The following is a 57671-nucleotide window of genomic DNA, read 5'->3' on the forward strand; positions in this document are numbered from 1 at the left end:
CTCAGGTCGTAGCTGAACCGGTAGGTCGTGCTCGCCGTGCCCGTCGTGGGCTTCCATGCGTCGACGCCGGTGCCGAAGGACTCGGACGCCCTGAGGTCGGCGAGCGTCCCGCCCGACCCGAGGAGCAGCCGATGCCGAACGTCGCCACCCGCCGTCACGTCCGCTGCGTCGGCGACCTGCCCCGGCTGCTCCTCGCGGTCTCGGCACGGACGGTCCTCTGGTCGGTGCTGCTGCTCGCACTGTGGGCGTCGCTCCCCGCGGCGTTCGGGTGGCACGTCACGACGGTCGTCTCCGACTCGATGGCCCCCGGGATCCGCACCGGGGACGTCGTCGCCGCGATGCCCGTCGACCCGGACGACCTCGAGGCCGGACGGGTGCTGCTCGTCGAGGACCCCGACCACCGGGATCGACTCCGTCTGCACCGGCTCGAGCGCATCGAACCGGACGGGGGCCTGCGTCTGCGCGGGGACGCGAACCCGACGGCCGACCGCACGGCCGTCGAACCCGCGGCGGTCCTCGGAGTCGGGGTGCTGCGGTTCCCGTGGATCGGGCTGCCGGGCGTCTGGATCCGCGGGGGCGACTGGACCGCCCTGCTGCTGGCCGGCGTCGTCACGGCCGTGCTCGTCGTCGCCGGGCGTGCTGATCGGGACGTCGTCGCCGGTCGCCCCTGCCGCACCTGCGGCACGCCTCGACGCGATCTCCACTCGCCCGTGGTCGCGGAGCCCCGGACCGCGACCGTCACCACCCCGACGTCGACCACCGCGCCGGTCGCGGTGTTCACGGCAGCGGCCATCACCCTCACCCTGCTCGCTGGAGCCGGCGCTGGCGCGGGCGCGGGCGCCGGGTTCAGCGGCTCGACCGGGACCGCCTCGGCCCTCGGCACCGGCGGCTTCGGGTGCTTCCACCAGCCGGCACCCGGCACGTCACTGGCGTGGGACTTCGCCGAGAAGAACGGTCCGCAGGTCGTCGACTCGAGCGGGTCCGGGGCCGACGGCGCCTTCACGCCCGCCGCTGCCGCCCGGGTCGACGCGGACTGCGCGACGAACCCCTACGCGACGTTCTGGACCGAGGACGGCGCCGAAGGGTGGGCGGTCACGGACACCGCGGTCGACGCGCCGAACACCTTCACGATCGAGACCTGGTTCCGGACCGACGACACCGACGGTGGTCGGGTCTTCGGCTTCGGCTCGGACCGATCAGCGGCATCGACCTACCGCGACCGGCACCTGTACATCGGCGCCGACGGAGTCCTGCGCTTCGGGGTCGAGGGCTCCGGTTCGCAGTTCAAGTTCACCATCGGGTCCGCCGCGCCCGTGAACGACGGCGCCTGGCACCACGTGGTGGCCACCTTCGAGGCACGGTCGATGACGCTCTGGGTCGACGGTTCACTGCAGGGCAGTCGATCCGACGCCGTCACGCTGCGGCAGTACCCCGGACACTGGCGGGCCGGGCGGCAGACGCTGTCCGGTTGGCCCGGTGCAGCGGGTTACGCCTTCACCGGTGACGTGGACACCGTCCGGGTGCACGACAGCGTCCTCGACGCAGCTGAGGTCGCGCAGGCGTTCCAGGCCGGGCGCTGACACCGGACCGGGCCAGGTCGCAGCCCAGCGAAGCCCAGCCCAGCCCAGCGAAGCCCAGCCCGGCGTGTCGTCAGTGCGTCGCCTGCTCCACCCGGATGCGCGCGAGGATCTCGCTGCGCAGCTGGTCGGGAGCGGTCTCCTTGCAGGCGCGACGGACGGTCTCCATGAGCACGACGCCGACGCGGTGCTCGGTCTGGCAGTCCTCGCAGCCGTCCATGTGCTCGCGGATGTCCGCGGCGTCCTCGTGGCGGAGCTCGTCGTGCAGGAACTCCTCGAGCTCGGCCTTCGCCTTCGAGCAGTCGCAGCCGCTCATCGTGCGTCCTTCCGTCCGGTGCGACCCGTGGCCGCGGTTGCCTTCGTCGTCTGTGCCGCGCCTCGTCCCCGTCCACGCATCGTCGCCGTCGACGCTGCGTCCGGGACGATGCCGGTCTCACGGGCGTGGTCCGCCAGGAGCCCACGGAGGAGCCGGCGGCCACGGTGGAGGCGGCTCATGACCGTCCCCACGGGGGTCTTCATGATGTCGGCGATCTCCTGGTACGAGAAGCCTTCGACATCGGCGAAGTACACGGCCATCCGGAAGTCCTCCGGGATGGCCTGCAGAGCGTCCTTCACGGCGGATGACGGCAGGTGGTCGATCGCGTCGGCCTCGGCGGACCGGGCGGAGATCGACTGGGTGACGCTCTCCGCGCCGCCGAGCTGCCAGTCCTCGAGCTCGTCGATGGTGCCCTGGTACGGGTTCCGCTGGTTCTTGCGGTACGTGTTGATGAACGTGTTCGTGAGGATCCGGTACAGCCAGGCCTTCAGGTTCGTGCCCTGCTTGAACTGGCGGAACGCGGCGAAGGCCTTGACGAAGGTCTCCTGCACCAGGTCCGACGCGTCGGCCGGGTTGCGGGTCATCCGCATGGCCGCACCGTAGAGCTGGTCCATGAAGGGCAGGGCCTGGTCCTCGAACAGGGACCGCAGCTCCGCCTCGGAGACGGTCTTCGCGTCCACCGGCTCGTCTGCGGCGTCGTCGAGGGTTTCCTGTTCCTCTTCGACGGCGTCGAGCTGCACCTCGGTCTCGTCGACCAGGTGGTGCGGAGCTGCCTGCGGTTCGTCGGTCGTCATCGCCGCCAAGTCTAGGCCGAGCGTGCCGAGCGTCGTCGGCACCGCGGTCAGCACGGTTGCCGTGCCGGTCCGCTCTCGTGCGAGTGTTGCTGTCGCCACTGATCCTCCCGGTGCGTTCAGTACCCTGGTGAACCGATGGCAGACACGACGCATTCCCACAGCGGGGCCCAGCCCGCCGACCCCTGGATCGCCCCGGTCGCAGGGGGTCCGCTGCGCGGTGACGTCGCGCTGCCCGGGTCGAAGTCGCTGACGAACCGGGAGCTCGTGCTCGCGGCCCTCGCGGACGGCCCCTCGACGATCCGGCTCCCGCTGCACTCCCGTGACTCGGCGCTGATGATCGCGGGCCTCCGTGCGCTCGGCGTCGGCATCGAAGAGCTCGAGCCGGTGGCCGGCACCGCCCCGAACCCCTACGGCCCAGACCTCCGGATCACGCCCGCCCCGATGAACGGCGACGTCCGCCTGGACTGCGGGCTGGCCGGCACCGTGATGCGCTTCCTGCCGCCGCTCGCCGCCCTGGCCGTCGGGCCCGTCACGGTCGACGGCGACCCCTACGCCCGCAAGCGGCCGATGCACGCCATCGTGCAGGGACTGGTGGACCTCGGTGTGGACGTCACGGACGACGGCGGCGGCTCGATGCCGTTCTCGTTCACCGGTACCGGCTCGGTCCGCGGTGGCGCCCTGACGATCGACGCGTCGGCGTCCTCGCAGTTCGTCTCCGGCCTGCTGCTGTCGGCCCCCCGCTTCGACGAGGGCCTGCACCTCACCCACGTCGGCGAGCGCCTGCCGAGCATGCCGCACATCGAGATGACCGTCGCGGCGCTCCGTGCCCGCGGCGTCCGCGTCGACGAGCCGTCGGTCGGCGAGTGGGTCGTGCACCCGGGCCCGATCGGCGCGCGTGACGTCGTGATCGAGCCCGACCTGTCCAATGCGGCGCCGTTCGCGGTCGCCGCGCTCGTCGCCGGCGGCACGGTCCGCATCCGCACCTGGCCGACCGAGACGACGCAGGTCGGCGCCGACCTCGAGACGCTCCTGCCCCTGTGGGGGGCGAGCGTGGCCCGTGACGGTGACGACCTGGTCGTCGACGGCGGCGTCGGGATCCGGGGTGGGGCCTCCTTGCCGGGTCTCGAACTCGACCTGAGCCGCGGCGGCGAACTCGCCCCGGCGCTCGTCGCGCTGGCCGCGCTGGCGGACGGCCCGAGCGAGGTCACCGGCATCGGTCACCTGCGGGGGCACGAGACGGACCGTCTGGCCGCACTGGCGGCGGACCTCAACCGGTCTGGAGGCGCGGTGCACGAACTCGACGACGGCCTGCGGATCGAGCCGGCGCCGCTCCACGGCAGCGCCTGGGGCGCGTACGACGACCACCGGATGGCGACCGCGGGGGCGATCGTGGGCCTCGTCGTCGACGGCGTCGCCGTCGACGACATCGGGTCGACCGCGAAGACACTGCCGCAGTTCCCGGAGCTGTGGGCCGCGCTCGTGGCGTCCTCGGTGTCCGCTGCACGGGTGAGTGGGGACTGACGCATGAGCTGGTGGGACGACGTCGACGGTGACGACTCCGACGCGGACGAGCCGTACGGGCAGTACGACGAGTCGAGCGTCCGGGTGCGTCCGAACCCGAAGGGCAACCGACCGCGCACGAAGACCCGTCCGACGTACGACGACGCCCCCGTCGGCTGGGTGACGAACGTCGACCGCGGGCGGTTCGGCGTGCTGATCGACGACCACGTCATCACCGCGACGAAGGCCCGCGAGCTCGGCAAGAAGTCCGTCGTCACGGGCGACCACGTGTCGCTCGTCGGGGACGTCTCGGGCGACCCGGGCTCGCTCGCGCGCATCGTGAAGGTCGCCGAACGCACCACCCTGCTGCGACGGAGTGCCGACGACTCCGACGAGGTCGAGCGCGTCATTGTGGCGAACGCCGACCAGATGCTCATCGTGGTGGCCGCCGCCGACCCCGAGCCGCGCACCCGCCTGATCGACCGGTACCTGGTGGCCGCGTTCGACGCCGGCCTCGACCCGATCCTCTGCATCACGAAGACCGACCTCGCCGACCCGGCTGCGTTCCTGGCGCACTTCGCGTGCCTGGATCTGCGGATCGTGACGAGCCGATCGGACGATGTCCCGTTCGAGGCGCTGCACGAGCTCCTGGACGACAAGGTGACCGTGACCGTCGGGCACTCCGGCGTCGGCAAGTCGACGCTGGTGAACGCCCTGACCGGCTCGACGCGGGCGATCGGGGTCGTGAACTCGGTGACCGGTCGGGGGCGGCACACGTCGTCGTCGTCGATCGCGCTGCAGGTCCGCGACGGCGGGTGGATCATCGACACGCCGGGTGTGCGGTCGTTCGGCCTGGGGCACGTCGACCCCGCGAACGTCTTCCGGGCGTTCGCGTCGCACGCCGTGCCGGTGCGGCCCGCGCGGGACGGCATCCCGTTGGCGCAGGCGCACGACTGGGAGATCGTCGACCGGGTGCAGGACGGGGAGCTCGGGCCGACCGGTGTCGAGCGGCTCGACTCGTTCCGTGCGCTGCTGACCGGCATGGGTGCGTCCGACCCCGGTTCCGAGTAGCGCGCCGGCGGTGCTGGCCGGGTGGTTGTCGGCGCTCGTCGGCGGTTGTCGGCGGCTGGTCGGCGGCTGGTCACGACACCCCGCGGTGTGTGCGTCGAGTGGCCACGAACTGTCGGCTGGAGCGGCGGCACCCGACAGTTCGTGACCGCTCGAGCGCCGGCGCGCGGTGAGTCGTGACCACTCCGGTTCCCGCGCCCCTCGCACGGTGCAGACCTCGCACCGTGCGAGGGGCGCCTGAACGGTGCGAGGTCGTGCACTCCGTGCGGGCTCGCGCGCCTCGCACGGAGTGGGCAACCTCGCACCGGACAGTGCCTCGGCACCGGGCCGGCGTCGACAAGCACGCAGCGGGGTTGTACAGTTGCGGTCGTGTCTGAAGTTGCAAAGTACAACTTTGCGCCGACCCCCGCTGTCGACGCCCCGTCCCCGAGCACGACGACGACGTCGCACGCGCACCACTCCCCCACCCACAAGTCCCCACGAGCCCCGAAGCCGCAGCGGTCCGACAGCGTCTTGCGACCCGCCGGCCTCGGTCGTGTGCTGCGGACGTTCGCCTCGCACATCCTCGTGCCGCTGTTCCTGGCCGCCGGCATGGGCCTGGCCTACCTCGGTGCCTTCCACGCCCCGGCCCCGCAGGAACTGCCGGTCGGCATCGTCGGCCAGGGCGCGGCCACCCAGGTGTTCGCTCAGACCGTGACCGACCAGTCCGACGGCGCCCTCGTCGCCCACGTCGTCGCCTCGACGAAGGCTGCCGAGCAGCAGGTGCGCGATCGCGACCTCGCCGCGGTGTACGCGCCGACGGCGACGGGTGCCACGCTCTACGTCTCGACCGCCGCGTCGGAGACCACCGCGAGCGCCGCACAGAAGGTGTTCCTGCCGATCGCCTACGACCAGCACGTGCCGTTCCGGGTCGTCGACGTCGTGCCCACGGGCGACCAGGACACCACTGGCCAAGGGCTGTTCTTCCTGCTCGTGGCCCTGAGCGTCGGCGGGTACGCGTCCGCGATCGCCGTGGCCTCGGTTGCGACGAAGCTCCGTGCGGTGTGGACCGCGGTCATCGGGCTCGCCACAGCGGGGGTCGTCGCCGGCATCGGCGTGATCGTCGCCGGACCGATCTACGGCGTCATCACCACCCACCACTGGCAGGTGTTCCTGTTCGCCTGGCTCTACGACTCGATCATCGTCGCACTCGGCGTCGGGCTGCACCCCGTGCTCGGACGGTGGACCACCCCGATCCTCACGATGCTCTTCGTGATGCTGAACTTCACGTCGTCCGGCGGGATCTTCCAGCCGGCGTTCCAGCCCGGGTTCTTCGCCGCCTTGCACACCTTCTGGAGCGGTGCCGCGTGGCTGCAGGCCGCTCAGGACCTGCAGTACTTCCCGGACGCGTCGCTCGGCCGGTCGTCGCTCGTGCTCGCCCTCTGGCTGGCCGCCGCGCTCCTGCTCTGCGTCGTCGTGCACGGGCTCGTCGCCCGCCGGACCCGCATCGCCCGGGAGCGCGAGGTCACCCGGCTCGAGGAAGAAGAGGTCGTCGCCGCGTAGCGACGGTAGGTTGGGCGACGTGGACCTCAGCGCCGACCTGGACTTCGCCCGCTCCCTCGCCGACACCGCCGACGCGATCAGCCTCGAGCGCTTCCGTGCCGCCGACCTGCACGTGACGAAGAAGGCCGACAGCACGCACGTCACCGACGCCGACCAGGCCGTCGAACGGGCCCTGCGCGAGCGGCTCGCCGCCGAGCGACCGGACGACGCGTTCCTCGGCGAGGAGACGACGGCGGACACCGGGGCCGAGGCCGTCAGCGAAGGACACCGCCAGTGGGTGGTCGACCCGATCGACGGCACCGCCAACTACCTGCGCGGCGTGCCGGTGTGGGCGACCCTCATCGCGCTCGCGGTCGACGGCCGTCCGGTGCTCGGCGTCGTCAGCGCTCCCGCCCTCGGCAAGCGCTGGTGGGCGGCCGAGGGTTCCGGCGCGTTCTCGCTGGACGGGCCGCTCCGGGTCTCCGGGGTGTCCGAGCTCGCCGACGTGAGCCTGAGCTACAACAGCATCCAGCAGTGGGACGACGACGACCGCCTCGAGTCGCTCGTCGACCTGTCGCGCCGGGTCTGGCGCACCCGGGCCTACGGCGACATGTGGTCGTACATGATGGTGGCCGAGGGCGTCCTCGACGTCGCCGGCGAACCGGACCTGAAGCCGTGGGACATCGCAGCCCTCGTCCCCATCGTCGAAGAGGCCGGTGGCCGCTTCACCTCGCTCGACGGCGATCCCGGGCCGTGGCACGGCAGCGCGCTCGCATCGAACGGCCTGGTGCACGACGCCGTCGTCGAGGTCATCCGCCGCGACTCCTAGGCACGGTCGGCGGGCAGGTCAGCCCCGCTCGGCGGATCCGGACGCCTCGGTGCGCTCCGCGGACCCCGCAGCCGTGCCAGGGTGCTCGGCGTCACCGTCCGACCGCCGCGCCGCCCGCCGACGCGCCACCAGGTCCGCGCCGGCCAGCACCAGTGCGAGCGCCATCAGCGACACCGTGAACGTCGTGCCGCTGCGGAACGCGTCGTGGTACGCGTCGAGACGAGCGCCGGAGCCACCGGAACCCGAGCCCGCCGCCTCGCTCCGCACGATCCCGTAGAAGATGCTCGTGGCGACGGCGGTGCCGATCGCGGTGCCGACACGCTGCCCGAGCTGCTGCATCGACCCCGCCACCCCGGACTGCTCGACGGGGATCTCGGCCAGGGTCAGGGTCTGGTTCGGCGACACCACGAACCCGCCACCGAGTCCGCCCACCAGGAACGCGCCCGCCATCGCCCACGGGGTGACCTCCGGCGGGGTGGCGACGGCGGCGACCATGAGCAGCAGGAAGCCGACGACGACCATCCCGAGCCCGGCGACGACCAGCGCCCGCCCGACCCGGTCGACGATCCGTCCGCCGATGTACGAGCCGACGGCACTCGTCGCGGCGAAGGGGATGCTCACCATGCCGGCGAACAGGGGCGAGAGCCCGAGGCCCTCCTGCAGGTACAGCGTGACCATGAGGAACGACGCCGGCAGCGCCGCGAAGTAGACGGCCACGATCGACAGCCCGTTGCGGTACGACGACAGCCGGAACAGTTCGAAGTGCACCACGGGCGACTTGCCCTGCCGCTTGAACCGCTGCTCCCAGAGCACGAACAGCACGAGGAACACCGCGAAGCCGACCAGCCAGAACCAGCGGGTCGCGGAACCACCCCCTCCGCTGGTGAGCACGAACGGCAGCATCAGGGTGATGATCGCCGCGCCGAGCAGCAGGATGCCGACGACGTCCAGTTCACGGTCCTGCGCCTTCCCCTGGGCACCCTTCGGCAGCAGGCGGACGGCGAAGAGCAGTGCGGCGGTCCCGAGGGGCACGTTCATCCAGAACAGCAGCCGCCAGCCGGACTCCTCGCCGCCGATCGCGATGAGGCCACCGCCGATGGTCGGCCCGAGGGCGGTGGAGATGCCGATCATCGCCCCGAACAGCCCGAACGCGCGGCCCCGCTCCGGTCCGCGGAACAGCTGCTGCACCAGTCCGATGACCTGGGGCATCTGGATCCCGGCGGCGAATCCCTGCAGGATCCGGGTGACGATCAGGACCTCGATGTTCGGTGCGACGGCGCACAGCAGGCTCGATCCGGTGAACGCACTGAGCCCCACGATGAACATGACGCGCCGGCTCTTCAGGTCCCCGAGCCGACCCGCGGGCACCAGGGCGAGGCCGAACGCCAGCGCGTACCCCGCCACGATGAGCTGGAGCGACGAGCTGGTGGCCCCGAGGGACTGCTCGATCGAGGGCAGCCCGACGTTCACCTTGGACAGGTCGAGGATCGTCAGGGCTGCCACCGCGACGCACACGGCGAAGGCGCGCCACCGGGTGCGGTCATCGAGGCGGGCGTCGGTCGGTTCAGCGTTGGACATCCCGTCCTGGCTACACCTGCGACGACGAACGAGGTCCGGACAGAGCTGTACCCCGGTTCCGTCAGACGGACCCGAATCGGGGTGCAGAGGGCGGGTGCCACACCCCCCTCGTGGCCCCCCGTACTGGGGGCACCGTTCTGGACATCTGCGAGCCGGAGTCCGCTCGGCGGGCCGGTACCTGAGTTATCGTGCTCCAGACGGCAGGTCACGTGACGCTCTCGGATTCCCTAGATCCGGACGGCGGAACAGACCGGTCGTGTTCGTCCGAAGACCCTAACCCGAGGGGTGATACAGACGATGACATCATCGTTCCCGAGCGGAACCGAGTGCACCCACACTCGTCGACCGCATCCAATCCACGACAGTTCCGGCGCGCGCTCAGTCGCCGCCGCTCGTCCGCACTCCGCCACGGTCACCCGCCGTGCAGCAGTCCGGTCCGCCTCCGTGCGCCCCGTCGCAGCGACCCCCGTGTTCGCCGACGCCCTCCTCGCAGCATCCGCCTCCGGACCCGGAGGCCGGTGAGTCATGGCACTCACCGGTCGACGTCTCGAGGTCGACCGGATCGCGACCCTCGCAGTGCTCCCACGGGAGTCCGCGATGGTCGTGGTCGGCGACCCTGGTTCCGGACGCAGCAGCGTCCTCGACGCGGTCTCGAACCGCGTATCCCTCCCCGTCGTCCGGGTCGGTGTCAACGGGAGTGAATCCCGCTGGCCACTGGCCGGGGTGACCTCCCTGTTCACCGCGCTCGACGACCCTCGAGCGACCGCACACATCGCCCACCTGCTGCAGGCCGGCGGGACCGCGGCCGCCGTGACGGCCGGGCTGGCGGCGGCGCACGACTTCCTCGACGCCGTGCACGCCCTGACCCTTCCGCCGACGCTCGTCCTCATCGACGACCTCGACCGGATGGACTCGGAGAGCCAGGAACTCATCGCGTTCCTCGCCGGACGACTCGCGGGCACCGCCCTGCGTGTCGTGGCGACGGTCCGCTCGGTGCCGTCGGACGGGCCGCTCGCGGCCCTGCCGACCCTGCGCATCGAACCACTGCCCTCGGACGAGGCCCTGGTCCTCGCCCGGGCCATGGCACCGGCCGAGGCGAACGACGGCGTCCTCGCCGTCCTCGCCGAGGAGACCGGTGGCAACCCCGGCGCGCTCCGCGAACAGCTCGCGGTGCTCACCCGGGAGCAGCTCACCGGCGCGGAGCCGATCGTGCTCCCGCTCCGACCCACTCCGACGACCGAGGCCATCGCGGCGCTCGCACTCGGGCCCGCCGCGGGACGCGATCTGGACGTCCTCGCGAAGCTCGCCCTGGTGCCCGTCGCGAAGACCACGGCGTGGGACCGGGACGAGCTGGACGACCTGGTCGGGGCCGGTCTCGCGACCGTCCGTGGGCAGAGCGTCACCGTCCGGCACCCGCTGGTCCGTTCCGCGCTCTACTGGCGGATGCCCGCCCGTGACCGTCGTGCGGCACACGCCGAGCTGGCGACGGCGAGCGCGGAGAGCGACCCGCGGTCGGCCGCGTGGCACCGGAGCTTCGTCGACGACGTCCCCGACGTGGTCGCGCTGCTCCAGGCCGCACGGTCGTACGTCGTGGACGGCAACGTGCACGCCGCGATCGCGCTGACCGAACGTGCCCTGCACATCGGTGGCGGGACCGAGGACGAGCACGTCGCGCTCCTCGGGGTCGCGGAGGCCATGCTCGGCAAGCGCCTCCTCGGCTTCGCCGCGCGGTACCTCGCGGCGCTCCGTCCGTTCCGGACGACGCCGAACGAGGTCCGCCGGCTCCGGCTGCAGTACTCGGCCGAGTACCTCAGCGGTGACGCCGTGCACGCGGACGAGCTGCTCGTCCCCGTCGACGCGACCGACCCGGCCGAGGTGGACGCCGTCGCCGGGCTGATGGCCATGGTGGCCTGCTTCCGTGCCGAGGCGTGGGAGCTCGACCAGGCGAAGGACCTGCTGCACCGGATCGAACCGCTCGAGGGGTCGGCGTCTGCGCACACCCTCGAGATCACGACGACCGCGCGGGAGCTCATCGCCGCCGTGGACGGCGTGCTGCCGCCCGACACCGAGCTGCACGACGGGCTCGCGACGTCGGAGCTCGTGGCGATGTCCGACCCGGCCCTGCTGCTCCTCGCCCACGCGCTGAGCATCAGCGAGCGCTACCGGAGCGCGCGACGGGTGTTCGCACTCGTGCTCGCCCGGGGGCCGGAGACCGCGGCGGTGTGGACCGAGGCGGCGCGCTACCTGACGTCCGAGAACGAGGTGCGCTCCGGCAACTTCCGGCAGGCGCTCCGCGCGATCGACGTGTGGGAGTCCGGTTCGTCCGTCGCCGAGCGGTTGCGTGAGCCCTCCCGGGCGATCGCCGTCGCGTGGCGGCACTTCGCCGAGGGCCGTTCCGCCGAGGCGCTCGACGTCGTGGACCGATGCCTCGAGCACCGTTCGACGAGTCGGCTCTGGGGTGCGACGGCGAAGCTGCACGCACTCCGCGGCAAGATCCTGCTGCTCGACGGCCGCCTCGACGAGGCAGCCACCGCGCTCGAGGCAGCCGACGCCATCGGTCGGTCGCTCCGGAACCCCGCGGTGCTCCGGCACCTCGGCGACCTGGTCGAGGCGTACGTGCGGCTCGGACGGATCGACGACGCGCGGACGATCACGGCCCGCCTGGCGGCGGACCACCACGCCCGGCCCGGGCGCTGGGGTGCCCTGGTGCTGGCGCGGAGCCTCGCGCTCGTCGCCGACGACACCACCCGCGAGCCGGCCCGTCGCCGTGCGCTGGAGCTGTTCCAGCCGCACGACTCGCAGTACGAGCGGGCTCGCACGTTCGCGGCGCTGGCCGCGGTCGGCAACCCGGCGGAACGGCCGCGTCTCGGCGCGGCGGCCGCAGCGGCGTACGAGGCGGCCGGCCTGCGTCGACCGCTCGTGACCCCGGCGCCGGCTGCGGCGATGCCGCAGTTCGGCACGGGCTCGTCGTCGATCCGGTCCGCACCGGTGCTCTCGCCGGCCTTCCCCGGGACGCCGCGCAGCGCTCCCGACGCATCGGCGGTGCTCACGTCGCTGACCGCCGAGGAGCGCGCGGTGGTGCAGAAGGTCACCGAGGGCTACCGCAACCGCGAGATCGCGTCGTCGCTGTTCATGTCGCAGCGCACGGTGGAGCTGCGGCTCACGCAGATCTACCGCAAGGTCGGCGCGCGGTCGCGATCGCACCTGGTCGCGCTCCTCACGTAGGAGACGCACCACAGGACGGAGGGGAGGCCCGGTACCAGCTGGTACCGGGCCTCCTGTCTGCGCGCGGTTGCGGGAGTCCGCACGCGACCGCAGCGCGGTGTGCCCCCGCACGCGGGGAACCGCAAGAGCGTCCGACGGGTGTTGCCGTGTGGTCGGCGGCGGGTGAGGCTTCTCCTGCACCGACCGCCGTGCCCCTCCCCCGGGGGCCAGCCCGCGGTACCCCGTCCGGTACCCGAACCCCTCGGCCCAACGACACCGACGTCCGTCCTCGCCTGATCCGAGGACGGGCGTCGGTTCCCGGGCCGGGAGGCCCCGGACGCGCGGCAGACCCGACGGCGGTCGGTGCCGCACCAGTCCCACCTCCCCGTTCCACCCACCCTCGTTCCCCCGAAGGGACAGCCGATGTGCGGCATCATCGCGGCCCGCGTGTCTGACGACGCGACCCCCTACCTGCTCGACGGACTCGAACGACTCGAGTACCGCGGGTACGACTCCGCCGGCATCGCCGTCCGGACGGCCGTCGGCCGCACCGAGACGATCCGCTCGGTCTCCCGCGTCGGCGACCTGCGCACGCTCGTCGCTGCACGTTCCGGTGACGCGCTCACCGGCGTCGGCATCGGCCACACCCGCTGGGCCACGCACGGTGCCGTGCGCGAGGCGAACGCGCACCCGCACGCCGACTGCACCGGCCGGATCTCGATCGTGCACAACGGCATCGTCGAGAACGCGGACCGGCTGCGCCAGACGCTCGAGGCGCAGGGCCACCGCTTCCGGTCCGACGTCGACTCCGAGGTCATCGCGCACCTGGTCGAGCGGGCGCTGGCGGTCGACCCGGACCTGATGCTCGCGGTGCAGATCGCGACGGCGCAGCTCGAGGGCTCGTGGGCGATCGTGGTCCTGGACGCCCGGGACGGCCGCATGGTCGTGGCGGCGGACCGTTCGCCGCTCGTCGTCGCCCGCTCCGGCCGCGGTGACTTCGTGGCGAGCGACATCGGCGCGATCGCCGAGTGGTGCGAGACGTTCGTGGCGCTGCGCGACGGCGACGTCGTCGAGCTCGGTGAGGCCTGGACCTGGTCGTCCGACGGCATCACGGTGCCCGTGCCGTTCCCCACGCCGTCCCCGTTCGCCGCCGCAGCACTCGACCTCGGCGACCACACCGACCACATGGCGAAGGAGATCGACGAGCAGGCCGACGTCGTCGCGACGATCCTGGACCGGGTGACCCGCCGCACCGCCGACGGCAGCATGTGGGTGGGCCTCGGCCTGGCCGGCTTCCACCGGCTGGCGATCGTCGCCTGCGGCACGTCGCTGAACGCGGGCCAGGTGATAGCGACCGCACTGCGCGGGATCGGTGGTGTGCCGACCGACATCGTCGTCGCGAGCGAGGCCGACCAGGCCGTGCTCGGTCCGGGCACCCTGGTCGTCGCGATCAGCCAGTCCGGTGAGACCGCGGACGTGCTCCGCGCCCTGGACCGGTTCGAGGACCGCCACCCGGTGCTCGCGCTGACGAACAACATGCACTCCTCGCTCGCCCGACGGGCCGACGCCGTGCTGGACTGCCACGCCGGCCCGGAGATCGGCGTCGCCGCCACGAAGACGTTCACGGCGCAGGTCGTCGTCGGCGTCGCGGCGATGATCTCCGCGATGGTGGCCTCCGGCCGCATCGAACCGTCCCGCGCGCAGGTGCTCGTCGACGAACTGCTCGACCTGCCGGCACGGATCGAGCACGCCGCGCGGGTGTCCGCCGAGCGGATGCCGCTGCTGGTGTCGAGCGTCAAGGAGGCGACCGGGTTCCTGTTCCTCGGCCGCGGTGCCGGACTGCCGTACGCCGCCGAGGGCGCCCTGAAGCTCAAGGAGCTCAGCTACCGCTGGGCCGAGGCCTACCCCGCCGGCGAACTCAAGCACGGGCCGCTCGCGCTGGTGGACGACGGCACCCCGGTGGTCGTCATCGACCACGGTGAGCCGAAGATCCAGTCGGCGATCGCCGAGGTCCGGGCACGCGGTGGCTTCGTCATCACGATCGGCGGCGAGTCGGCGGACATCCCCGCGCTCGGCCGCCGTGGCACCGGCGACCTGGCCTGGGGTGCGATGACCGCGCCGTGGGGTCCGCTCGAGGCCGTCGTGCCACTGCAGATGCTCGCGCGGGAACTGGCCCTGCAGCTCGGGTGCGACGTCGACAAACCCCGGAACCTCGCGAAGTCGGTGACGGTCGAATAGCCGGGCGCCGACGCGTGAACCGCCTGACGGTCTTCCTCGCCGTCCTCACCGCCCTGGCGATCGCCGGCACCGTGGTCCTGGTCACGGTGGTGCTGACGACGCCCGGGCTCCCCTGACACCGGTCCCGCAGGGTCTTCCTGGGCGGGGCTGCGATGCTGGTCACTTGACCACCGCAGCCCCGCCCCTCGTCTTCGTCGCGCTCCTCGTCGGCGCCGTCCTGCCGTTCGTGCCGTTCGTCGGCCGCGTGGCCCGCATCGCCGCGACCATCGCGCACGAGGTCGGGCACGCGATCGTCGTCGTGCCGTTCGGCGGGCGGATCCAGCGGATCGAGCTGCACCCGGACGGGTCCGGCGAGGCCTGGGTCCAGCTCGGCCGGGTGCCCGGCGGCATCCGGTGGCTCGTCCGGATCCTGAACCTGTACGCCGGGTACAGCGCACCCCTGTGGGCGGGCGTGCTCCTGGTGACGGGGGTGCTGCACGGCTCCCGCTGGCTGCCCGTGGTGGTGCTCGCGGTCATCGGGCTCGTCGCGCTGGCGTTCGTCCGGAACTGGTTCGGCCTGCTCGTCGTGCTCGGCTTCGACGCGCTCGCCCTGTGGGTGGCTGTCCGCCCGTCCGAGGCCACCGTCCTGGTGGTGGCCGCCGTCGGGGCGTTCTTCGTCGTCGACGGCCTGCGCTCGGTGGTGCAGGTCGGCCGCTGGCTGGTCACCGGCGCCCGGGTGCAGACCGACTTCCACATCGCCGCGGCCGAGATGCGGGTGCCGGCGTCCCTGTGGTTCGTGCTGTTCGTCGCCGTGAACGCCGTCGCGGTGTGGCTGGCGCGCGAGCCGCTGCTCCAGGTCTGGGACACCGTCGTCACCGGGGTCCGCGCGCTCGTCTGAGGCTGCGCGCGCGTAACCGGGGGCCGCAATCGCCTGTCCGCGCCGAGCGGCTGCGAGGCTACCGCCAGACGACCCCCGGAGGTGTCCCATGGCGACCGACGACCACGGCTTCGCGACCGAGCAGGTACACGGCGGCTTCGTGCCCGACGCCGGGCACGGCGCCCGGGTCCCCGCGATCCACATGTCCTCCGGGTTCCTGTTCGACGACTTCGACCAGGCCCGCGACCGCTTCGCCGACACCGACGACGGCTACACCTACACGCGCCTCGGCAACCCCACGAACGCCGACGTCGAGCGTCGCGTGGCGCTGCTCGAACGCGGTGTCCAGGCGATCCTGGTCGGCAGCGGTCAGGCGGCGGCGACCGTGGCGTTCCTCGGCCTGCTGCAGGCCGGCGACCACGTCGTCAGCGCCCGGAGCATCTACGAGGGCACGCGCGGACTGCTGCTGCAGAACCTCGGCCGGCTCGGCATCGAGGTCGACTTTGTCACCGATGCCCGCGACCTCGACGCCTGGGCCGCCGCGGTCCGACCGAACACGAAGGCGTTCTTTGCCGAGACGATCCCGAACCCGAAGAACGACGTCCTCGACATCACCGGCGTCGCCGAGACCGCGCACCGCGCCGGCGTCCCGCTGATCGTCGACAACACCCTCGCCACGCCGTACCTGGTGCGCCCGGTCGAGCACGGTGCGGACATCGTCGTGCACTCGGCGTCGAAGTTCCTCTCCGGGCACGGCGCCGGACTCGGCGGCGTGGTCGTCGACGGCGGCCGCTTCGACTGGTCCGCCGCCCCCGAGCGCTGGACCCACCTGACCAGCCCCGAACGGTCCCTCGGCGGCGAGAGCTACGTCGACCGGTACGGCAACCGGGCCTTCGCCGTGTTCGCCCGCGACGTCGTCGCCGCACGCATCGGCCCGGCGCCGTCCCCGTTCAACGCGTTCCTGCTCCGCCAGGGCATCGAGACGCTGTCGCTGCGGGTGGAACGCCACTGCGCGAACGCGCTGGCCGTCGCGTCCTGGCTGGACCAGCAGCCGGAGGTGACGAGCGTCGACCACGCGGGCCTGGCCTCCAGTCCGTTCCACGACCTCGCCCAGCGCTACCTGCCCCGCGGGGCCGGGTCCGTCTTCGCCTTCACGCTCGCCGGTGGCGAAGCCGCCGCGCGGGCGTTCATCGACGCCGTGCAGCTGTTCAGCCGGATGACCCACCTGGGCGACGTCCGCTCGCTGATCCTGCACCCGGCGACCACCACGCACGCCGGCCGCACGCCGGAGGAGCGAGCCGAGCAGGGCATCGACGACGGCCTGATCCGGCTGTCGGTCGGCATCGAGGACGTCGCGGACCTGCTCCGCGACCTGGAACGCGGGTTCGCGGCGGTCCGGTCCGCAGACGCCACCGCCGGCCTGGAGGCACGTGGAGCGTCCGACGCGCACCCCGCGGCGGTCGGTCGGCCGGCCCTCGACCGGCAGGAGCGCTGAATGGCCGAGCTGCAGCACTTCGGGTACTTCTTCTCACGCGGCTTCGGCCCGCAGGCCTGGGGCCGGTCCGACTGGGACTGGGGCCACGACTGGACGAAGCCGGACCTGTACCAGGAGTCCGTCCGGACGCTCGAGCAGGCCGGCATGGACCTGGTGATCGCCGAGGACGCCGTCTCGCTCGGCTCCCCCGCGACCCTCGACCTGCGCATCCGGCAGGCCTACGGCGGCCCGAAGCACGACCCGCTGCTGCTCGCGCCGTACCTGTTCGCCGCCACCTCGCACATCGGCATCGCGCCGACCGTCAACGCGGGGATCACCCCGCCGTACCTGGCGGCACGGCAGTTCGCGACCCTGGCGCACCTGTCCTCGGACCGCCTGGGCATCAACGTCGTCACCGACGTCGGCAGTGCACGCCACGCCGGCCTGCCGCCGCTGCCGCACGACCAGGCGTACGACCGCGCTGAGGAGTGGATCACGCTGCTCCGCCGGCTCTGGCACTCGTGGGGCGACGCGTACGTCGGCGCACCGGACTCGTGGCACTTCGCGGACGGCGACGCGCTCGACGCGTTCCACCACGAGGGCGCCCACTTCACCGCCGACGGTCCGCTCAACGCGCTGCCGCTGGCGTCGGACCCCGTGGTCGTCTCCCCCGGCGGCTCGGGCCGAGGGCTCGCGTTCGCCGGCACCCACTCGGACGTGCAGCTCGCACTCGCACCGCTGTCCGCCGCCGCGGTGACGGACTACCGCGCCCGGGTGATCGCGGCAGCCGAGGCCGCAGGGCGGTCCACCGCGGACCTGCGGATCCTGTTCGTGCTCAAGCCCGTGATCGTGTCCTCACCGGAGGAGGCCGACCGCATCGTCGCGGCGTCCGAGCACCCCTCCGACGACGCGCTGCGTGCGGCGGCGATCGCGTGGTCGAGCGACTCCGAGACCGACCTGCTCGCGCTCGACCTGGATGCCCCGGTGCCCGACGGGACCTTCGGGGAGCACGTCTCGGCCGGCACGATCCGCGGGCTGCTCGGGGACACCCCGGACGCACCGCTGCGGGAGCTGCTCACCCGCAAGGCGCGGCAGGGGCGGATCGCGCCGGGGTCCGGATCGCGGTCCGGGTTCGTGGGGACCGCCGACGAGTTCGCGGACTTCATCGAGGAGCTCGGCAGCGACGCCGACAACGACGGGATCATCTTCTCGGGCGACCTGCACCCGGCGCAGATCCACCGGATGTTCGGCGACCTGGTGCCGGTGCTCCGGCGCCGAGGGCTCCTGCGACGGGAGTACGGCGCCGGAGGGATCCGGGCGAACCTGTTCGACTTCTAGCGGGAGCGGCTGCGAGCTACTTCTTCTTCTTGGACTTCTTCTTCGCGTCGTCGTCGTCCTTCTTCGACTTCTTCTTCCCGTCGTCCTTCTTGGACTTCTTCTTGCCGTCGTCGTCCTTCTTCGACTTCTTCTTCCCGTCGTCCTTCTTGGACTTCTTCTTGTCGTCGTCCTTCTTCGACTTGGCCTTGCTCGCACCCGTCGGCAGCGGCAGGACGGTCGACACGGCCTCCGGACCCGCCTGCGAGACGTCGGCGTCGGCGTCGTCGGACGCGGCCTCGGTCTCCGTCTCCGTCTCCGTCTCCGTCTCCGTCTCCGGCGACTCCACCCCGTCGATCGGCTCGACGACCACGGCCGACCCGGTGTCCAGCTCGACGTCGACCGCGTGCTCCTCGAGCACCGGTGCCAGGGCGTCGGCAACCCGCTCGACCGTCAGCACCGCGTCCGCCTCGGCGAGCCGGAGCAGGGCCTGCGCGGTCCGCACCCGGGTGGTCGTCCTGCGCGCGAGGACGTCCGACCGTGCCCCCTCGAGGAACGTGCGCAGCGCGCGTTCCGCGGCGGAGCGTCCGCGCGGGGCAGCGCGATCGAGCCGATCGAGTTCCCCGGCGACCCCGGAGACGTCGTCGGCGACGTGCTCGTGGCGGACCGACTCGATGAGCGCGGCGATGGCTGCGGCGGCACGTTCGACCCCGGCGGAGCGCTGGTCGAGCACGACGAGCATCTCGACCACCGAGCCGTAGGTGACGGTCTCGAGGCGAACCGGCTCCGCGCCGCGGCCGCGAACGACCAGACGGGTGTCGGGGTTCGGCAGCCATGCGGCGAGAGCGGCGACCGTGGCGACGGAGCCCACGATCCGCTCGTACTCGCTGAGCACCACTCGTTCCTGCTCCCGCAGACGGACACGGATCGCGATCTCCTGCACCACGTGCTGACCTCTCCTTCGGGTTCGACGCGAGCGTGTTCTGCGCGCCTGCTCCGGAGCGTAGTCCTCGGACGTGGCGGAACAGCGAACGCCCCGGCACTGTCCAGGGGACGGTGCCGGGGCGTTCAGGTGGCGCAGCGTGACAGCGGTTCGTCGTTCGGCGAATGGTGGAGATGGGGGGAATCGAACCCCCGTCCATCGCTGCAATTCGACGTCTTCTACGGGCGTATCCGGATAGTTCGTTCTGCTCGGCCCCGTCCTTTGCTACCGGCTTCTAGGACGACGGGCCCAGTCTCAGTGCAAGTCCCGCACGGCCCTGAGGCGCAACCGTGCAGCAAGTCCTCTGGATGACGTCGGGATCAGGTTAGAAGACGGTCACCTGGCCGACGGACTTCATGTGCTGGGCTGCTTACGCAGCGAGAGCGAAGTCAGTGCGCTTGGAATTGGCACTTGTTGTTTTCCACGGATCGTTTACGAGATAACCGTGGGTCCTCGGCCCGCTTCCCGTCGGCACACAGGCAATGTCGAAACCGATCATCCCCATGCGGGCCGGACGTGCGAGCCGCTGTCACGCTGTTGAGTTGCCAATGCCCACTGTCGGAGCAGTCCCTCAGTCTAGCCGAGGAGGTGCGTCGGCGCTACTCTCCGACGCGGTTCCGGGTGCGCATGGCCCGCTCGGCCTCACGCTTGTCGGTCTTCTCGCGCAGGGCCTGGCGCTTGTCGAACTCGCGCTTGCCCTTCGCGACGGCGATCTCGATCTTGGCCCGACCGTCGTGGAAGTAGATCTGCAGCGGCACGAGGGTGTAGCCGCCCTGGGCCGTCTTGTGCGAGATCTTCACGATCTGCTGCTTGTGCAGGAGCAGCTTGCGCTTCCGCCGCGGCGAGTGGTTGTTCCAGGTGCCCTCGGTGTACTCCGGGATGTGCACGGCGTCGATCCACGCTTCGCCACCGTCGATGTAGGCGTACCCGTCGACCAGGGACGCGCGCCCCATCCGCAGGGACTTCACCTCGGTGCCGGACAGGACCATGCCCGCTTCGTACGTGTCCTCGATGAGGTAGTCGTGCCGTGCGCGACGGTTCGTCGCGACGATCTTCTCCCCGCGTTCCTTCGCCATGACGACTCCTCTCGATGGTGACCGGTGCAGTGCGCTGCTCGGGTGGTTCCGCGCAGCCCTACAGACTACTCAACACGAAGCGGGCGGCGCACCTTCCCGGCGCGCCGCCCGCTCGCGGATGCTGTGTACGTCAAACCTTCAGGTACCGGCGGATGGCGATCGACGCCGACGCCGCGGCGAGGAGCACCCCGATCACGATCACCGCGGGGACCACGATGGCCGCGTCCCCCATGCCGATGAACGCCGTGCCGGTGAAGCGCTCCGCCAGGAAGTTCCGGACGAAGAACCAGACCACGGCGGTGATGGCGCCACCGGCGAGGACGGCTCCGATGGCGGCGGCGATCACCCCCTCGAGCACGAACGGTGTCTGGATGAACCGGTTCGACGCACCGACGAGCCGCATGATGCCGAGCTCTCGCCGTCGACTGAACGCCGACAGGCGGATCGTCGTCGCGATGAGCAGCACCGCCGCCACGAGCATCAGCGCCGCGATGCCGATCGCCGTGTACGACGAGGCGTTGAGCAGGTTGAAGATCGGCTGCAGGTACCCGCGTTGGTCGACGACGCTCTGCACGCCGGCGACCTTCGACAGGCTCTCGACCAGGACGTCTGCCTGCGACGGGTTCTTCAGGTTCACCCAGAAGGTCTCGTTCAGGTACTCCGGCTTGACGAACTCCGTCGCGGCCGAGTCCTTGAACTGCTCCTTGAACCGGGTGAAGGCCTGGTCCTGGTTCTCGTAGTAGGTCTTCTCGATGTACGGCTTGAGCGTCGACGAGTCGAGCTGCGCCTGGACCTGCTCGCGCTGGTCGGCGGTGGCCTTCGCGCCGGTGCAGTTGCCCGTGGTGTCGGTGTCGGTGCACAGGTAGACGGCGACCTGCGCCCGGTCGTACCAGTACCCCTTCATCTGGTTGATCTGCATCTGGAGCAGGATCGCCGTGCCGACGAAGGTCAGGGAGATGAAGGTCACGAGGACGACGGAGACGACCATCGACGCATTGCGCCGCAGGCCCGAGCCGACCTCGGACATGACGAGCCCGAGCCTCATCGGATGAGCCCCGGGATCGTCTGGATGCCGGTGGTGTTGGACACGGTGCCTCGCTGGATCGGGACGGCCTGGGTCTGGTAGCCGCCGGACTGTTCGTCGCGCAGGACGGTGCCGTTCGAGAGCTCGATGACCCGACGCTGCATCTGGTTCACGATGCTGGCGTCGTGCGTCGCCATCAGCACGGTGGTGCCTCCCTGGTTGATGCGTTCGAGGAGCGCCATGATGCCGGCGGACGTCGTGGGGTCCAGGTTCCCGGTGGGCTCGTCGGCCAGCAGGATCGCCGGCTTGTTCACGACGGCGCGGGCGATGGCCACACGCTGCTGCTCACCACCGGAGAGTTCATGCGGCATGCGAGTGGCCTTGCCGGCGAGCCCGACGAGCTTCAGCACGTCGGTCACGGCCTCGCTGATGAAGCCCTTGCTCTTGCCGATGACCTGCAGCGAGAACGCCACGTTGTCGAACACGTTCTTGTTCGGCAGCAGACGGAAGTCTTGGAAGACCACCCCGAGGTTGCGGCGGAAGTACGGGACCTTCCGCGATGCCAGGGACCCGAGGCGCTGCCCGAGCACGTGGATCTGCCCGCTCGTGGGCTTCTCCTCCTTGAGCACGAGGCGCAGGAAGCTGGACTTGCCGGAACCGGACGCGCCCACGAGGAACACGAACTCGCCCTTGAGGATCTCGAGGGTGAGGTTGTCGAGCGCCGGACTCGGGTTGCCCGAGTAGACCTTGGTGACCTGGTCGAATTTGATCATGACCGGATCAGGGTAGGTCGCCCCGCTTGGAAAGCAAGCGAGGCGCGCGGCTCAGGAACCCCTACTCGGCAGCGGATTGCTTGCGCCAGCGGATGCCCGCGTTGATGAAGCCGTCCAGATCGCCGTCGAACACGGCTGAGGGGTTGTTCACCTCGTGCTCCGTCCGGAGGTCCTTGACCATCTGGTACGGCGCCAGGACGTAGGAGCGGATCTGGTCGCCCCAGCTCGCCGTGATGTTGCCGGCGAGTTCCTTCTTCTTCGCGTTCTCCTCTTCCTTCTTCAGGAGGAGCAGGCGCGACTGCAGCACGCGCATGGCGGCCGCACGGTTCTGGATCTGCGACTTCTCGTTCTGCATCGAGACGACGGTGCCGGTCGGGATGTGCGTCAGGCGCACCGCGGAGTCGGTCGTGTTGACGGACTGGCCGCCGGGGCCCGACGAGCGGAACACGTCGACGCGGATGTCGTTCTCGGGGATGTCGATGACGGCGGTCTCCGGCATGAGCGGGATGACCTCGACCGCGGCGAAGGACGTCTGGCGCTTGCCGGCGGCACCGAACGGCGACATCCGGACGAGGCGGTGGGTGCCGGCCTCGACCGACAGCGTGCCGAACGCGTGCGGGGCGTCGATCTCGAACGTCGCGGACTTGATGCCCGCCTCTTCGGCGTACGAGGTGTCCATCACGGTGGTCTTGTAGTTGTGCTGCTCGGCGTACCGGAGGTACATGCGGAGGAGCATCTCGGCGAAGTCCGCCGCGTCGACGCCACCCGCGCCGGCGCGGATCGTGATGACCGCCGGACGGTCGTCGTACTCGCCGTCGAGGAGCGTCTGCACCTCGAAGTCGCCGATCATCTTCTGGATCGCCTTGAGCTCGGCGAGGGCTTCGTCGGCGGACTCCTGGTCGTCGCCCTCGTTCGCCATCTCGACCAGCACCTCGAGGTCGTCGATGCGCTGCTCGGTGTCGGTGATCTTCTTCAGCTCCGACTGGCGGTGCGAGAGCGCGCTCGTCACCTGCTGCGCGTGGTCGACGTCGTCCCAGAGGTCCTGGGCCCCGGCCTGCTCGCTGAGGTCGGCGATCTCACGCTGCAGGCGGTCGACGTCGACCACCGAGCGGATGTTGCCGAAGGTCTCGCGAAGGGCGGAGAGCTGCTCGGTGAAGTCCAGTTCGACCATGGTCATCGATCCTACCGGCGCGAGTCCGACTCGGCCGACCGGGGGTCAGTAGTCGATGTGCTCCGTCCGCCCCGACGACAGGGCACGAGTGGCCGCCTCGGCGATGGCCTGGGCCCTGAGCCCGTCCTCCAGGGAGACCGGCGGCTCGGATCCGGACTCGAGCGACGCGACGAAGGCGGCGAGCGTCGCGGCGTAGGTGGGCTGCACACGCTCGAACCAGCCGTCGTGGAGTCCGTCCGCGACGATCTGCCCATCGGTGTAACGAGCGACGTTCCCGCGGTGGTTCCGCCGCGACTCGACGAGTCCGGACGATCCCATGACCTCGATGCGCTCGTCGTAGCCGTAGCCGGTGCGCCGCACGCTGTCGATCTGCACGAGCGCGCCGGAGGGCATCGTGAGGGTCGTGACCGATGTGTCCACGTCGCCGAACTCGCGGATGGCCGGGTCGACGAGCGCCGAACCCGCCACCGCGACCGTCACCGGATCCTCGCCGGTGATCCACCGCACGAGGTCGAAGAAGTGCACGGTCTGGTCGCGGAGCTGGCCGCCGGAGACCCGCAGGTAGTCGAGCGGCGGCAGGGACGGGCCACGGGAGCTGAGCTGGAGGAGTTCGACCGCACCGATCTCCCCCGCGGCGACGATGCGTTGCAACTCGGCGTGGTCACGGTCCCATCGCCGGTTGAAGTCGAGCATCGCCGGCACGCCGCTGGCACGCACGTGCTCCACCACCGCGACCGCGTCGGCGTACCCGGCAGCGATGGGTTTCTCGCAGAGCACGGCGATCCCGGCGTCGGCGGCAGCGTGCAGGTGCTGCGCGTGGGTGTCGGTGGAGGAAGCGACGAAGACCGCGTCGACCTGCGCCGCGTCGAACGCCTCGTCCTGGGTGAGCGCCCGCGTGCCGTGCCGTGCCGCCAGCGATGCAGCGCGGTCACGGTCGACGTCGTGGATCCCCACGAACTCGACGTCGGGGTGCGCTGCGAGGGACGCGGCGTGCACGGCGCCGATGAAGCCGGCACCGACGAGTGCGAAGCGTTGCGTCATGATCAGCCCACCAGGATCGCGGTCAGGTCGTGCATGGTGCGTGCGACGACGGCGGGATCCTGTTCGTTCGCCCGGTCGGAGAACATCTCGGTGACCCACCATCCGTCGTACCCGGTGGCCTTGATCGCGTCGACCCACTGCTGCAGCGGGATCGCACCGCCACCGATGACGACGTTCCGGTGGACGGCTTGGTCGGGAACCGTCCGGTCGCGGTCCAGGTCGAACCCGTCCGACAGGTGGACGGCCTTGATGATGGACGCGGGCAGCGCTCGGACCTCGGCCAGCGTGTCCCCGGTCGTCCAGAAGTGCCAGGTGTCGAGTGCGATCCCCACGTTGTCGCGCCCGGCCTCCTCGATGATGTCCAGCGCGTGCCGGCATCGGTTGAGGTGCGCCCAGGCGAGGGGCTCCAGGTAGACCTCGAGCCCGTGGTCCGCGGCGATGTCCGCCGCCAGACGGACGTTCGCACCGGTGATGCGGACCGCTGCGTCCTCGTCGAGTCCGAGCGTCGCCCGGTACCGGGTGTCGTCGTCGGCCAGCCGGCCAGCGCGGTGGTCACGGACGACGGCGGAATCGACCGGCCCGGTGCACAGCTGCACGATGGGCGCACCGACGGCGGTCGCCACACCGCACATGCGCTCGACCTCTGCGACGAAGTCGTCGCGACCGGCACCTTGACGCTCGATGTCGAGCACGGCACCGAGCCCCGTCACTTCGAGGCCCTCGAGCAGTGGCGGCAGTGTCTGCACGTCGTAGCCGGCATCGAGGTACCGGTAGAGCTTCGGGCTCTGCAGCTCGATGCCGCCGTAGCCGGCTTCCTTCGCGAGGCGGACGTCCTGGACGACGTTGCCGTGGAACGTCGTCGTGACGTTCATGGAGATCTTCGGGGGCATCTGCGCTCGCTTCGTTGGACAGCACTGGAACAAACTGGACCGGTCCAGAATAGGACTAGCCTGCTCTCATGTCGAGACCGCACCACGCTCCGACCATCCGGGACGTCGCCGAGCGCGCCGGGGTCTCGAAGTCGCTGGTCTCACTCGCGCTCCGCGGCGACCCAGGAGTCAGCGACGCCCGTCGGGCGGCCGTCGAACGAGCAGTCGACGAACTCGGCTACCGACCGAACCGCGCAGCGAGGAGCCTCGGCGAGCAGCGGACGGGCACGGTCGGAGTGCTCCTGAACGACCTGCGGAACCCCTGGTTCGTCGACCTGCTCGCCGGACTCACCGCGACGCTCGACACCGTCGGACTGGCACCCATCCTGGTCGACTCGGCGACCACACGGCGCGTGGGCGGTTCGCCCGTGGACATGCTCCTGCGACAACAGGTGGACGGCATCGTCGTGGTCGGCACCACAGAGGACGACGCCGCGCTCCGTCGGGCGGTCCAGGAGGTCCCGGTGGTCCTCGCCGGGACGTACGAGCCTGACGACCTGCACGCCGACGTGGTCGTGAACGACGACCATGCCGGCGCGTCGATCGCGACAGAGCACCTCCTCGCGCTCGGACACACCCGGATCGGTCACCTCGTCGGCCCGGGGCGCGTCGGAGAGCTCCGCGAGCAGGGTTTCCGCGCGACCATGACCCGCCACGGTGCCGACGCCGTCGTGGTGCCGGCCGGCATGAGCGAGGAGAGCGGGTACGCGGCGGCCCGACGAGTCCTGGGCACGGCCGACCGTCCGACCGCGCTCGTGGCCTACAACGACCTCGTCGCCATCGGCGCGTTGTCCGCGGCCGACGACCTCGGCCTCGTCGTCCCGGACGACGTGTCCCTCGTCGGGTACGACGACACCTACCTCGGCAGCATCCGGCACATCTCGCTCACCACGGTCGACAACGGGACGTTCGCCATCGGGGCCCAGGCGGCACGGTGGCTCGGTGAACGCGTGCAGGGGCGAGATCCGGAGCCGCGCGTGCACCGAGTACCGGTGTCACTCGTGGTGCGGCGCACCACGAGCGGTCCGAGACCGACGGACGGCGACCGCTGACGACGACGTCGCCGACGGTCCGGGGTCCCAGCGCGCCCGCCTGTCCGGCGCGCACCCGGAAGGCCGACCGGGAGGCCCGGCGCAGGTCCGTCCCGCTTGTCGCGGTCTTCCTCCGCACGCCTCGCACACCCGCCGCGGCCCCGTCATCCGGGTCTCCGGTGCGACCTGGCGATCGCGTACCGTCGCAGCCGCACGCCACCGCGGCGCTCGGTCGACAGCAGGACGGCGTCGTAGTGCTCCAGCACCCCGATGGAGCCGTCGTTGTCATCACAGCAGACGGCGATCACCGGGTCGATCCCGACGCGCGATGCGTGCGCGAGCACCTGGCCCAGCGCCCAGGTCGCCACGCCTCGGCCCCTCGCCGAGGGACGGATCCCGTACCCGACGTGGCCGAACCGCTGCACGCCGGCGGCGTCTCCCGGCGCCCGGAGTGCGATCCCGCCCAGGACGCGGCCGTCCTCGACGATCCACCAGAGGGCCCCGGGTCTGGCGTGCAGTCGGCCGACCCAGGTGCGGAACCCGTCCTCGTCGCCGACGTCGTCCTGGGCGGTGATCCCGAATCCGTCCTCGTGCACACCCGGCCCCCACTCGGCATGCGCTTCGGCCCACGCCTCGTACAACGCCGTCTGCGGCCTCACCAACTCGAGCATGTCCAAGTATCACAACGAAGCGGGTCGGTGGCGATCCCCTCGTGCGGATTCGACCGCAGTCGCTTCCGGGGTCGCACGCGCGACCCGCACCGACCGTGACCCGTAGAGTCGAGAGACTCTCGACGTCAGGACCCGAACGATGACCAGCCCCGCAACCGACCCAGCCGGAGCCGAGCGGTGGGCAGCCGCCGCCCGGCTCGCCGACGGCCAGAGTGACGACGGGCTCCGCCGTCGCCGGACGCGCGTGTTCGTGTGGGCGGGGGCACTCGTCCTGGTGTCGTGGGCGGTCGGGGTGGTCCTGGCACTGGTGCTGGTGCCGGCCACCGGGAGCAGCCACGCGAGTGGCCGCGATGGCGTGCAGCTGCTCGTCCAGCTCCTGCTGTTGCTGCTCGGGCTGGTCGTCGGCATCGTCGGTTTCGTGTGGGCCTTCCGCTCCGGTCACTACGTCACTCGCTGGCGATCGGTGAGCAGCCCGCTCTCCCGCGCGGAGCAGCGGTCGGTGCGGCGTCAGATCGCCGGCAAGGAGCCGATCGACGACGAGCACGCGGACATCGTCGTCGCGGTGGCCGTGCAGAACCGTCGAGCCACGCTCGGGATCCTGCCGATCTTCGGCGCCGTGATGCTGTTCGCCGCCTCGACGGCGGTGAGCACGGACAGTCTGCCCATCAAGCTGATCGAGCTCGTCGCGTCGTTCGCGGTGGTGCTCGGGCTCGTGCAACTGGCCGTGCAGTACCGACGAGCCGGGCGGTTCCTCTCGGAGCGCCCCGTCAGCTGACGTCGTCGGGCTGGCCGTCCGCACCGCTCGACCGTCGGCGGCGTCGGCTCCTCAGGACCAGCAGGAGACCGACCAAGGACGCGGCGCTCCCGAGGAACACCCCCGCTCCGACCCACGTCGTGACTGACGTGCCGTGCCCGAAGAGCGCGTTGATGAGCATGCCGAGTCCGACGGCCACGCCGGTGAGCAACACCGCGCAGGTCGGTTCGAGCCACGGAGGCGACAGGAGCGACCGTCGGTCGACCGGGAGGCCGCGGTCCAGTCGAGCACGCGCGGCTCGCTCGCGGTCCTGTATCGCGATCCCGATCGTCGGCCCCCAGAAGGCCACCGTGGCCTGGCTGCCGTCGGGATCGACCAGGATCAGGATCGCCATCGTCGCAACCGCACCGCCGAGGTACCACCAGGGGAAGACCCGACGGATCGGGACGGCCCAGCGGCTGTCCCGCCGAGTGCCGTTCCGCGGGTGGTGCTCGCCGCCACTCGTGACCACGGTCAGCGCTCCCGGCGCAGCCCTCGGATGAGCAGGGCGGTGCACACCAGCATGGTGCCGGAGACCAGCACCGCGGCCCCGAGGACGGCCGTCGGCGTACTTCCTGCGGACACGAGCAGCACGATCCCGATGAGCGCGAGCGGAGCACCGACGAGCAGACCCACCAGGTCGGCACTGCCCTGTGGTTTCGGAGTGGTCACGGGCTCAGGCTACCGGCCTGAAAGTCGGGATCGCGGCCGGGCGAACAACGCATGCCCGGAGGGCTCCCACTACCGCCCGAGCAGCGGCTCCCGCGACGCCATCCCAGCGGCACCGGCCCGAGCGACCGCATCGGGCAGCGCCGTCAGGAACGCGTCGACGTCGGCATCGGTCGTCGTGTGGCCGAGCGTGATCCGGAGCGCACCACGGGCATCCTGCTCCGACAGTCCCATCGCGAGCAGCACGTGCGACGCCTCGGGCACACCGGCCTGGCACGCCGACCCGGTCGACACCGCGACCCCGGCGGCGTCGAGCAGGAACAGGAGCGAGTCGCCCTCGCACCCGGGGAACGTGAAGTGGGCGTTGCCCGGCAGCCGGTCGACCGGGTCCCCCATCAGCACCGCAGACGGCACGGCCGCACGGACCCCGGCGACCAGGCGGTCCCGCAGGGCGACGAGCGACGGGTGCGGCATCGGCTCGGCGACGACCGCGCTGGCCGCGACACCGAAGGCCGCAGCCGCCGGGGCGTCCTGCGTGCCGCTCCGCACCTGCCGCTGCTGCCCACCGCCGTGGATGAGGGGTTCGACGGTGGCCTTCCGCCCGAGCACGAGTGCACCGATGCCGACGGGCCCGCCGATCTTGTGCGCGGAGACGCTGAGGGCGTCGAGGCCGGACCCGGCGAACGACACCGGCACCTGCCCGTAGGCGGCGACCGCGTCGCTGTGCACGGGCACGCCGGCGGCGTGCGCGAGCTCCACGATCCGTGACACGGGCTGGATGGTGCCCACCTCGTTGTTCGCCCACAGGAACGTGACCAGGGCGACGTCCGAGGCGTCGGCGAGTCGCGCCTCCAGTCCGGCGAGGTCGACGCGACCCTGCGCGTCCAACGGGACCACGTCGATGACGGCACCCTCGTGCGTCTCCAGCCAGGTCAGGGTGTCGACGGTGGCGTGGTGCTCGCCGCCCGGGACGACGATGCGGGGCCGCTGGCGGTCGCGCTGGCGAGCCCAGAACAGGCCCTTCACGGCGAGGTTGATGCTCTCGGTGCCGCCGGAGGTGAACACGACCTCCACCGGATCGGCGTCGAGTGAGCGGGCGACGGCGGCGCGGCCGTCCTCGAGCAGCATCTTGGCGCGCTGACCGGCGCTGTGGATGGACGACGGGTTGCCGACGGTGCCCAGGGCATCGGTGAAGGCGGCGAGCGCCTCCGGCAGGATCGGCGTCGTCGCGGCGTGGTCGAGGTAGACCGACAAATGCACCCCCTGGATCGAGCAGTGTCCAGGATACGCGCCGGTCCTCGTACCCTTGTCGCGTGCACGAGACAGCGATCGACCTGACACCGGGGTTCTCCCTGGGCGGGACCGTCCCCCGGTTCACCCTGCGGTCCGCGACGGCGACGGACGTCGTCCTGGTCGTGGCGAGCGCGGGGAGCGCCGACGGAGCCGACCCCTCCGACGTGCGGCCGACACGGTACGCGCTCGAGCGGGTGCCGGACACCGACGTGTGGACCGGCGAGGTCCCCGGGGTCGTGCCCGGCGACCGCTACCACCTGCTCGTGGACGGGCCGGTGGGGCCGCGGCACGAGTTCGACCCGACGCGTCCGTTGCTCGACCCGTACGCGCGGGGCATCCTGCCGACCGGCGACGACGAGGCGTCCGGCCCCCGCTGGACCAGCGTGGTCGTCGACGACGCGTTCGACTGGGGCGGCGTCGTGAAGCCGCAGGTCCCGCTCGACCGTGCCGTCGTCTACGAGGCGAACGTCCGCACCCTGACGGCCGCGAACCCGCACCTGCCGGAGCACCTGCGCGGCACGTACGCCGGGGTCGCCCACGAGAGCACGATCGCGCACCTGCACCGCATCGGCGTCACGACGCTCGAGCTGCTGCCCGTGCAGGCGTTCGACACCGAGCGGTGGCTCCGCGATGCCGGCCGGCAGAACGCCTGGGGCTACAACACGCTCGGGTTCTTCGCCCCGCACGCCGCGCACGCCTCGGCGCCGGCGCAGCAGGAGGGCGCCGACGCCGTCCTGCGCGAGTTCAAGGGCATGGTCCGGCTGCTGCACGAGGCCGGCATCCAGGTCGTCCTGGACGTCGTCTACAACCACACCGCGGAAGAGGGCCTGGGTGGTCCGACGACGAGCCTGCGTGGCATCGACGGTGCGAACCGCTACCGCTGGGCGCAGACCGACCCGCCCCGCCGGGACACCTACTACGACACCACCGGGTGCGGGAACACGCTCGACACCTCGGTCGAGGCGACGGCGGACCTCATCGTCGACAGCCTGGTGTACTGGGCGCGCGAGGTCCAGGTCGACGGGTTCCGCTTCGACCTGATGGCCGCCCTGGCCCGCGACGGCGAGCACCGGTTCGACCCGTCGCACCCGCTGCTCGAGCGCATCCGGAACCACCCGGACCTGCAGGACACCCTGGTGATCGCCGAGCCGTGGGACGTCGGCCCGGACGGCTGGAAGACCGGGGAGTTCGGTGCGGCCGGGCACCGCACGAGCGAGTGGAACGACGGGTTCCGCAACACGGTCCGCCAGTTCTGGCTCACCGACATCGCCGAGGAGCGCCGCACCGGCCTGCCGCAGACCGGGATCGGTGCGCTCGCCGGAGCCCTGACCGGGTCGCGTCACGTCTTCGGCGCCGACCGCGGCCCGCTGGCGAGCGTCAACTTCGTCACCGCGCACGACGGCTTCACCCTGCTCGACCTGGTGTCGTACGACGGCAAGCACAACGAGGCCAACGGCGAGGACAACCGCGACGGCTCGAACGACAACCGCTCGTTCAACCACGGCATCGAGGGCGACACCGCCGACCGCGGGGTCCGCGCCGCGCGCGGCCGGTCGATGCGCAACCTGGTGGCGACCCTGATGCTCTCCGCCGGGGTGCCGATGCTCACCGCCGGCGACGAGCGGAGCCGCACGCAGCACGGCAACAACAACGCCTACGTGGTGTCCGACGACCTGACCCCGGTGGACTGGTCCGACGACGAGGACGCCGAGACGATGACCGAAGCCGTCGGCGCGCTGGCCCGGTTCCGGCAGGCGCACCCGTCGCTCCGCCCCACCCGCTTCGGCGTCGAGGGGCAGGAGACCCCCGGGGCCTCGCGGATGTCCTGGTACGGGCCGGACGGGCACTCGATGACCATCGAGGGCTGGGACCAGCCCGTGCACCGCGCCCTGCAGTACTTCGTCGAGTCGACGCCGGAGCACGAGCCCTTCGACCGCGTCCTGGTGGTCGTGCACGGCAGCGGCCGCACCCGCGACCTGACCCTGCCGGTGCGCGAGGACGTCCTCGGGTACCGCCTGGCCTGGTCGAGCGAGAAGCACCGCGACCACGAGCGCCTCCGTCCCGCCGGGCAGGTCTTCACCGCCTACGGCCCCGGCATCCACCTGTTCGAGGTGGCGTAGCGCCGAGCAGGCGGGTGCGGCCCGGCGTCGCGACCGGGTGGCGGACGGGAGGCCCGTGGCGGCCCCGCCACGGGCCTCCCGTCCGGTCCTCAACAGGCTCCACGGCGCGCCCGGCCCTCCACAGCGGGCCGATTCCGGGGAACGCGGAGCCGCTCGCCGGGTAGCGTCGCTTCCGTGGCCACCGCAGACCGACCCCGCCGCCCGAAGATCGGGCGCATCCCGATCACCGAGCTCGCCCCGAGGACGCCGAACGGCTTCCCCGGCAAGGCATTCGACGGCGAGGTGATCACGTTCGGTGCAACCGTCTTCCGAGAAGGACACGGCATCATCGGCGCCGACCTCGTCCTCGAACGCCCAGACGGTGGAACCCGCACCGTCCCCATGACCCTCGGTGCCCCCGGCACCGACCGCTACGAAGCCACCGTGCAGGTCGACCACGTCGGCGTCTGGACGTGGCACGTCGAGTCGTACTCCGACGACTGGGCGAGCTGGCTGCACGGCGCACGCCTGAAGATCGCGGCCGGCGTCGACACCGAGGCGACCCTGCTCGACGGTGCCGTGCTGCTCGACCGGCTGGCCGAGGAGACCGACTCCCCCGCCGCCACCCGTGCCGCCGCACGCGTCCGCGACACCGACCTCGACCCGGCCGAGCGCCTGGCCGCCGTCGACGACCCGCGGATCGTCGCCGAGGTCGAGGAAGCCCCGCTCACCTCGCTCCGGACCCACTCCGCCACCCAGCTGCTCGACGTCGAACGCACCCGCGCCGGCGTCGGCGCCTGGTACGAGTTCTTCCCCCGCTCCGAAGGCGCGAAGAAGAACCCCGACGGCTCCTGGAAGAGCGGCGACTTCCGCACCGCTGCCCGCCGGCTGCCCGCCGTCGCCCGGATGGGCTTCGACGTCATCTACCTGCCGCCGATCCACCCCATCGGCACCACCGCCCGCAAGGGGCCGAACAACACGCTCACGCCCGGGCCGAACGACCCCGGCAGCCCCTGGGCGATCGGCTCCCCCGAGGGCGGGCACGACGCGATCCACCCCGACCTCGGCACCGAGGACGACTTCCGCGACTTCGTCGAGACGGCGAAGAACACCGGCATGGAGGTCGCGCTCGACTTCGCGCTGCAGTGCTCCCCCGACCACCCCTGGGTCACGCAGCACCCGGAGTGGTTCACGCAGCGCGCCGACGGGTCCATCGCGACCGCCGAGAACCCGCCGAAGCGCTACCAGGACATCTACCCGATCCAGTTCGACACCGACCCCGAGGGCCTGGTCACCGAGGTCGAGCGGGTCCTGCGCCACTGGATCGACTTCGGCATCCGCATCTTCCGCGTCGACAACCCGCACACCAAGCCGCTCTGGTTCTGGGAACGGGTCATCCGTGAGATCCGCGACGAGCACCCCGACACCGTGTTCCTCGCCGAGGCGTTCACCCGCCCGGCGATGATGCGCGCGCTCGCCGAGGCCGGGTTCCAGCAGTCGTACTCGTACTTCACCTGGCGCAACACCAAGGACGAGATCGAGGACTACTTCACGGAGCTCTCGCACGAGACGAGCGACTACCTGCGCCCGAACCTCTTCGTGAACACGCCCGACATCCTCACCGAGTACCTGCAGTTCGGCGGCCGTGCCGGCTACAAGGTGCGCGCGGCACTCGCCGCCACCGGCGCGCCGACGTGGGGCATGTACGCCGGGTACGAGCTGTTCGAGGACGTCGCCCGTCCGGGCTCGGAAGAGAACATCGACAACGAGAAGTACGAGTACAAGCCGCGCGACTTCGCCCTGGCCGAGGCCGAGGGTGCGTCCCTGGCGCCGTACGTGACGATGCTCAACCGCCTGCGTGCGGCGCACCCCGCGCTGCGACAGCTGCGGAACCTGCACGTGCACGCCGCCGACGACCCGGCGATCGTCGTCTACTCGAAGCACCTGTCGGGCGAGTACATCCGGTCAGGGCGCCCCGACACCGTGATCGTGGTCGCCAACGTCGACCCGCACTCCGCCCGTGAGACCACCGTGCACCTGGACCTCGCCGCACTCGGTCTGCCGACCGAGGGCCTGTTCGACGTCCGTGACGTCGTGACCGGTCAGCGCTGGACCTGGGGCGCGTCGAACTACGTCCGCCTGGACGCGTTCCAGGAGCCCGTGCACCTGCTCGTCGTGGAAGGACCCCACCGATGACCCCCGAACCGACCGACCCCACGAAGCGCGGACCGGCGGTCCCGCCGGTGCCGCCTCCGCCGCCGGCCGTGCCGCGGTACGAGCCGAAGGTGTCCGCGCCCGACGAGGACCTGCCCGGCGCTCCGCCGGCGCAGCGCGAGGCGCCTGACCGCGGCGTGGCGGAGTCCGCCACGCTCGCCGGGCACCCCGCCGACCCGACGCACCCGCGGCAGCCGTCCGTGGCAGCCGCGGCATCGTCGGACGCCCCGACGGCCCCGACCGGCGGCGCTGCACCCGTGGTCCGTCCGGCCTCCGTCGACGCGCCGGTCGCCCCCAGCGCCGCTGCTCCGGCGTCGGCTGCTGCCTCGGCTCCGGCCACCGCTGCCGCCACCGGCACGGCCGCGGATCCGCGTCCGGCTCCGATCGAGGACTGGCTGCGTCTGCAGGTGGCCGAGGGCCGCTGGTCCCAGCCGCACGACGTGCTCGGCCCGCACCCGGTCGACGGTGGCACCAGCGTCCGCGTCGTCCGGCACCTGGCCCGCGCGGTGCGCCTCGTGCGCCCCGACGGCGACGACATCGAACTCACGCACGAGGGTGACGGGCTCTGGGCCGGCGCCACTGCCGAGACCCTCGGTCGCTACCGCGTCGAGTCGGAGTACGACTACGACGAGTCCACGGACGAGGACGACGCCACCTGGACCACCGACGACGCGTACCGGTTCGCCCCGACGCTCGGCGAGCTCGACCTGCACCTGTTCGGCGAGGGCCGTGACGAGCAGCTCTGGCACCACCTCGGCGCACACGCCCGCACGGTCGACGGTGTCGACGGTGTCGCGTTCGCCGTCTGGGCACCCCGGGCGACCGCCGTCCGCGTGATCGGTGACTTCGAGGGCTGGGAAGGCCGCACCACCGCGATGCGCCGTCTGAGCGACCTCGGCGTCTGGGAGCTGTTCTGGCCCGGCGCCGTCGTCGGGCAGCGCTACAAGTTCCAGATCCTCACCGACTCCGGCTGGGTGGAGCGGGCCGACCCCTTCGCCCGCGAGGCCGAGATCGCGCCCGCCACGGCCTCCGTCGTCACCGAGTCCACGTACACGTGGTCCGAGGGCGACGCCGCATGGATGGAGCGCCGCGCACAGACCACCACGCACGACGCCCCGATGAGCGTCTACGAGGTGCACCTCGGCTCGTGGCGCCCCGGCCTGTCGTACCGCGAGGTCGCCGACCAGCTCATCGGGCACATGGAGTACACCGGCTTCACCCACGTGGAGTTCCTGCCGCTCGCCGAGCACCCGTTCGGCGGCTCGTGGGGCTACCAGGTCACCGGGTACTACGCGCCGACCGCACGCTTCGGTTCGCCGGACGACCTGCGCTACCTGATCGACCGCCTGCACTCCGCCGGCATCGGCGTGATCATGGACTGGGTTCCCGGGCACTTCCCGAAGGACGAATGGGCACTCGGTCGCTTCGACGGCTACGCGCTGTTCGAGCACCCGGACCCGCGCCGCGGCGAGCAGCTCGACTGGGGCACCTACGTGTTCGACTTCGGACAGCCGCAGGTGCGCAACTTCCTGGTCGCGAACGCGCTGTACTGGTTCGAGGAGTTCCACATCGACGGTCTGCGGGTCGACGCGGTGGCCTCGATGCTGTACCTCGACTACTCCCGAACCGACTGGCTGCCGAACATCCACGGCGGCCGCGAGAACCTCGACGCGATCTCGTTCCTGCAGGAGACGAACGCGACGGCGTACAAGCGCTACCCCGGCATCGTCATGATCGCCGAGGAGAGCACCTCGTGGCCGGGCGTGACCCAGCCGACGAGCGCCGGCGGACTCGGCTTCGGGCAGAAGTGGAACATGGGCTGGATGCACGACTCGCTCGAGTACGTGCAGCGCGACCCCGCGTACCGCAGCTACCACCACGACGAGATCACCTTCTCGTTCGTCTACGCGTTCAGCGAGCAGTTCACCCTGCCGATCAGCCACGACGAGGTCGTGCACGGCAAGGGCTCCCTGTACGGCAAGATGCCCGGCGACGAGTGGCAGAAGCTCGCCAACGTGCGTGCGTACCTGGCGTTCATGTGGGCGCACCCCGGCAAGCAGCTGCTCTTCATGGGCCAGGAGTTCGCCCAGCCCGCCGAGTGGTCCGAGGCGAAGGGCCTCGACTGGTGGCTCCTCGACCAGCCCGGCCACCGCGGTGTACAGGACCTCGTCGCGGAGCTCAACCGCGTGTACAAGGACTCCCCTGCGCTCTGGACACACGACTCGACGGCCGACGGCTTCGAGTGGCTCGAGGGCGGCGACGCACCGCACTCGACCCTCGGGTTCCTGCGGAAGGACGGCGACGACCGGGTCGCGGTGTTCGTGAACTTCTCCGGCGTGCCGGTGGAGCGTCGCTTCGGGTTGCCGACCGCCGGCGAGTGGCACGAGGTGCTCAACACCGATGCTGCCGAGTACGGCGGCTCCGGAGTCGGCAACCTCGGCGTCGTCACCGCCGAGGACACCCCGTGGGCGGGCCGCCCCGCCTCGGCGCACCTCGTGGTGCCGCCGCTCGGTGCCGTCTGGCTAAAGCTCGCCCAGTAGCCCGGCCAGCGTCCGCGACGCGACCGACGGACCGACGGGAGGCCCGGTGCCAGCTGGCACCGGGCCTCCCGTCTGTCTCGTGCCGGGTGAGCGGTTGTGCTCGGAACGCCGTCGTGTCCTCGAGACGCCCCCGAGACGCCGAGACGCCGCCGGATTCGGCGGCGTCTCGGTGTGACGACGGCGTCTTCTTCGCCGTACGGACCCCGCAGGTCTAGTACAGGGCGTTCGCCAGGCGGCGACGCGCCGCGACGACGCGCGGGTCCTCGCTGCCGATGAGCTCGAAGTACTCGACGAGCCGGACGCGCAGGGCCTCACGGTCCTCGCCGAACACCGTCGGCACGAGGTCGAGCAGACGGCCGAACGCGTCGTCGACGTGCCCGCCCGAGATGTCGAGGTCGGCGACCGCGAGCTGTGCCTGGACGTCCTGGGGCCCGGCGGCTGCTGCCGCACGGATCTCGTCGGCCGTCCGGCCGTTCAGCCGGTCGAGCAGCGACACCTGTGCGAGTCCCGCGACGGCCATCTGGTCGTGCGGGTCCTGCAGGATCGCGGTCTTGTACTCCTCGATCGCGGTGGCGTAGTCGCCCTGCTCGATCGCGTCGTACGCGGCCTGGTGGTGCGGCGGGAGTGGCTCCGGCTCCGGTTCGCCCTGCTCGGCGTCGACCTCGGTCGCAGCGCCGTCGACGGTCACGCGACCGGCCACGCCGTTCTGCTCGGCGGCCTGGAGCACCTGCTCGTAGACGTCGCGGACCTGCGCCTCGGGCAGTGCCCCGACGAAGAGCCCGAGCGGGCGTCCGCCGATGACGGCGGCCACGGTCGGGATCGACTGCGCCTGGAACGCCTGCACGAGCTGGGGGTTCGTGTCGGCGTCCACCTTGGCGAGCACCACGCGGCCGTCGTACTCCGCGGTGAGCTGCTCGAGGATCGGCGAGAGCTGCTTGCACGGCCCGCACCACTCGGCCCAGATGTCCACGATGACCGGGACGACGTTCGACAGCTCCAGGACGTCCTGGAACGTCGCGTCGGTGACGTCGATCACGAGCGACGGGACGGTCAGGTCGGCACCGTTCGCGGTGCCAGCCTCGGTTCCGGGAACGGCTCCGCCGGCGGAACCCGCCGGCGCCGGAGCACCGGACGGTTGGGACGGCCGCTGTGCGCGGTCGACGAGGGACGACAGGTCCACGGCTCCGCGGAGCCCGGACGGGGTCGGGGGGATGTTGCTCATTGCACCTCACTCGCTGCGGTCAGGCCCTGTGTGAACCCGAGCAGGACCACTTTGCCATCCGAGGCGACCGGCGGCACGTAGAAGAGCAGCTGGACGCTGTAGGTCGCGCTGATGCCCTTCTTGCTCGTGTCCACGCCGGACAGTGCCTTGACGGCACCCTCGGTGTTCACCTCGGCGCCCGACGCGGTCGGGGTCACCTTCTCGATCTCGTCCAGGTCGGCCGAGACCAGTGCGCCGGCGTCGTCGGTCGCGATCGCGACGGCGGAGTCGGCGGGCACCTCGGACGAGTACTCGATCTTCGCCGTGTCCGGCAGGGCCTTGGCCTTCTTGTCCTTGTACGCCTTGCCGATGGTGGTGCGGAGCGCATCGCCCTCGGTCGCGAACAGGTCGGCGTACTCGCTGGCGGTGTCCTTCGACAGGATGTCGCCGTAGGCGGTCGCGACCTGGTCGGGCTGGATCGTCAGGAGCTTCGACTCCGGCGCGAGCAGTGCGGCACCGATCGTCGTCGGGGCGAGGCTCGGGATCTTCGCGTCGGCCTCGAGCGAGACGTCGTACGCCACCTTGTAGGGATCGCGGGCGGTGTCCTGCACCAGGGTCAGGGCCTGCGGTGCGGACTTGGCGTCACAGTCCTCGGCGACGATCGTGAAGACCGTTCGGGGCCAGGTGTCGGTCTGCTGCGGCAGCGCGACGCACACCTGCGCGGCCGAGATCGCCGGCGGTGCCTTGACGTCCGAGTCCTTGCCGCGGATCGAGTAGTTCGCCAGACGGAGGTCGAGCGCCGCTCCGGAGAACCGGGTCCGGACCAGGTCACGGTCGCGCGCCCCGTCGGCCTGCTTCGCGACGGCGGCGGTGCGCTGCACGATGCGGGTGATCTGCTGCTTGGTCGCAGCCGTCGGCTCGGTCGTCTCAGCAGCCCCCGTGGCGGTGGCCGTCGGGGTCGGCGTGGCGAGCGACGGGTCGCCGCCCTGCGGCCAGTAGTCCGAGGAACAGCCGGCGAGGGTCAGGGCACCGACGAGCAGCACCGGGACGCCGATGAGGGCGCGCGTGCCGCGACGACCGCGGCGCGGTACCTGCGCTCCGGCGGCGGCTGCTCGACGGGACGCGCGCACCCGCGGCGGGCGGCTGCCACCACTGCGACGGCGGGGACCGCGCCCACGGCGCTGGTGCAGGAAGGCGAGGACGAGCAGCACGAGGCCTCCGAGGACGAACACGCCGCCGGCCACGAGCAGCGGACCGACCGCCGGCGTCGCGGTGTCCTGCGGCCAGGTGACGGACACGTCGCTCGGCGCTGCGGCCTTGCCGTCGCTCACGACGAGGACCGAGACGTCCTGCGGCAGGCGGACGGTGAACTGCCCGGCGCCGTCGTACTCCTGGTACCAGAGGTCACTGCCCTTCGGCGAGGGGACGCTGGTCTCGCTGCCCGAGGTCGAGCCGACCAGCGAGCCCTTCTCGGCGTCGAAGCGGAGCGTGGTGTGCTCGGCGTCACCGATCCAGGCGTCGACGTCGGCGGTCTTGCCGTAGGCCGCGAAGACCTTGCCGGAGCCGGACAGGTTGATGCGCTGGTAGCCGGGGTTGGCGTTGAGCGTCGTCCCCGGGATCACGGTCACCGGGGCGGAACTGGTCGTCGAGCTCTCGGCCACGAGCGAGGACGGCGGCGCGAACACGGTCCGCTGTCCCACCGCCAGCGCCACGAGCAGCAGACCGATGACGAAACTGACGATCGCCAGGACGAATCGCACGAACTCTCTCCCTACCGCGCCGGGGTGGGGATGTCGGCGCGCGAATCAGCGACTCAGGATAGCGAGCAACGCTGGACAGCGCATCAATCCGCGCTGTCGCCGGACTCAGACGACCCACTTCGGCCGCCACTACAATCGACCGCGGGCCGATCCGGGCCCTCCGCCGAGCACCCAGGAGCGACACGTGGCGAACGACGAGGCCGAGTTCGGGACCGAGCTGCGGGGGTACCGCCGCGACGAGGTGGAGCGTTCGCTGAACGACCTGCGCCGCGAGCTCATCAAGTCGAACAACGACCGCGCCGACGCCGCGAAGGAGATCCGTCTCCTGCAGGCCCGGGTCTCCGAACTGCAGGGCGAGCTCGACGAAGCCGGCACCCCCACGTACAGCGGACTGGGCACCCGCCTCGAGTCCACCCTGCGCGTGGCCGAGGAACAGTCGACCCGCCTCATCAGCCAGGCGGACATCGACGCCCAGCGCCTCCGGGCCTCGAGCCGTTCCGAAGCCGAGCGCACCGTCCGCGAGGCCCAGGAGGAAGCGCGCGACACCCTCGAGGACGCCCGCACCCGCGCCACCAACGAACTGACCCGCGCCCGCGCCGAGGCAGCCGACACCGTCGAACGTGCCCGCGCCGAGGCCGGTCTGCTCACGCAGGACGCCCGCAACGAAGCCGCCGCGATCCGCGGGGCAGCAGTGACCGAGGCCGCCGAGGTCCGTTCCGTCGCCATCCGCGAGACGAACGCACTGCGCGCCCAGGTCGAGCACGAGGTCGCCGAGCTGCGCGAGATCGCCCAGCGCGAGTCCGCCGACGCCCGCACCGCTGCCGCCGAGCTCGACCGCGAGACCGAGCACCGCCGTTCGGTCTTCGAGGCCGACCACGCCCGCCGCACCGAGGACCTCGACCGCGAGGAGACGACCCGGCGAGAGGCCCTGGAGCGCGAGGTCACCGAGGGCCGTGCCGCCTGGCACCGTGAGCGTGACGAGGAGCAGCAGGCACACGCGCTGGCACTCGAGACCGGTCGCGCCGAACTCGAGTCCGAGGTCACCCGCCGCCGCGCCGAGCTCGACACCGAGGTCGCCGACCGCCGCCGCGAGCTCGACGAGGAACTCGCCGCCGCCCGCGCCCAGTGGGACCGCGAACTCGCCGCAGCCCGCACCGCACTGGAGCAGGAGATCGAGGCGGCCCAGGCGCAGCTCCGCGTCGACGAGGAGCAGACTCGCGTCGAGAACGCGCGCCTGGTGCAGGAGACCGCCGACCGGATCGCCCGGGAGCTCGAGGAGCACGACGCCCGGATCGCGCAGGAGCGCGCCGAGGCCGACGCGGCAGCCGAGCGCGCCGTCCGGGAGCACGAGAACGCCATCGCCGCCCGACGCGAGCGCGAGCACGCCGAGGTCGACACCGAGATCGCCGACCGTCGCACCGCCGAGCTCGGGGTGCTCGAGGCCGAGCGCACCGCCCTGCGGCAGGAGATCGACACCGCACGCGCCGCCCTGGTCAAGGAGCGCGACGAGGTCCGTGCCGAGATCGCCCGGGAGCGCGACGAGGCCCGCACGACGCTCGAGTCGGAACTCGCCTCCCGCCGCGACGACGCCGAGCAGGACTACCTGCGGAAGCACCACGAGACGGTGACCGAGACGCAGAAGTACCTGGACGAGGCCAACCTGCAGCTCGCCGAGGCCACGCGCCGCGCGACCGAGGCCCGCGAACGCGCCGAACGCCTGCAGCAGGAGGCCGACGACCTCGAGCGCACCAGCACGGCCGAGGCCCAGGAGCACGCCCGCACCATCGTCGCCGACGCGCAGGACCGGGTGCACCGGATGGTCGCCGACGCCGAGGAGCGCACCGCCGGCGTCATCGCCGAGGCCGAGGACCGCCTGGCGGCGATCCGCACCGAACGCGAAGCCGTCGCGGGCTACCTCGAGAACCTCCGCGGGGTCCTCACGAACGCCACGGGCCTGCTCGGCACGGCACCCGCTGCAGCGTCCGCTGCGGACGCTGCCGACGACGCGGACGCGACCGGCCGCTGACGGTCCACGGCCTGGAGGCGCGACCCGCGCCTCCAGGCCGTCCCACCTGGTGCAGGTGGCGGTCCGCAGGGCGTCGTACGGACGTGCTCAGACGGGCCAGTGGGTCGGCAGCGGGGCGCTGCCCGGCACGACGAGGTCGGCGATCGCGTCGAGGACGAACCGCACGTACCGCTCCCCCACCCACAGGTGCTTCGCACCGTCGACGGGCACGACCCGGACGTTCGGGGCGAGCGCGAACCGTGCCGCCGCGGCCTCGGGCTGCAGGAAGTCGTCGTGCTCGGGGACGAGCGCCACGACCGGGACCCCGACGGCAGCCCAACGGGCGAGTTCCTCGTCCGAGGTGCGGTGCAGCGGCGGTGACAGCAGGACGACACCGGCGACCGTGCCGGCCTCGACGTGTTCGAGCGCGTGCTTGAGGATCACCTCGGTGCCGAAGGACCACCCCACCAGCCACGGGGTCGGCAGGCCGCGGTCGACGACCTCGGCAACGGCGGCGCGCAGGTCGAAGCCCTCGGACACACCCTCGCCGAAGACGCCCTCGGACGTGCCGCGCGGCGACGTGACGGACCGGAAGTTGAACCGCAGCACCGCGATGTCGGCGAGGGCGGGCAACCGTGCCGCGGCCTTCTTGAGGACGTGCGAGTCCATGAACCCGTGCGCGGTCGGCAGGGGGTGGAGCGTCACGATGGTCCCGCGGGCCGGGGCGTCGGCCGGCTCGGCGAGCTCACCGACGAGCGTCAGGTGGTCGTCCGTGACGAGCTCGACATCGGTGCGACGGGCCGGCAGCACGGTGGCGGATCGGATCTCGGTGTCGTGTGGCACGTCGTGCTCGGTCATGCGATGCTCCAGCAGTGGTTGTGCCAGTGCCGGCGTGACGCAAGGTCGGCAGCATCGCCGAGCACGCCGTCCGCACGCCAGACCACCACGTGGGCGGTGCCGGGCAGGACGCTTCCGCCGCACCCGGGGCAGATGTACTCCTTCTGCGCCGACGCGGCCGAGATCGGCTGCACCTGGTACTCGCGACCGTGGCGGACCTCGGTGCGCTTCCACGAGCTCATCAGCCGGTCGAGGGTGGTCTCCTCGTCAGGCTCGACGTCGCGACCACGGGGACGCCGCGGTCGGTTGCTGCGCGGCACCCGAGCAGCCGATCAGTACCAGTTGTTGGCCTGGCTGTGTCCCCAGGCACCGCAGGGGGTGCCGTAGACGCCGGCGATGTAGTTGAGACCCCAGGTGATCTGCGTCGCCGGGTTGGTCTGCCAGTCGGCGCCGGCCGTGGCCATCTTGCTGCCGGGGAGGGCCTGCGGGATGCCGTACGCACCGCTGGGGTTGTAGGCGTTCACCCGCCAGCCGGACTCCTTGTTCCACAGCGAGACCAGGCAGTTGTACTGGTCGGTGCCCCAGCCACGAGCCGTGACCTGCTGCAGGGCGATCGCCTGCGCGCTGCCCGGGTCGGGCGTCGCAGCGGTCGCGGCGAGCGTGTTGGCGGCCGAGACCGGCTGGTTCTCGGTGGCCGCGGCGTCCGCGCTGTCGTCGGTGGTCTCGGCGTCGGCGTCGGCTTCGTCCTCTTCGACGACGGGCTTGACGACCTTCGGGGCCGGGACGGTGACGTCGTAGCCGTCACGGTCGGCGGCGGCCACGGCGTAGGTGCCGTGCGCGGTGTACTGCTGCGGCGCCGGCGGCGTCTTCACGAGCACCGGAGTGTCGACGGCGGCCTGTGCCACGTCGGCCTGCAGCGGGTTGAACAGCGAGCCGCCGACGAACAGGAACACGCCGACGAAGGACATCATCGGGGCGATCGCGCGCTTGCGGGCGACGGCGTTCACCGACGACGCAGTGGGCTTCACGAGCTTCGGCGTCGCACGGCGCTGCACCGTCGCGGTGCGCTGCTTCGCGGGACGCTGGTCGGCCTCGACCAGGGCATCGTGGGCGAAGGACGCCACACGCTCGTCGGAGACGCGGTTCGCCGCCACCGACTTCGGCGTGGCGACCGGACCCGTCGTCGCGGGCGCTGCCTGCGGGGTCACCCCGAACGCCGACGTCTCCGTCGTGCGGGTTCGCTGCATTGCCGCGCGGCGCTCACCGGAAGCCTGGAGGCTGAGGTGCTCGCGGGTATCGCGGTCGGAGCTTGAGTCTGCCGTGTGCCTGCCCATGAGTAGGACCAGGGTAACGGAACGATCACGGAAAGCGAAGCACCTGGGGACAGCGCGTCGTCACCGGACAGCGAGCATCACTTCGACGACGGCGTCGAGCAGCGCGTCGACCTGCGCCTCGCGGTACCCGCCGTGCTTCGGGCGGAAGACGATCGAGCGGACCTCGGTGAGGCTGAGCGGCTTGCCTTCGCGGAAGTACCCGGCGAGCCGGGCGGCGAACGCGTCGACGTCCTTCGGGTGGTAGCCGGTGCCGAGCACGCTGACCCGGCTGAACCGCTGTCCGTCGGGCCGCTCGAGCCGCGCCACGACGTCGGAGGCCTTCGTCCGTGCCTCGGCGTACCAGGCCTTCTTGCCGACCTCGCTCATCTCCCGCTCACGCTCGCGGGCCGCGAAGGCGTCCTCGAGTCGCTCGAGTGCGGCGTCGACGTGCGACGTGGAGTAGCCGCCCTTGCGCATCGAGAACGCCGTGGCGCGGATCTTCGCGGCCTCGATGCCGGGGGCGCTGTCGTCGGCGGAGTACGCGCGCCGGGCGTCCTCGAGGAAACGCTCGACTTCGTCGACGTCGTAACCGAGGGCGGAACGGGCTGCGGTCGGGAAGGTGGTGGCCACGGCGTCATTCTGCCAGTCCCCGACCGTGGCACAACCTGGACGCGCTGAGTGCGGCGTTCAGCCCGGCCCGACAGCGGTCAGTGGTTGACGATCAGGTACAGCACGTAGGCGACGGCGGCGGACGGCAGGATGCTGTCGATGCGGTCGAGCAGGCCGCCGTGTCCGGGCAGGAACGACGAGATGTCCTTGATGCCGAGGTCGCGCTTGATCATCGACTCGGTCAGGTCGCCGAGCGTGGCCGAACCGGAGATGAGCACACCGAGCAGGACACCGGTCCACCAGGGCAGCCCGAGCATGAACACGGCCACCAGGATGCCGACGATGATGCTCGCCGCCACGGACCCGGCGAAGCCCTCCCACGTCTTCTTGGGGCTGATGCGGGGAGCCATCGGGTGCTTGCCGAGGTTCAGCCCGGTGGCGTACGCGCCGGTGTCGACCGCGACGACGACGAGGATGAACCCGATCACCCAGAGGTTGCCGTCCGGCTGGGCGGAGAGCAGCACGACGCACGCGCCGAGCAGGGAGATGTAGGCCTGCACGAACAGCCCGTTCGTGAGGTCTCGGGCGACGTTGCCGGCCGGGGGCTTCTGCCGCGCGACGGCGACCTCGAGCAGTCGCCAGACGCTGATCAGGACGATGCCGCCGAGCAGGGTGAACAGCGCCGCGACCTGGCCGAGCAGGAACGCCGCCGGCACGATCGCGATCGCGACGGCGACGCTCGGGATCCGCGGGACGTCGCGGCCGGCGAACCGCATCGCGCTCGTGAGTTCGTAGACGCCGACGCCCAGCAGGAACGCAGCGACGACCATGAAGGACGGCGGCCAGAGGAGCAGCGTGCCGAGCATCACGACCGCGAACGCGAGCGCGATGCCGATCGCCGCCGGCAGGTTGCGCCCGGTCCGCGCGGTCAGCGCTTCGTTGCGCGCGCCGAAGTCGGCCTTGCGCTGGCGGAGCTGCGCCTCGAAGTCGGTGCGCGCCGCTCGTGCGCGCGCATCGAAGTCCTGACGGAGCCCCTTCTTCACGGGCCCGCTCGACGCGGGCCCGTGCTCTGCTGTGGGGCGGTCATCGCCCTGGTCGGAGCGACGCATCAGACCTCGAGGAGTTCGGCTTCCTTCTTCTTCAGCGACTCGTCGATCTGGTCGACGTGCTTCTTCGTCAGGGCCTCGAGGTCCTTGTCGCCGCGCGAGATCTCGTCGTCGGAGATCTCACCCTTGAGTGCGTCGAGGTCGTCCTTGGCCTTGCGGCGGATGTTCCGGACGACGACCTTGTGGTCTTCGCCCTTCGTCCGCACGAGCTTGACGAACTCCTTGCGGCGGTCCTTGGTGAGCTCCGGGATCGTCACGCGCACGATGTCGCCGTCGTTCGTCGGGCTGGCGCCGAGGTTCGGGAACGTCGCGATCGCGCGCTCGATCTCCTTGAGCGCGGTCTTGTCGTACGGCGTCACGATGAGCGTGCGGGCCTCGGGCGTCTGCAGCGACGCGAGCTGCGCGAGCGGCGTCGGCGTGCCGTAGTACTCGACCGGGATCTTCTGGAAGAGCGCCGCGTTGATGCGGCCGGTGCGGACGGTCGAGAAGTCGTCCTTGGCGACCTCGACAGCCTTCGCCATCTTCTCGGTGGCTTCGGTCAGGACATCACTGATCACGGTGTTACTCCTTCGGTACTGGCGTCGAGTCTAGTCAGCGCCGGGGGTCAGTTGCTGACGACGGTGCCGATGCGCTCGCCACGGATCGCGGCCTGGACGTTGCCGTCGCCCTCCATGCCGAAGACGTGCATCGGCATGCCGTTGTCCATGCAGAGCGAGAACGCGGTGGCGTCGACGACCTTGAGGCCCTTGAGCAGGGCGTCCTGGTAGGTCACGTGGTGCAGCTTCTCGGCGGTGGCGTCCTTCTTCGGGTCGGCGGTGTACACGCCGTCGACGCCGTTCTTGGCGACGAGGACCTCGTCCGCCTTGATCTCGAGCGCACGCTGCGCCGCCACCGTGTCGGTGGAGAAGTACGGCAGTCCGGCACCGGCGCCGAAGATGACGACCCGACCCTTCTCGAGGTGCCGCTCGGCGCGCCGCGGGATGTACGGCTCGGCGACCTGGGTCATCGCGATGGCGGACTGCACGCGGGTCGCAGCCCCCGCCTGCTCGAGGAAGTCCTGCAGCGCGAGTGCGTTCATCACCGTGCCGAGCATGCCCATGTAGTCGGCGCGCCCGCGGTCCATGCCGCGCTGCGAGAGCTCGGCTCCGCGGAAGAAGTTGCCCCCGCCGACGACGATCGCGATCTCGACCTCGCGCGCGGCGACGGCGATCTCCTTGGCGATGGTGCCGATCACGTCGGGGTTCACCCCGAGGGAGCCAGCGCCGAACGCCTCTCCCGACAGCTTCAGCAGAACGCGGCGTCGTCCGGTCTTCTCGTCGGTCATCTGGTCCGCACCCTTCGTCGTGGTCTCGTGGAAATGTACTCGCGGATGTGTCGCGCGCGTGTCGTGCCGGCGCGCGCGAAAAACGGGGCCAGGAACCTGGTTGGTTCCTGACCCCGTCACGGGTTCGTTACGCGCCGACCTTGACGCGGGCGAAGCCCTGGATCGTGATGCCGGCGTTCTCGGCGGCCTTCGCGACGGAGATCTTGTTGTCCTTCGCGTAGTCCTGGTCGAGGAGCGACACCTGCTTGATGTAGGCGTTCACCCGGCCCTCGACGATCTTCGGGAGCGCAGCCTCGGGCTTGCCCTCTTCGCGCGTGATCGCCTCGACGGTCGCACGCTCCTTCTCGATGGCCTCGGCCGGGACCTCGTCGCGGGTCAGGTACGTCGGGTTCGCGAACGCGACGTGCTGGGCGATCGAACGTGCCTCGGCGGCGTTGTCACCCTCGTACGCGATGACGACGGCGATCTGCGGCGGCAGGTCCTGGCTGGTCTTGTGCAGGTAGATCTCGAAGGCCGAGCCCTCGACACGGCGGACCGTGCGGACCTCGAGCTTCTCGCCCAGCGCGGCAGCCGACTCGTTGACGACCTCGAGGACGGTCTTGCCGTCCAGCGGTGCGGCGTTGGCGGCAGCGACGTCGGCGGCACCGGCAGCGGCGACCGCGCCCAGCACCTTGTCGGCGAGGGTCGTGAACTTCTCGTTCTTCGCGACGAAGTCGGTCTCGCTCGCGAGCTCGACGACCGTGGCGGCGCCGTTCTCGGAGGTCGCGACGACGACACCCTCGGAGGTGGCACGGTCGTCGCGCTTGGCGACGGCCTTGGCACCCTTGATGCGGAGCAGCTCGACGGCCTTGTCGTAGTCGCCGTCGGCCTCGACGAGCGCGTTCTTCGCGTCCATCATGCCGGCGCCGAGGTCCTCGCGGAGCTTCTTCACGTCAGCAGCGGTGAAGTTTGCCATTGACTGGAGTCCTTTCTGGACTGTACGTGTGTGGAGAGTGGAGTGCAGTCGGGGCGCCGGACCCGGTGGGGTCCGGCGCCCCGGCGACTCACTCGGCGGGGGTGGTCTCCGCGGCTGCCTCGGCCTCGGCCGTCGGCTCCGCGTTCTTCGCCTCGTCGGCGATCGGCTCGCCGATCTCCTTCGCGGCGACCTGCGCGTCAGCGTCGTTCTCCTCGACGGGGGCGGCGGGCGCCTCGGTCGTGGCGGCGGTCTCGCCACCGAGGAGCTCCTGCTCCCACTCGGCGAGGGGCTCGCTGGCCTCGTCCTCGTCGCCACCGTTGTGGCGGGTCTTCAGGCCCTCGGCCGCGGCGTCGGCGACGATGCGGGTCAGCAGACCGACGGAGCGGATCGCGTCGTCGTTGCCCGGGATCGGGTACGTGATCTCGTCGGGGTCGCAGTTGGTGTCGAGGATGCCGATGATCGGGATACCGAGCTTCTGCGCCTCGTCGACGGCGAGGTGCTCCTTCTTGGTGTCGACGATCCAGAGCGCGCTCGGGGTCCGCGTGAGGTTGCGGATACCACCGAGGGTCTTGTGGAGCTTGTCCAGCTCGCGCTTCTTGATGAGGAGCTCCTTCTTGGTGAAGCCCTTCGTCGTGTCGTCGAAGTCGATCTCCTCGAGCTCCTTCATGCGCGCGAGGCGCTTGGAGACCGTCTGGAAGTTCGTGAGCAGACCGCCGAGCCAACGCTGGTTGACGTACGGCTGGCCGACGCGGGTCGCCTGCTCGGCGATGGAGCCCTGCGCCTGCTTCTTGGTGCCCACGAAGAGGATCGTGCCACCGTGCGCGACCGTCTCCTTGACGAAGTCGTACGCGCGGTCGATGAAGGCCAGCGACTGCTGCAGGTCGATGATGTGGATGCCCGAGCGCTCGGCGAGGATGAAGCGCTTCACCTTCGGGTTCCACCGACGGGTCTGGTGTCCGAAGTGGACGCCGCTGTCGAGCAGCTGGCGGATGGTGACGACGGCCATGTGCCGTCCTCCTTCTGTGTTCTCGGCGCGCAGCCGTGCTCTCGCACGTCGCTGCGGACCTGTTGCGGTTGTGTCGATCACGACCGTCGGTCGTGGTCCCTGGTGTCCTGGCACGCGACCGCCCGCTCGTGAGAGCGGGACCGGTGGTCGGGTACCGAGCCCGTGAGGGCCTGGTGGACACGCGAAGTCAGCGCGCATCAGCACGCTGCTGGATAGATGCTAACAGAAGGGAGGCCCGGATCACGCGCGCCTCGCGGCTGACGTGATCCGGGCCTCCAGTCCGGTCGATCCGGCGGATCCCGGCGGACCCGGCCGTCCTGATCAGGCCTTGGCGTCCACCGTGTCGCCGTCGGCGGAGATGCCCATCTCCTCGAGCGAGCGGCCCTTGGTCTCCGGGATCTTGGCGATGACGAAGAACAGCGACAGCAGCGCGAACAGCGCGTAGATGCCGTAGGTGACCGTCAGGTTGAAGCCGGACAGCACGGGGAACGAGATCGTCACGATGAAGTTCGCGATCCAGTTGGCGGCCGAGCCGATGCCGAGCGCCGTGGCGCGGATGCGATTCGGGAACATCTCGCCGAGCAGGACCCACATGAGCGGACCCCACGTTGCGCCGAAGGACACCACGAAGAGGTTCGCGAAGATCAGCGCGATGACGCCCCACGAGCCGGGGAGGCTCGGGCTGCCGTCGACGATCGTCGCCTGCGAGAACGCGATGGCGACCATGGTGAGCGAGACGAACATGCCCGCGGAACCGGCGACGAGCAGCGGCTTGCGGCCGACCTTGTCGACCAGGAAGATCGCCACGAAGGTGACGGCGACGTTGACCACCGAGGTGATCGTGGAGATGAGGAACGAGTCCTCCTCCTTGAAGCCGACCGCCTGCCAGAGCGTCGTCGAGTAGTAGAAGATCACGTTGATGCCGACGAACTGCTGCAGCACGGCCAGGATGATGCCCACCCAGACGATCGGCTGGAGCCCGAAGCGGTTGCCCCGGATGGAGCCCTTCTTCTCGTTGGCTTCCTTCTTGATGCCGTCCTGGATCTCCTCCAGGCTCGTGTTCACGGTGTCGCGCGGGACGATCTTGCCCATCACGACGCGCGCATCATCCGCACGGCCCTTGGTGAGCAGGTAGCGCGGGGACTCCGGCAGCGTGATCGCCAGGACGCCGTAGACGACCGAGGGGATCACCCCGACCAGGAACATCCAGCGCCAGGCCGCAAGGCCCCAGACCTCGGCCGAGGCGCTGCCCGCGGTGACGGCGAAGAGCTGGTCGGACAGGAGCGCGGCGAAGATACCGAGCGTGATCGCCAGCTGCTGGAACGAGGCCAGCCGCCCGCGGATCGCCTTCGGGGAGACCTCGGAGATGTACGCCGGCGCGATGACCGAAGCGGTACCGATGCCGAGACCGCCGACGAGACGCCAGATCACGAGGTCCCACGTCGCGAACGCGAACGCCGAACCGATCGACGAGACGAAGAACAGCACGGCGGCCCAGAACATGATCCGGGTGCGGCCGAAGCGGTCGGCGAGGCGGCCGGCGAAGTAGGCGCCGAACGCGCAACCGATCAGGGCCGATGCGACCGCGAAACCGCTGGCCGCGTCGGAGAGGTTGAACTCACCCTTGATCGCGTCGACGGCGCCGTTGATGACGGACGAGTCGAAGCCGAACAGGAAGCCACCGACCGCCGCCGCGATGGCGAACAGGGTGACCTTCCCCTTGAACGCACGGTCTTCGCCGTGCCCGGTGGTCGTGGTGGACACGATGCTCCTGGGTTCTGCCGCCGTGCCGGTGTGCAGCACGGTGCCCCGGCGGTCGGCTGGTTCGCCGTCCGAGCGGCGTTGCGTGTTCCGGAGCGGCCCCGACTGTACTCCTCGCTCGGGATCTGGTCATAACCGGGGGCGTGATCGGGACGGCGCGGGGTCGGGCGGGCTCGCTTGGGTGCCGACGCGGAACGACACTGTCGCCGTCGTACGACGTCGGTTCTGTCGTTTCCGTCCTCGGCACGTTCCTCCCCAGGCCTGGAGGCGCGGCTTCCCCTCCACGGATCGCCCCCGTCCGCACCGGGGCCGGGTTCCACTGCCCAGGCTGGGGACATGCGATCGAGCGCGCGTCCCGTCCTGCTGTCCGTGGTGTGCGCGGCGGTGCTGGGCGGGACCGTGCTGAGCGGGACGGTGCTGAGCGGGACGGTGCTGAGCGGGACCGTGGTGTTCAGTGCCGGGGCGTCGGTGGGCGCCGGGGCGTCGGTGGGCACTGCGACCGAGTCGGGCCGGGTCGAGGCTCGCTGGGTCTGGCCCACCGGATCGCGGGTGGTCGAGCGCGCCTGGGAAGCACCGTCCTCGGACTACACCGCCGGCCACCGGGGCCTCGACGTTCCGGCAGCCCTCGGCAGCACTGCCTCGGCGGTGGACGACGGCACGGTGGCGTTCGCCGGCGCGGTCGGCGGCCGCACCGTCGTGACCATCGACCACGGCGACGGACTGGTCAGCACGCTCGACTCGGTGACACCCCTGGTCGCCGCCGGGGACGAGGTCGTGCAGGGCGCGCCGGTCGGCCGTGTCTCGGTCGGGCACTGTCCGGCATCGGCGCCGTGCCTGCACCTCGGTGCTCGCGTCGACGGTCGCTACGTCGACCCGATGGCGTACCTCCCACCGGCCGAGTGGCCGGTGCTCCTGCCCGAGTCGGCCTGGCCCGGGTGAGTCGAGCCGACCGGAAGCCGATCGGAAGCTGACCTGCAACCGACCGGGACGCACGTCGGCCCACCGTCAGGCGCGCGGGTGTGCCGTTCGGTAGACCTCACGCAGCCGCGCCGACGACACGTGCGTGTAGATCTGCGTCGTGCCGAGGCTGGCGTGACCGAGGAGTTCCTGCACCGCGCGCAGGTCCGCTCCCCCGTCGAGCAGGTGCGTCGCCGCGGTGTGCCGGAAGGTGTGCGGCCCGCTCGGGCCCTCGCCCGGCAGATCACCGAGCAAGCGCGCCACCACGCGGTAGGCACTGCGGACGCCGAGTCGGGCGCCACGGTCGCCGAGGAACAGCGCCGCGCCTACCGGTCCCTCCGCCCGTGCTGCGAGGGCGGGCCGTCCGCGCTCGAGCCACGCCTCGAGTGCGTCCCGCGCCGGAACCCCGAACGGCACCACGCGTTCCTTGCCGCCCTTGCCGAGCACCCGCACGGTCAGGCGTCCGCGATCGATGTCGGTCACGTCGATCCCGACGAGTTCGCTGACCCGGATCGCCGCCGCGTACAGGAGCTCGACCAGGGCCAGGTCCCGCAGCGCCGTCGGGTCGTCCGTCGCCGCTCGTGCACCGAGCCCGTCGAGCAGGACGCGCACCTGGTCGGCTGACACGACGCGGGGAAGGTGCGCCCCGCCCTTCGGTGCACCGAGCCGGACCCCGGCGTCGGTCGTGGTCACCCCGGTCTCGCTCGCCCACCGCGTGAACGCCCGCACGGACGAAGACCGCCGAGCGATCGTCGACCGAGCGAGCCCCCGGTGGTCGGCGTCCCACAGCCAGTCGCGCAGGAGCTCGAGCTCGACGTCGGCGACGCGGTCGACCCCTCGGGTGTCCGCGAACGCCACGAGCTGCTCGAGGTCGTTGGCGTACGCGCGCAGGGTCTGCTCGCTGAGGCCCCGCGCGTGCCGGGCGTGCCCGAGGAAGGCGTCCACCGCCACCACCAGTCGACCGTCCGTCCGCGCAACCACGACGTCAGCGTACGGCTGTCGACCGTCATGCCCGGCCCCACCCGCCGCCGCTCGCGACGACGAGTCCCTGCAGCTGCGCCAGGGCGAGCGCGTCGGCGACGTCGGCCGTCGACATGCCTGCCCGACGGGCGATCTCGGCTTCGGGCAGAGCGCGACGGCCGAGCGCGTCGAGCACCCGGAGCACCTCGGGATCCTGCCGACCGGACAGGAGCGGTTCGTCCGGCACCGCTCCCCCGCTCGTCCCGGTCGCCGGTCGCGCCGCCGCGACCGGATCGCCGGGGTGCACGACGATCTGCGCCCGTCCCTGTGCGATGAGCCGGTGGCACCCGACCGATGCCGAGGACGCGAACGCTCCCGGGACCGCGAACACCGGCCGGCCGAGCTGCGCGGCGTGATGGGCGGTGTTGAGCGCCCCGGACCGGGCGCCCGCTTCGACCACGACCGTGACGTCGGCCAGCGCGGCGATCAGCCGGTTCCTCGCGAGGAAACGCCACCGCGTCGGTCGCGTCCCCGGAGCCGACTCGGCGAGCAACGCCCCCTGCCGCGCCACGTTGTGGAGCAGCTGCGCATTCCCCACCGGGTAGAGCTGGTCGATGCCACCGGCCAGGACGGCGACCGTGGGCGTCCCGGCGGCGACGGCGACACGGTGCGCCACCGCGTCGATGCCGTAGGCACCCCCACTCACGATGAGGCATCCCGCGTCCGCCGCCGTCGAGGTGATCTCCGCGGCGGCCTCGGCACCGGCCACCGTGTTCGCCCGGGACCCCACGACCCCCAACGCCGGCATCCCGTCGCCGAGGCGTGCACCCGTGCTGCGCGTCCAGAGGACCACCGGGGCGTGCGGCCCGAGGTCGTCCATCGCGGGCGGCCACCCGTCGCTCTCGGGGACCAGCAGTCCGGCTCCGACCGCGCCGGCCGCCGCGAGCACGTCGCCCACCTCGACGGCGGCCAATCGGGGCCGCCACCGTTCCACCGCGGTCTGCAGCACGCCGAGCAGCACCGCTGGGTCCTCGGCACCCGGCACCTCGGCGTCGACGCAGCATCCCAGCAACGAATCGAAGTCTCCGTCGGCGGCGAGCAGCACCGCACCGAGCGCGCGCTCGGGGCCGAGGCCGTTGAGGAGCTCTCCGGCGACGGAGTCCCCCGGTTCGACGATGGCCGACCACGCGACCCGCGCCGCGGCCTGCACCGGGTCCACCGCGGCACCGCTCGGCCCGAGCAGGCGCGCCACCGTGTCGAGGAGCTCCGTGCCCGCCGGCATCACAGCGCGCTCCGCAGGGCCAGGGCGCCGCGGACGTGCGCGCCCGTGGGCCGCTCCACCGCGTCGAGGTCGGCGAGCGTCCACGCCAGGCGCATGACACGGTCCCACCCGCGCATCGTCAGGGTCCCGAGGTCGAGTGCGCGATCGAGGTCTGCCGTCGACCCGGGTTCGATTCGCCCCTCGGCTCGGAGCCACGTCCCGGTGACCTCGGCATTGCGCGTCCATCCTGTGCCGTGCAGTCGCTCCGCCATGCGGGCTCGTGCTGCCGCGACCGCCGCACGCGCCAGCGCCGTCGTCGGGGTGCTGCCGTCCGCCTCCCGCATCCGACCCGTCGTCACCCGGGGCACCAGCACCCGGATGTCCATCCGGTCGAGCAGCGGCCCGGACATGCGGCCGAGGTACCGGCGGACGGTGCTCGGTGAGCACTCGCACGGCTGCCCGTGCGCACCACCGGCGTTGCCGCACGGACAGGGGTTCGCCGCCAGGACGACCTGGCAGCGTGCGGGGAACTCGGCCGCTCCCGCCGCACGGTGGATCGTGATCCGCCCGGACTCGAGCGGTTGCCGGAGCGCGTCGAGCACGGCCCGCGGGAACTCCGGTGCCTCGTCGAGGAACAGGATGCCCCCGGTGGCGCGCGACACGGCTCCGGGGCGCAGGACCCCGGATCCGCCGCCGATGAGCGAGACCGCCGACGCGGAGTGGTGCGGGGCTTCCCACGGTGGCTTCGTGCTCCACGACGCGGGGCCCAGCCCGGCGACGGACCGGACCGCGGCGACCTCGAGCGCGGTCTCGTCGTCGAGGTCGGGCAGCAGCCCGGGCAGCCGTTCGGCGAGCATGGTCTTGCCGGCGCCCGGCGGCCCGAGCAGCAGGGCATGGTGTCCACCGGCCGCCGCGGCGATGAGTGCTCGGACGCCGACCGGGTTCCCCACGACGTCCGACAGCTCGGCTACGGGACGCGGCACAGCCGTGACCGGGACCGGCAGCACCGGGTCGACCTCGACCGTCGGTAGGAGCGCCCCGGCGTCGATCGCCGCCGCCCGCAACGAGTCCACGCCCCGGATCCGGACCCCGCCGACCACACGGGCCTCGGTCAGGTTGCCGACGGGCAGCACGACGCGGTCCACACCGGCGTCACGCGCGGCGATCAACATCGGGATCACGCCGGGGACCGGACGCACCCGCCCGTCGAGGCCGAGCTCGCCGATGTAGACGATGCGCTCCGAGACGTCCGGCGCGAGACCGGCACCGGCGAGCACGGCCATAGCGATGGCGAGGTCGAACCCCGAACCGCGCTTCGGGATCGCCGCCGGGGTCAGGTTCACGGTGATGCGACGTGCGGGCAGCGGGCACCCCGCGTTCGCCGCCGCGGATCGCACACGTTCCCGTGCCTCACCCAGCGAGGTGTCGGGCAGACCGATGATGCTGAACGCCGGGAGCTGACTGGTCAGGTGCGCTTCGACCTCGATCCGGCGACCGGTGACCCCGAGCAGCGCGACCGCGGCAGCGCGCCCGATGCCGGTCACAGCACACCAGCCAGGTGCTCGACGACGGTGCGGGGACCGTCGACGTGGACCGCGACGACGTCCACCCGGACCGCGCGCGCCGAGACCTCGGGATGCGCGTCGAACCACTCGGGCACGAGTCGTCGCATCCGGGTGAGCTTCGCCGCCGTGATCGCCTCGAACGGGTGACCGGTGGCGGCACCGGAACGGGTCTTCACCTCGATGAAGGCGAGCGTGCAGGAATCCCACGCGACGATGTCGATCTCACCGCGGGCACATCGCCAGTTCCGCTCGAGCACGCGGAATCCCCGGGCTTCGAGCCAGGCCACCGCTCGCTCTTCACCGAATCGTCCGAGTCGGCCGTTCCGGAGCGACCGCCCCGGTGCTCGTTGCACGTCTTGTTCCATGTCGTTGCCTCCACGACAACGATCTCCGGAACGCACACACCGATCGGCGGACTCGGAGAGTCTGTGGAATCAGTGCGGACGAATTGCCCCTGTGGAGGAAAGAAGAAGGACCCGGGCGATCGAGATCACCCGGGTCCTGCTGCGACGAGCGTCAGTGCGCTGCTGCGTAGGCTTCCTGCACCTGCGTCGAGATGCGCCCGCGGGAGGAGACCTCGTACCCGTTCTCCTTGGCCCACTCGCGGATCTTGCCGAGTTCTTCGGAGTTGCCGCGCTTCGGGGCGGACTTCGGCGAGGAAACGCCGCCGGTGCGACGACCGGAGACCTTGCGCGCTGCGGCGATGTAGTCGGAGATCGCCTCGCGGAACTTGTCGACGTTGTCGTTCGACAGGTCGATCTCGTACGACGAGCCGTCGAACGCGAATTCGACCGTCCGGCCTTCACCGGTGGTGATGGGGGAATCGTCGAGGTCGTCGACGAGCTGGACGGTGACCTTCTGTGCCATGGGGTGCTCCTGTTCGTGGGGCGGTTATTTCCCCATCAGAATAGCGCGCACAATTCCCCGGCGGACCGGATCAGCGGCGATTCACCGAGAAAGAAGCAGGAGAAAGGAAATTGACGATCACTCGTCGAGTGCGAGTTCCTTCGGCAGTTCGAGTTCGCGCGTCGTGAGTTCCTCGACATTCACGTCCTTGAACGTGAGTACCCGGACACCCTTCACGAACCGGTCGGAACGGTAGACGTCCCAGACCCAGACGTCGTTCATCGTCAGTTCGAAGTAGAAGTCGTGCTCCGTGTCACGGCGCACGAGTTCGACCTCGTTCGCCAGGTAGAAACGGCGCTCCGTCTCGACCACGTAGCGGAACTGCGACACCACGTCGCGGTACTCGCGGTACAGGGCCAGCTCGACCTCGCGGTCGTAGTCGTCGAATTCGTCCTCATCCATTGCGCCCACAGTCTACGGCGACGGAGGCCCGTGCGGACGACGGGCTCAACCGGCGAGGGCGTCGAGTTCGTCGAACCCGTCCAGCGCGACGCTCGAGGCCTGGTGCAACCAGGACTTCCGGTGCAGCGCGTGCGCCCCGATCGCCCGGATCGCGTCGTAGTGCGCCGTCGAGCCGTAGCCCTTGTTCGACACCCACCCGTAGTGCGGAGCCTCGTCGTGCGCGGAGATCATGAGCGCGTCACGAGCGACCTTCGCCACCACCGACGCCGCGGCCACCGAGGCGCAGTCGCGGTCGGCCTTGACCCGGACGACGACCTCGAGCGGATCGGCGGCCGGACGGAGCGACGTGGGCAGCGCGCGGCTCAACCAGTCGAACGAGCCGTCGAGCACCACCACCGCGCCGTCGAGGGACACCCCGTCGGCGACCAGGGAGCCGAGCGCCCGCGCACCGGCTGCGCCGAGGGCCGGGACGATGCCCTGCTGGTCGACGAAGTCCGCCGACGCCATGCCGACCGCCGTGCGCGCCCAGCGCTGCACGACGGGCACGAGGTCGGTCCGGCGCGCCTCCGACAGCAGCTTCGAGTCCGCGAGCCCCTGGGGCACACGACCGATGTCGAGCGTCACCGCGGCCACACCGACGCCGACCGGACCGGCGATGGCGCCACGGCCGACCTCGTCCATGCCGATGACCGTCACGCGGCCCTCGGCGAGCAGACGTTTCTCGAGCCGGAGCGACGGACGGACGGCGGTCACTCGTCACGCTCCTCCACGCCGGCGAACACCTCGGGGTGGTCGTCGAGCCACGTCCAGCGGCTCGCCGGCCACGAGATGACGAACGCGCGACCCGTGACGTCGGACATCGGGACGAAGCCCTTCGACGGGGTGTCGCCGTTGTACCGGGAGTCCTTCGAGTCGTTCCGGTTGTCGCCCATCACCCAGATGGTGCCCTTCGGCACGGTGACCGAGAAGTCGGTCGCCGAGGCCGGGGCGCCGGCGGGTAGCTTCAGGTACGGCTCCTTGATCGGCACACCGTTCACCGACATCTGCCCGAGGTCGTTGCAGCAGGACACCTTGTCACCGGGCAGACCGATGACGCGCTTGATCAGGTGGTCGTCGCTGTCACCGGTGCCGAGACCGACCTGGGTCAGTGCCCAGTCGATGGCCTTCG

At 71.3% G+C, this 57671-nt stretch carries 51 protein-coding genes and 1 other RNA gene (1 of these 52 running past the window's edge); 17 read left to right on the top strand and 35 right to left on the bottom strand.

Annotated features, from left to right (window positions below):
* The first annotated feature begins 131 nt into the window (after window positions 1-131).
* Window positions 132-1580, top strand: coding sequence for a LamG-like jellyroll fold domain-containing protein (locus tag DEJ05_RS07310; protein WP_111029186.1), 1449 nt, complete (start codon window positions 132-134; stop codon window positions 1578-1580).
* 70 nt (window positions 1581-1650) lie between these two features.
* Here DEJ05_RS07310 and DEJ05_RS07315 read toward each other — a convergent pair whose 3' ends face one another.
* Together DEJ05_RS07315 and DEJ05_RS07320 are read right to left on the bottom strand one after the other, a co-directional pair.
* Complete coding sequence (locus DEJ05_RS07315) at window positions 1651-1893, bottom strand: zf-HC2 domain-containing protein (protein WP_027465838.1); 243 nt, start codon at window positions 1891-1893, stop codon at window positions 1651-1653.
* Entirely contained in the window at window positions 1890-2687 is a 798-nt protein-coding gene (locus DEJ05_RS07320; protein WP_375334832.1) for a sigma-70 family RNA polymerase sigma factor, read from the bottom strand. The genes DEJ05_RS07315 and DEJ05_RS07320 overlap by 4 nt, the downstream gene beginning before the upstream one ends.
* Window positions 2688-2822: 135 nt before the next feature.
* On the opposite strand from DEJ05_RS07320, the gene aroA reads away from it, so the two are divergent.
* The 4 genes from aroA (at window position 2823) to DEJ05_RS07340 (ending at window position 7605) form a co-directional block, all read left to right on the top strand.
* A complete protein-coding gene (aroA, locus tag DEJ05_RS07325; protein ID WP_111110112.1) occupies window positions 2823-4208 on the top strand; it encodes a 3-phosphoshikimate 1-carboxyvinyltransferase in 1386 nt (461 codons plus the stop codon).
* Window positions 4209-4211: 3 nt separating this feature from the next.
* Window positions 4212-5258: a ribosome small subunit-dependent GTPase A gene (gene rsgA, locus DEJ05_RS07330; protein ID WP_071406353.1), complete on the top strand. Its 1047-nt coding sequence runs from the start codon at window positions 4212-4214 to the stop codon at window positions 5256-5258.
* Window positions 5259-5624: 366 nt separating this feature from the next.
* Window positions 5625-6797, top strand: coding sequence for a hypothetical protein (locus tag DEJ05_RS07335; RefSeq protein ID WP_146243490.1), 1173 nt, complete (start codon window positions 5625-5627; stop codon window positions 6795-6797).
* Between the two features lie 19 nt (window positions 6798-6816).
* Complete coding sequence (locus tag DEJ05_RS07340; RefSeq protein ID WP_111029182.1) at window positions 6817-7605, top strand: inositol monophosphatase family protein; 789 nt, start codon at window positions 6817-6819, stop codon at window positions 7603-7605.
* An 18-nt stretch (window positions 7606-7623) separates the two neighbouring features.
* On the opposite strand, the gene DEJ05_RS07345 is transcribed toward DEJ05_RS07340, so the two are convergent.
* A complete protein-coding gene (locus DEJ05_RS07345; RefSeq protein ID WP_258370477.1) occupies window positions 7624-9183 on the bottom strand; it encodes an MFS transporter in 1560 nt (519 codons plus the stop codon).
* Between the two features lie 525 nt (window positions 9184-9708).
* Between DEJ05_RS07345 and DEJ05_RS07350 the strand changes: the two genes are divergently transcribed.
* The 5 genes from DEJ05_RS07350 (at window position 9709) to DEJ05_RS07370 (ending at window position 18293) form a co-directional block, all read left to right on the top strand.
* Complete coding sequence (locus DEJ05_RS07350) at window positions 9709-12408, top strand: LuxR family transcriptional regulator (protein ID WP_111110113.1); 2700 nt, start codon at window positions 9709-9711, stop codon at window positions 12406-12408.
* A gap of 402 nt (window positions 12409-12810) precedes the next feature.
* Complete coding sequence (gene glmS, locus DEJ05_RS07355) at window positions 12811-14625, top strand: glutamine--fructose-6-phosphate transaminase (isomerizing) (protein ID WP_071406356.1); 1815 nt, start codon at window positions 12811-12813, stop codon at window positions 14623-14625.
* A gap of 163 nt (window positions 14626-14788) precedes the next feature.
* On the top strand, window positions 14789-15502 hold the full coding sequence (locus tag DEJ05_RS07360) for a M50 family metallopeptidase (RefSeq protein WP_181440684.1): 714 nt from the start codon (window positions 14789-14791) through the stop codon (window positions 15500-15502).
* A gap of 88 nt (window positions 15503-15590) precedes the next feature.
* Complete coding sequence (locus DEJ05_RS07365) at window positions 15591-16976, top strand: O-acetylhomoserine aminocarboxypropyltransferase/cysteine synthase family protein (RefSeq protein ID WP_111110115.1); 1386 nt, start codon at window positions 15591-15593, stop codon at window positions 16974-16976.
* Entirely contained in the window at window positions 16977-18293 is a 1317-nt protein-coding gene (locus tag DEJ05_RS07370) for an LLM class flavin-dependent oxidoreductase (RefSeq protein ID WP_111110116.1), read from the top strand.
* A 16-nt stretch (window positions 18294-18309) separates the two neighbouring features.
* On the opposite strand, the gene DEJ05_RS07375 is transcribed toward DEJ05_RS07370, so the two are convergent.
* The 8 genes from DEJ05_RS07375 to DEJ05_RS07410 form a co-directional block, all read right to left on the bottom strand.
* Window positions 18310-19215: a hypothetical protein gene (locus DEJ05_RS07375; RefSeq protein WP_111029176.1), complete on the bottom strand. Its 906-nt coding sequence runs from the start codon at window positions 19213-19215 to the stop codon at window positions 18310-18312.
* A gap of 162 nt (window positions 19216-19377) precedes the next feature.
* Window positions 19378-19754, bottom strand: a transfer-messenger RNA (tmRNA) gene (gene ssrA, locus DEJ05_RS07380).
* Window positions 19755-19850: 96 nt separating this feature from the next.
* The gene (smpB, locus tag DEJ05_RS07385; protein WP_027465851.1) at window positions 19851-20327 is read right to left on the bottom strand and encodes an SsrA-binding protein SmpB; all 477 of its coding nucleotides are present in this window, start codon (window positions 20325-20327) and stop codon (window positions 19851-19853) included.
* A gap of 130 nt (window positions 20328-20457) precedes the next feature.
* On the bottom strand, window positions 20458-21372 hold the full coding sequence (gene ftsX, locus DEJ05_RS07390) for a permease-like cell division protein FtsX (protein ID WP_027465852.1): 915 nt from the start codon (window positions 21370-21372) through the stop codon (window positions 20458-20460).
* On the bottom strand, window positions 21369-22124 hold the full coding sequence (gene ftsE, locus DEJ05_RS07395; protein ID WP_017888215.1) for a cell division ATP-binding protein FtsE: 756 nt from the start codon (window positions 22122-22124) through the stop codon (window positions 21369-21371). Before ftsE ends, ftsX begins: the two co-directional genes overlap by 4 nt.
* A 61-nt stretch (window positions 22125-22185) precedes the next feature.
* A complete protein-coding gene (prfB, locus tag DEJ05_RS07400) occupies window positions 22186-23295 on the bottom strand; it encodes a peptide chain release factor 2 (protein ID WP_110863996.1) in 1110 nt (369 codons plus the stop codon).
* Between the two features lie 45 nt (window positions 23296-23340).
* Window positions 23341-24336 (bottom strand): Gfo/Idh/MocA family oxidoreductase, encoded by a 996-nt coding sequence (locus DEJ05_RS07405; RefSeq protein ID WP_111029175.1) that lies wholly within the window; start codon window positions 24334-24336, stop codon window positions 23341-23343.
* Window positions 24337-24338: 2 nt separating this feature from the next.
* Complete coding sequence (locus tag DEJ05_RS07410; protein ID WP_071406362.1) at window positions 24339-25226, bottom strand: sugar phosphate isomerase/epimerase; 888 nt, start codon at window positions 25224-25226, stop codon at window positions 24339-24341.
* Window positions 25227-25294: 68 nt separating this feature from the next.
* Between DEJ05_RS07410 and DEJ05_RS07415 the strand changes: the two genes are divergently transcribed.
* Complete coding sequence (locus DEJ05_RS07415; protein ID WP_111029174.1) at window positions 25295-26317, top strand: LacI family DNA-binding transcriptional regulator; 1023 nt, start codon at window positions 25295-25297, stop codon at window positions 26315-26317.
* A 143-nt stretch (window positions 26318-26460) separates the two neighbouring features.
* Here the strand turns inward: DEJ05_RS07415 and DEJ05_RS07420 are convergent, their stop codons facing one another.
* A complete protein-coding gene (locus DEJ05_RS07420; protein WP_220034773.1) occupies window positions 26461-26955 on the bottom strand; it encodes a GNAT family N-acetyltransferase in 495 nt (164 codons plus the stop codon).
* Between the two features lie 151 nt (window positions 26956-27106).
* On the opposite strand from DEJ05_RS07420, the gene DEJ05_RS07425 reads away from it, so the two are divergent.
* Window positions 27107-27742, top strand: a complete 636-nt coding sequence (locus DEJ05_RS07425) for a hypothetical protein (protein WP_111029172.1) — start codon at window positions 27107-27109, stop codon at window positions 27740-27742.
* On the opposite strand, the gene DEJ05_RS07430 is transcribed toward DEJ05_RS07425, so the two are convergent.
* From DEJ05_RS07430 to DEJ05_RS07435, 3 genes are all read right to left on the bottom strand, one after another.
* Window positions 27735-28115 carry a hypothetical protein gene (locus DEJ05_RS07430; RefSeq protein ID WP_146245048.1) on the bottom strand — a complete coding sequence of 127 codons (381 nt, stop codon included), beginning with the start codon at window positions 28113-28115 and terminating at the stop codon, window positions 27735-27737. The genes DEJ05_RS07425 and DEJ05_RS07430 overlap by 8 nt on opposite strands.
* 119 nt (window positions 28116-28234) lie before the next feature.
* Complete coding sequence (locus DEJ05_RS17835; protein WP_128780060.1) at window positions 28235-28432, bottom strand: hypothetical protein; 198 nt, start codon at window positions 28430-28432, stop codon at window positions 28235-28237.
* Between the two features lie 69 nt (window positions 28433-28501).
* Entirely contained in the window at window positions 28502-29683 is a 1182-nt protein-coding gene (locus DEJ05_RS07435; protein WP_111029170.1) for a cysteine desulfurase family protein, read from the bottom strand.
* Window positions 29684-29742: 59 nt separating this feature from the next.
* On the opposite strand from DEJ05_RS07435, the gene DEJ05_RS07440 reads away from it, so the two are divergent.
* The 3 genes from DEJ05_RS07440 (at window position 29743) to glgB (ending at window position 36575) form a co-directional block, all read left to right on the top strand.
* Window positions 29743-31842, top strand: coding sequence for a glycogen-debranching protein (locus DEJ05_RS07440; RefSeq protein WP_111110117.1), 2100 nt, complete (start codon window positions 29743-29745; stop codon window positions 31840-31842).
* 174 nt (window positions 31843-32016) lie between these two features.
* Window positions 32017-34017, top strand: coding sequence for an alpha-1,4-glucan--maltose-1-phosphate maltosyltransferase (locus DEJ05_RS07445; protein ID WP_181242956.1), 2001 nt, complete (start codon window positions 32017-32019; stop codon window positions 34015-34017).
* Window positions 34014-36575, top strand: coding sequence for a 1,4-alpha-glucan branching protein GlgB (gene glgB, locus DEJ05_RS07450; protein ID WP_111103451.1), 2562 nt, complete (start codon window positions 34014-34016; stop codon window positions 36573-36575). The genes DEJ05_RS07445 and glgB overlap by 4 nt, the downstream gene beginning before the upstream one ends.
* Window positions 36576-36786: 211 nt before the next feature.
* Here glgB and DEJ05_RS07455 read toward each other — a convergent pair whose 3' ends face one another.
* Together DEJ05_RS07455 and DEJ05_RS07460 are read right to left on the bottom strand one after the other, a co-directional pair.
* The gene (locus DEJ05_RS07455) at window positions 36787-37797 is read right to left on the bottom strand and encodes a tetratricopeptide repeat protein (protein ID WP_111110118.1); all 1011 of its coding nucleotides are present in this window, start codon (window positions 37795-37797) and stop codon (window positions 36787-36789) included.
* Window positions 37794-39536, bottom strand: a complete 1743-nt coding sequence (locus DEJ05_RS07460) for a hypothetical protein (protein ID WP_111110119.1) — start codon at window positions 39534-39536, stop codon at window positions 37794-37796. Before DEJ05_RS07460 ends, DEJ05_RS07455 begins: the two co-directional genes overlap by 4 nt.
* Before the next feature lie 184 nt (window positions 39537-39720).
* Between DEJ05_RS07460 and DEJ05_RS07465 the strand changes: the two genes are divergently transcribed.
* Window positions 39721-41562, top strand: coding sequence for a hypothetical protein (locus tag DEJ05_RS07465; RefSeq protein ID WP_111029165.1), 1842 nt, complete (start codon window positions 39721-39723; stop codon window positions 41560-41562).
* Between the two features lie 87 nt (window positions 41563-41649).
* Here the strand turns inward: DEJ05_RS07465 and DEJ05_RS07470 are convergent, their stop codons facing one another.
* From DEJ05_RS07470 to DEJ05_RS07515, 10 genes are all read right to left on the bottom strand, one after another.
* Window positions 41650-42399: an alpha/beta hydrolase gene (locus DEJ05_RS07470; RefSeq protein ID WP_111110120.1), complete on the bottom strand. Its 750-nt coding sequence runs from the start codon at window positions 42397-42399 to the stop codon at window positions 41650-41652.
* Window positions 42396-42698: a hypothetical protein gene (locus tag DEJ05_RS07475; RefSeq protein ID WP_110863985.1), complete on the bottom strand. Its 303-nt coding sequence runs from the start codon at window positions 42696-42698 to the stop codon at window positions 42396-42398. The genes DEJ05_RS07470 and DEJ05_RS07475 overlap by 4 nt, the downstream gene beginning before the upstream one ends.
* A 12-nt stretch (window positions 42699-42710) precedes the next feature.
* Window positions 42711-43625, bottom strand: coding sequence for a lytic transglycosylase domain-containing protein (locus DEJ05_RS18310; protein WP_258376111.1), 915 nt, complete (start codon window positions 43623-43625; stop codon window positions 42711-42713).
* A 147-nt stretch (window positions 43626-43772) separates the two neighbouring features.
* Window positions 43773-44321 carry a DivIVA domain-containing protein gene (locus DEJ05_RS07485; protein WP_071406375.1) on the bottom strand — a complete coding sequence of 183 codons (549 nt, stop codon included), beginning with the start codon at window positions 44319-44321 and terminating at the stop codon, window positions 43773-43775.
* A gap of 77 nt (window positions 44322-44398) precedes the next feature.
* Window positions 44399-45343, bottom strand: coding sequence for a phosphatidate cytidylyltransferase (locus tag DEJ05_RS07490; protein WP_071406451.1), 945 nt, complete (start codon window positions 45341-45343; stop codon window positions 44399-44401).
* Window positions 45344-45408: 65 nt separating this feature from the next.
* On the bottom strand, window positions 45409-45963 hold the full coding sequence (gene frr / locus DEJ05_RS07495) for a ribosome recycling factor (RefSeq protein ID WP_027465871.1): 555 nt from the start codon (window positions 45961-45963) through the stop codon (window positions 45409-45411).
* Window positions 45964-46010: 47 nt separating this feature from the next.
* On the bottom strand, window positions 46011-46730 hold the full coding sequence (gene pyrH / locus DEJ05_RS07500) for a UMP kinase (protein ID WP_071406376.1): 720 nt from the start codon (window positions 46728-46730) through the stop codon (window positions 46011-46013).
* Window positions 46731-46857: 127 nt separating this feature from the next.
* On the bottom strand, window positions 46858-47685 hold the full coding sequence (gene tsf, locus DEJ05_RS07505; protein WP_027465873.1) for a translation elongation factor Ts: 828 nt from the start codon (window positions 47683-47685) through the stop codon (window positions 46858-46860).
* A gap of 88 nt (window positions 47686-47773) precedes the next feature.
* Entirely contained in the window at window positions 47774-48691 is a 918-nt protein-coding gene (rpsB, locus tag DEJ05_RS07510; protein ID WP_027465874.1) for a 30S ribosomal protein S2, read from the bottom strand.
* A gap of 321 nt (window positions 48692-49012) precedes the next feature.
* On the bottom strand, window positions 49013-50455 hold the full coding sequence (locus DEJ05_RS07515) for a sugar porter family MFS transporter (protein WP_258376112.1): 1443 nt from the start codon (window positions 50453-50455) through the stop codon (window positions 49013-49015).
* Between the two features lie 333 nt (window positions 50456-50788).
* Here DEJ05_RS07515 and DEJ05_RS07520 point away from each other — a divergent pair, with 333 nt between their 5' ends.
* A complete protein-coding gene (locus DEJ05_RS07520) occupies window positions 50789-51391 on the top strand; it encodes a murein hydrolase activator EnvC (protein ID WP_111110122.1) in 603 nt (200 codons plus the stop codon).
* Between the two features lie 66 nt (window positions 51392-51457).
* Here DEJ05_RS07520 and DEJ05_RS07525 read toward each other — a convergent pair whose 3' ends face one another.
* The 8 genes from DEJ05_RS07525 to lepB form a co-directional block, all read right to left on the bottom strand.
* Window positions 51458-52390 carry a tyrosine recombinase XerC gene (locus DEJ05_RS07525; RefSeq protein WP_111110123.1) on the bottom strand — a complete coding sequence of 311 codons (933 nt, stop codon included), beginning with the start codon at window positions 52388-52390 and terminating at the stop codon, window positions 51458-51460.
* A 25-nt stretch (window positions 52391-52415) separates the two neighbouring features.
* Window positions 52416-53651 (bottom strand): DNA-processing protein DprA, encoded by a 1236-nt coding sequence (gene dprA, locus DEJ05_RS07530; RefSeq protein ID WP_111110124.1) that lies wholly within the window; start codon window positions 53649-53651, stop codon window positions 52416-52418.
* Entirely contained in the window at window positions 53651-55174 is a 1524-nt protein-coding gene (locus tag DEJ05_RS07535) for a YifB family Mg chelatase-like AAA ATPase (RefSeq protein ID WP_111094580.1), read from the bottom strand. The genes dprA and DEJ05_RS07535 overlap by 1 nt, the downstream gene beginning before the upstream one ends.
* Window positions 55171-55548 (bottom strand): YraN family protein, encoded by a 378-nt coding sequence (locus tag DEJ05_RS07540; RefSeq protein WP_244993148.1) that lies wholly within the window; start codon window positions 55546-55548, stop codon window positions 55171-55173. The genes DEJ05_RS07535 and DEJ05_RS07540 overlap by 4 nt, the downstream gene beginning before the upstream one ends.
* 163 nt (window positions 55549-55711) lie before the next feature.
* On the bottom strand, window positions 55712-56062 hold the full coding sequence (locus tag DEJ05_RS07545; protein ID WP_111110125.1) for an Lsr2 family protein: 351 nt from the start codon (window positions 56060-56062) through the stop codon (window positions 55712-55714).
* Between the two features lie 117 nt (window positions 56063-56179).
* Window positions 56180-56503 (bottom strand): DUF2469 family protein, encoded by a 324-nt coding sequence (locus DEJ05_RS07550; protein WP_017888251.1) that lies wholly within the window; start codon window positions 56501-56503, stop codon window positions 56180-56182.
* 45 nt (window positions 56504-56548) lie between these two features.
* Window positions 56549-57256: a ribonuclease HII gene (locus tag DEJ05_RS07555; protein WP_111110126.1), complete on the bottom strand. Its 708-nt coding sequence runs from the start codon at window positions 57254-57256 to the stop codon at window positions 56549-56551.
* Window positions 57253-57671: the 3' portion of a signal peptidase I gene (gene lepB, locus DEJ05_RS07560; protein ID WP_027465880.1), read on the bottom strand. The gene runs 325 nt beyond the window's last position; 419 of the gene's 744 nt are visible here — the last part of the coding sequence; its start codon lies beyond the right edge, outside the window; its stop codon occupies window positions 57253-57255. The genes DEJ05_RS07555 and lepB overlap by 4 nt, the downstream gene beginning before the upstream one ends.

The sequence above is a fragment of the Curtobacterium sp. MCLR17_045 genome (assembly GCF_003234405.1).
Classification (GTDB): Bacteria; Actinomycetota; Actinomycetes; order Actinomycetales; family Microbacteriaceae; genus Curtobacterium; species Curtobacterium flaccumfaciens.

Coding starts and splice junctions, on each gene's coding strand:
- DEJ05_RS07320 (WP_375334832.1), bottom strand. CDS start 2,687: ATGACGACCGACGAACCGCAGGCAGCTCCGCACCACCTGGTCGACGAG.
- DEJ05_RS07545 (WP_111110125.1), bottom strand. CDS start 56,062: ATGGCACAGAAGGTCACCGTCCAGCTCGTCGACGACCTCGACGATTCC.
- ftsX (WP_027465852.1), bottom strand. CDS start 21,372: ATGAGGCTCGGGCTCGTCATGTCCGAGGTCGGCTCGGGCCTGCGGCGC.
- aroA (WP_111110112.1), top strand. CDS start 2,823: ATGGCAGACACGACGCATTCCCACAGCGGGGCCCAGCCCGCCGACCCC.
- ftsE (WP_017888215.1), bottom strand. CDS start 22,124: ATGATCAAATTCGACCAGGTCACCAAGGTCTACTCGGGCAACCCGAGT.
- DEJ05_RS07315 (WP_027465838.1), bottom strand. CDS start 1,893: ATGAGCGGCTGCGACTGCTCGAAGGCGAAGGCCGAGCTCGAGGAGTTC.
- rpsB (WP_027465874.1), bottom strand. CDS start 48,691: ATGGCCGTCGTCACCATCCGCCAGCTGCTCGACAGCGGCGTCCACTTC.
- dprA (WP_111110124.1), bottom strand. CDS start 53,651: ATGCCGGCGGGCACGGAGCTCCTCGACACGGTGGCGCGCCTGCTCGGG.
- DEJ05_RS07520 (WP_111110122.1), top strand. CDS start 50,789: ATGCGATCGAGCGCGCGTCCCGTCCTGCTGTCCGTGGTGTGCGCGGCG.
- DEJ05_RS07550 (WP_017888251.1), bottom strand. CDS start 56,503: ATGGATGAGGACGAATTCGACGACTACGACCGCGAGGTCGAGCTGGCC.
- DEJ05_RS18310 (WP_258376111.1), bottom strand. CDS start 43,625: ATGCAGCGAACCCGCACGACGGAGACGTCGGCGTTCGGGGTGACCCCG.
- DEJ05_RS07365 (WP_111110115.1), top strand. CDS start 15,591: ATGGCGACCGACGACCACGGCTTCGCGACCGAGCAGGTACACGGCGGC.
- prfB (WP_110863996.1), bottom strand. CDS start 23,295: ATGGTCGAACTGGACTTCACCGAGCAGCTCTCCGCCCTTCGCGAGACC.
- smpB (WP_027465851.1), bottom strand. CDS start 20,327: ATGGCGAAGGAACGCGGGGAGAAGATCGTCGCGACGAACCGTCGCGCA.
- glmS (WP_071406356.1), top strand. CDS start 12,811: ATGTGCGGCATCATCGCGGCCCGCGTGTCTGACGACGCGACCCCCTAC.
- glgB (WP_111103451.1), top strand. CDS start 34,014: ATGACCCCCGAACCGACCGACCCCACGAAGCGCGGACCGGCGGTCCCG.
- rsgA (WP_071406353.1), top strand. CDS start 4,212: ATGAGCTGGTGGGACGACGTCGACGGTGACGACTCCGACGCGGACGAG.
- DEJ05_RS07415 (WP_111029174.1), top strand. CDS start 25,295: ATGTCGAGACCGCACCACGCTCCGACCATCCGGGACGTCGCCGAGCGC.
- DEJ05_RS07470 (WP_111110120.1), bottom strand. CDS start 42,399: ATGACCGAGCACGACGTGCCACACGACACCGAGATCCGATCCGCCACC.
- DEJ05_RS07310 (WP_111029186.1), top strand. CDS start 132: ATGCCGAACGTCGCCACCCGCCGTCACGTCCGCTGCGTCGGCGACCTG.
- DEJ05_RS07370 (WP_111110116.1), top strand. CDS start 16,977: ATGGCCGAGCTGCAGCACTTCGGGTACTTCTTCTCACGCGGCTTCGGC.
- DEJ05_RS07410 (WP_071406362.1), bottom strand. CDS start 25,226: ATGCCCCCGAAGATCTCCATGAACGTCACGACGACGTTCCACGGCAAC.
- pyrH (WP_071406376.1), bottom strand. CDS start 46,730: ATGACCGACGAGAAGACCGGACGACGCCGCGTTCTGCTGAAGCTGTCG.
- DEJ05_RS07345 (WP_258370477.1), bottom strand. CDS start 9,183: ATGTCCAACGCTGAACCGACCGACGCCCGCCTCGATGACCGCACCCGG.
- DEJ05_RS07405 (WP_111029175.1), bottom strand. CDS start 24,336: ATGACGCAACGCTTCGCACTCGTCGGTGCCGGCTTCATCGGCGCCGTG.
- DEJ05_RS07425 (WP_111029172.1), top strand. CDS start 27,107: ATGACCAGCCCCGCAACCGACCCAGCCGGAGCCGAGCGGTGGGCAGCC.
- DEJ05_RS07455 (WP_111110118.1), bottom strand. CDS start 37,797: ATGAGCAACATCCCCCCGACCCCGTCCGGGCTCCGCGGAGCCGTGGAC.
- DEJ05_RS07430 (WP_146245048.1), bottom strand. CDS start 28,115: ATGGCGATCCTGATCCTGGTCGATCCCGACGGCAGCCAGGCCACGGTG.
- DEJ05_RS07350 (WP_111110113.1), top strand. CDS start 9,709: ATGGCACTCACCGGTCGACGTCTCGAGGTCGACCGGATCGCGACCCTC.
- tsf (WP_027465873.1), bottom strand. CDS start 47,685: ATGGCAAACTTCACCGCTGCTGACGTGAAGAAGCTCCGCGAGGACCTC.